Genomic DNA, 47987 nt, shown 5'->3' with positions numbered 1-47987 from the left:
ATAGTACTTGGGTGCTTCTCAAGTTTTCTGGCGATAGCAGCAAAAGACAGTCCATCGTTCAGGCCTTTTTCAATATGGATTCTTTGACTGGTGGTGAGGCGTTTTTGATCATATATTCTTTTCTTAGACATAACGAATCCTCCTACAATGGAGGAATCCACTAACCAATCAACCATACCACAAATCGTGTAAGAGTAAAATCATCAAACACGAATTTAAAGGGTGAAACAAGAATTAACTATTACATTTTAGGAGCAGGAGATAAAAAAAGCTTGACTTTCAGTTAACTTTAACGGTTATGATAAAGCCAGTAGACTTATAGAAATTTCATGAAAAGAGGAGAAGGTAATATGAACAATTTTACGTTTTACAGCCCGACGAAATTTGTGTTCGGCCAGGGAGAAGAAAAAAATGCGGGAAGTTATGTGAAACAATTCGGCGGCAGCAGGGTACTGATCCATTACGGCGGCGGTTCGGCGGTCCGTTCCGGTCTGCTGGACCGGGTCAAAGCATCCCTCGATAAGGAAGACATCTCTTACGTAGAGCTTGGCGGTGTAAAGCCGAACCCCAGAAGCGGGCTGGTGTATGAGGGGATCGAGCTTTGCAAAAAGGAAAAAGTTGATTTTATCCTGGCCGTAGGAGGCGGAAGCGTGATTGACTCCGCCAAGGCTATCGGGATTGGAACCCTGTATGACGGGGATTTCTGGGATTTTTACAGTGACAAGGCGGTAGTGGAGAGAACGCTTCCGATCGGCACCGTGCTGACCATTGCGGCTGCGGGAAGCGAAGGCTCCGACGGAAGTGTGATTACGCTGGAAGAAGGTATGTTAAAGAGAGCCTGTGGAAGTGATCTGATCCGCCCTAAGTTCTCCATCCTGAATCCGGAGCTGACCGAGACGCTGCCGGATTATCAGACTGCCTGTGGGGCGGTCGATATTATGGCACATGTATTTGAACGGTATTTTACGAACACGAAGGATGTGGAAATCACGGACCGGCTGTGTGAGGCGGTTCTGCTGACCATGATTTCGGAAGTGCCGAAGGTTATGGAGAATCCTAAGGACTACCAGGCCCGCGCCAATATTATGTGGGCCGGCATGATCGCCCACAATGACATCTGCGGCGCCGGCCGGGAGCAGGACTGGGCCAGCCACAGTCTGGAGCATGAGCTGTCCGCGCTGTACGACTGCGCGCACGGAGCGGGACTCGCGGTGATCTGCCCCGCATGGCAGGAATATGTCATGGAACATAATGTGGCCAGGTTTGCCCAGATCGCGGTGAGGGTCTGGGGCTGCCAGATGGATTTTGCCCATCCGGAGATTACGGCCAAGGCGGGTATCGCAGCTTTAAGGGCGTTCTGGAAATCGATCGGCATGCCGGGAAACTTTGCAGATCTTAACGCCAGAGAAGAGGATATTGAGAAGCTTCTGGATACCCTTGAGATCGACGGAACTACACTGGGGAATTTTGTGAAGCTGAACCGGGAGGATTGTGAAGCGATATACCGGATCGCGTGCCGGGCGTAGCTGTGAAAATTATAATATCACCTGCCAAGAAGATGATCATTAATACCGACGATATGGAGGTAAAGACAGCCCCAGTTTTCCTGGATAGAGCCAATGTATTAAAAGAATGGATACGGAAAATGTCCTATGCGGAAGCGAAGAAGCTGTGGAGCTGTAATGATAAGATCGCGGCGCTTAATTATGAGCGGTTTCAGACCATGGATCTTAAGCGGAGCCTGACGCCGGCTCTGCTGGCTTACGAGGGAATCCAGTATCAATACATGGCCCCCCGGATCTTTGAATATGACCAGTGGGATTATGTGGAAGAGCATCTTAAGATTCTGTCCGGATTTTACGGGATTCTGAGGCCCTTCGACGGGGTAGTCCCGTACCGGCTTGAGATGCAGGCAAAAGGCAGTCCGGACGGCGGGAACCTGTACGGGTTCTGGAAGGATGACATATACCGGGCCTTGGCTGCAGATACGGACTGCATCGTAAATCTGGCATCCAAAGAGTACTCCAAGTGTATCGAGAGCTGGCTGGAAGACGGGATCACCTATGTGACCTGTGTGTTCGGGGAAGAGAGAGACGGCCGGGTCGTGCAGAAGGGGACTCAGGCCAAGATGGCCCGAGGAGAAATGGTCCGCTATATGGCGGAAAGACAGATTACGGACTGGCGGGAAATAAAAAGTTTTGACCGGCTGGGATACTCATACGCGGAGGAGTTTTCGGATGAGGGGCGGCTGGTGTTTCTGAAAAGTTAACTGAGCAAAAGGGGACATGTCCAAACCGTTTGGACATGTCCCCTTTTGCCTCCTTTTGCTCTTTTACAGTGTCAGTGTATTTTGGGAATATAGTTAAACAATTAGATAATAAATTTAAAGTAATTTTACAAACACACTGATATAATCAAGAATTAAGAGTATGCAGTTTACTAACTTCACTAGTGACTAGATGAAAGACGCGAAAGGACAGAATTATGAATAAGTTTGAAATAAAGGATGATTTTTATTTGGATGATAAGCGGATAAAAATTATTTCAGGAGGCATGCATTATTTTCGAATTCTGCCGGAGTATTGGCGTGACCGGCTCGAAAAATTAAAGGCATTGGGCTGCAATACAGTGGAGACCTATATCCCCTGGAACCTTCACGAAAAGCATAAAGGAGCCTTTGATTTCAGCGGAATGCTGGATGTGGCCGGATATGTGAAAATCGCGCAGGAGCTGGGCCTTATGGTAATACTAAGGCCTTCGCCTTATATTTGCGGGGAATGGGAATTCGGAGGGCTGCCCTATTGGCTTCTGAAGGAAGACGGGATGAAACTTAGGTGTATGTATGAACCGTATATCCAACACCTCCGGGAATATTACAAGGTATTATTTGAAGTGATCGCCCCGCTACAGATCACCAAGGGCGGTCCGGTCATCTTCATGCAGATAGAGAATGAATACGGCTATTATGGGGATGATTCGGCCTATATGGAATTCGTGAAGGATCTGATGATCGAAAACGGCTGCGAAGTACCCCTTGTAACCGCGGATGGTCCCTGGGGGGAGGCCATTGAATACGGAAAAGCAGAAGGCGCTCTTCCGACCGGAAACTTTGGCTCGAAAGGCCGGGCCCAGTTTGAAGTCATGAGGAAAAAAATAGGAAATAAGCCATTGATGTGTATGGAATTTTGGGTCGGCTGGTTTGATTATTGGGGCGGAGAGCATAATACCGGCGATCTGGACGGACATCTGAAGGATTTAGATGATCTTCTTTCCGAAGGACATGTCAATATCTATATGTTTGAAGGCGGCACAAATTTTGGTTTCATGAATGGGTCAAATTATTATGAAAACCTGGAACCGGATGTGACTTCTTATGATTACGATGCGCTGCTGACGGAGGATGGACAAATAACCCCCAAATATAAGGAGTTTCAAAAGATCATCGGCAAATATCAGGATTTGCCGGAGGTTGACTTAAGCTGCAGCATAAAAAGAAAGGCGTATGGGGCCTTTGAGGTTACCAGAACCGCTGATTTGTTCCATAACCTGGAGAATTTGTCCGAACCGGTAGAATCGCTTTATCCGGTATGTATGGAAAAGTTGGATCAGGGATATGGTTATATTTTATATGAAAGTAATCTGCCGGAATTAAAACGTTTGGAAAAAATACGTTTGTGGAAAGCGAATGACAGAGCGAATATATTTTTAGATGGAAAGCCTGTCCTGACACTCTATGACAGAGAACTCCTGTCCGGGCACGAGTTGGAGAATGCGGTGTGCTCCGCTGGGAAATTAGATATTTTGATGGAAAATATGGGACGTGTTAATTTTACACCGATTATGGAAGAACAAAGAAAAGGAATAGATGGGGGCGTACAGCTAAACGACCGCCTGCATTTTGGATGGACGATTTATCCGCTGCCGCTGGAAGATATAACAAATGTGGACTATTCTGTTTGCGCCAAAGCGGGCCGGCCCGGTTTTTATGAATGCCAATTTGAAGTGGAAGAACCGGCTGATACGTTTCTGGATACAGAAGGCTGGGGAAAAGGCGTTGTGTTTGTAAATAACTTCAATATAGGGAGGTTCTGGGAGATCGGGCCGCAAAAGAGGCTCTATGTGCCCGCCCCGCTTTTGAAAAAAGGGCGGAATACTTTAGTGATATTCGAAACAGAAGGAATCGTATCCGACGCCATCCGGTTTTATGAAACACCTTAAATGAAGAGGCACCCCGGGAGCGCGGAGGGCTTGTACTGGCTACCGCTAAGTGGAATTGAAATAACAGAAAAATGGAGCGCTGCCCCATAGATGATTACTCATCTACCTAGCAACGCTCCATTTTTATGCTTTACATTTTTTAAAAGACTGCCTTAACAGCTTTTTGTAGTGGCTTGGAGTATAACCAAGATTTTTTCTGAAAACGGTTGTGTAATAATTCGCACTGTTAAATCCAACCAATCCCGCTATATTCGTGATCGAGTAGGATTCATTACTCAAATATTCCTGACTTTTGGAAAGCCTGTAATTGGTCAGATATTCAAACGGTGTGCAGGACAGGGCACGCTGAAAAAGTCTGCTGCATTCGGACTTGCTGATGCTGGCGCTTTTTGCGATATCACACAAGGAAATATCATATTTGTAATTCGTATGTATAAACAATAATATTTTATTGGTGAGATCTTCATCTTTTGTAGAATATCTTGCATTGCAATTGTGGTTATCCTGCACACGGTCGTAAAGGTTCGCCCATATATGAACAAAATGCTGATGTATATCTAATTCATATGTATGCGAGGGGCGGGAGAACAGTTGGATAACGGCATCAAGTTCCTCCATAATACTTTTCCCGGATAACGTATCCCGGTTTAAGATGATATATCCATTTGATACCGCCTCTATAACAGCGAGATAATATTTGTGAAACAATATGGATTTGTTGTCTCCATAAATCAATTGCGGGCTTAAAATAACCGTTTTGTATATCCCGCATTGATCCCCATTTTTTTGAACCTTATGGAGTTTATTTGGAAAAATAATATACCCTTCGTTTTCGTGTACCGTGATAACATCTTTCTGCACCGTCAGTTCAAGGGAACCTTTTTGAACGACGCCGAATTCCAATTCAAGCTGCCAATGCCAATCCACAACGTGATTCGTAAATTCATCGATATTATCATGATAAAGCTCACAGGGAAAACCATACGTACCATAAGGAAAAATTGCCTGGTTGTTGGAAGTAACGGTAACCGTTCTTCTATTGTTGTCTTCGTTGCACATAAAATCACCCGCTGAAACTAACTTTTATTTACACTAATTGATCACTTCAAATTTCCACTGCTGGTTGTCATAAGCATGATAATCATATTGGTCAATATTATTGCCATTCGTCATATCGCCATTTTTGACCCCCAATGCCTTGTTGCTGTTTTTGTTAACAATACTAAAATATCCATTGTTCAAGTCAATAACTTGCCAAAGCTGATTTTTATCTCCATTCGGCTGCCATAACTTCATGCTTGTACTATTAGCGGTCGACGCTCCGGGGACATCCAGCATTTTTGCTGCATTGGTATTGGCGATGTAGTATTCGCCGTTATCATTGGCAATGAATTTCCACCCTTGGCTGATGCTGCTGTTGTCCTTATCCATAATAATAATATTGGCACTATTATCAGGCGAGGAGTTCTCTACATCGATTACTTTCGTATTATCGCTTTTGTTAACAATTTTATAGGCCGCATTTCTGTCAAAAGCAGGTGTGGTAGCTGCAGCAGCGTTGTCGATTACATATGTCGTAATAGATTTAGGGGCAGTGCTAATCTGTAACAGATTGTTCTGAACGGCGATGTTATCCAGCTGTACCAGATTTTCGGTATGGGAAGTCCGATATGCTTTCGCGCTGTTGCCCATCGTTGAAAACTTGGATAAATCAATCGCGTAACTGTTTTGGGAATTCGTATCATTAATGACCACCAGCGTCAGTTCATTTGTATTTTTATTTAATGCGGCAAGCATATTAGAGTCATTCGCACCGATTATCGTGGAATCGGGTCTGATAAATTTGGAATAGTTCGCCATTCCATAATATTGTTTTGTTATTTCATAATTCTCTTCGCCCTCGAAGTTTGCGTGGATAAAGCCCCAATTGTTCACATTAAATTCTTCTTCAACCGCCTGCCAGTACACCCAAGTCTCGGCCTGCATTTCCCTGACGTCATCCCGGATTTTATGCGCCAGTTCCAAAGCGCTTTCAATTGCGTTATGGTCGTGGTCGCCCACACCGACGCCGTATTCCGATTGTGAGATACGTTTCTCATTGCATAATGCGATGGTATTGAGAAATAAACGTTCGGTACCGTAGTAGGAATGGGTATTGATCTTATCAATGCTGGATTTCGCGGCGCTGTCATAGGAATTCCACGAGGACAATGTAGAGTTGAATTCAAAACCCTCCGGCCCGGCAAGAGTCACATTGGATAATCCCTTTGCATCGAAGGTTTCCGCTAATACTTTAAAAAAGTCATTCTGTTCCTGCTGTGTATAGTGGCAGCCTTCCTGCCTGTTATTAATTTCCCACCAGGGCCCGTTTGGCTCATTGATTGGGGAAATAGAGTCGAAGGTGATATTATAGGTATTCTTAAATAAAAGGTACACCTCCGCTAAATAGTCTGCGAAGTCATCATAGTATTCAGGCTTTAAATTACTGGCTCCATCCACATTTCCCGCGGAGCATCCGCTATAGGTCATCCAATGAGGCGGTGTTTTTGCAAAACCTTCGACAATGTTGACGCCGCGTGCAATTGCTTCATTTAATACGTAGCGCTGGGTTTCATCCGCGTTATAATCCCATACTCCGGGTTCAGGCTGATAACCTTCCAGATTAGCGCCGTTTCTCATATGGGTATGCGTTGGATCATCGCCGCCGCCAATATTGTACCTTGCCACATTGAATCCTAATCCGGCGGTATCATCAAAGATGAGATCCAGTATTTCACTTTGTTTTGCGGTATCCTGCCATCCGCCGATGGCATTCCCCCACCAGGACAGAGAAGTTCCCCAGCCTTTAAAGGTTTGAAATTCAATCTCAGGACTAACCGTGACGGTGTTTTGTGCTGCACCGGAACTGGCGGATACACTGGAAACCATTGTTGCAGATAACAAAACCATTATAAGGAAGAAACATAACCCTTTTTTAACACTATGCACAATATAACCCTCCTTTTTTTATACATTACGTACATTCTGACAACACTTATTGACACCTGAAAATATCTATGCTACAATGTAAACGTTTACAAATCCTGGTAAAATTATACTATACAATGGAGGTTATGTCAATGTCGCGTTTTAAGAAAATGAAGGTGTTTATGATCGCAGCAGCCATGATGATCGCGTTATCGGCGTGTGGCTCATCAGCAGATCAAGCAAAAGAAACAAATACTGCGGATAGTAAGACAGAGGAAAAAGACAGCAGTGCGACCGCTGCCGATTCGGGGAGTGAAAAAGTAGAATTAAGATTTTTGTTATGGGGAAATCAGGAGGAAATTGATAAAAAAACACAGTGGACCGAGGAATTCAACGCGGAAAATGATAAAATCCATGTGAATCTGGAAGCGATTCCGGAAGGTTTCCATGAAAAATTAACGGTACAGATATCATCGGGCACCTTAGCCGACCTGGTACAGATCGCCGGGGACTTCGGAGGGGAATATTTTAAGGATGGTTTACTGGCTCCATTGGATTCTTACATCGAAAGAGATGGATTACAGGACGCCTGGGTGGACACCTTAATGTCCGGATTGTCCTATAACGGAAGCGTCTATGCGGCGCCGACTTCCTTTAATTCCGGGTTCATTATCTACAACAAGACCATGTTCGAGGAAAATAACATTCCTCTTCCCACAAATGATTGGACTGAGGAAGAGTTTTTAGCGGCTGCGAAAGCTCTGACAAAAGGCGAGGGCGATGACAAGGTTTGGGGAGCAGATTTTTCATCCTGGTGGGCGTATTCACTGGCCAGAAACTTATATGACGGCTACAAAGCCTGGGAGTGGGAAACCGGCACGATGACGGCGGATACCCAGGGATTCAGAGATGGCGTCCAGTTTATCACGGACTTATACCAGGTACATAAAGTATCGCCGACGCCGACCATGGCCGCAGATGTTGGCGGAACATTCGAAAACGGCAAATTTGCGATGACAATAGGGGCTTCCTGGGATATGGCAAGCTTTAACCAGGCAATCGGTGATAATTTTGAATGGGATATCGTAACGTTTCCTTCGAATCCAACCTATGGTCAGTGGAGATCTCCGCTGTGGACAACCGCAATCGGTATGTCGGCGGATACGCCATATAAAGACGAATGCTGGGAATACATAAGTTATATGTCCGCACAGAATAAGGTACAGAGCGAAATGGAACTCATTGGTTTACCCGCTCTGAAATCGATCAGTGAGGACAGTGAATTTATGAATACCATACCGGAGGGCTGGAAGCCGTTTAACAAAGAAGTATTTTACGATGCGCTTGATTATGCGGTAGACGGCGTGGTTCTCAATGAAATACAGGATGAAATTATTAAATATGAATTAGAACTACTGTTTGCAGGGGAGCAGGATATAGATACTACATTAGAAAATATACAGACGAAGGGTCAATTAAAATTAGACCGGATGAAAGAAGAATAATCTGATTTTGCTGATCCGGCCGGGAGGGGAAGCTGCGGCGATGGCTGCAGCTTCTGAAATCCCTGGCCTGTGAGCCGCTGCGGCTGATTTGGAAATTTATTAACTGAGCAGTCTTTTTCGGCTGCACCATTATGATACTGGGATGGTTAAATATGAAATCTAAAAGAAAAGAAGCAAGATATTTTTATATGTTTATTTCCCCCTGGTTAGTGGGGTTTTTTCTATTGACTTTTATACCGTTAATCTATTCTTTATATTTGTCACTGACACAATACAGCGGAAGCGCGGCGCCGAAATTTATAGGCCTGCGTAATTATACGGACATCTTATTCCATGATGATTTATTTATAAAAAGTCTGATCAATTCTTTTCAATACGCAATCATAGCAGTGCCGACAAGTTTGACGCTGGCTTTAATCATAGCATTTCTGCTTTCCAAAGAATCGAAAGTAAGTAATTTCTTCCAGATTGTTTTCTATTTTCCGTCTATAGCGGCAGGAGCTGCGGTATTTACTGTGGCAAAGTTTTTGCTGAAAGGGGAGGGCGGTCTGCTCAATTATATTTTATCGTTTTTCGGAATACAGGGACCCAATTGGTTAACTGATTCAAAGTGGGCTATGACTGCGCTTGTGTTGGTTAATTTGATATTCTGCGGTTCCCAGATGCTGATATTTTTGGCGGGTATTAAGCAGATACCCGTCTCCTATTATGAGGCCGCTAAAATTGACGGAGCAGGCGGCATGAAATGTTTCTTTAAAATAACGCTGCCCTTAATTTCGAATGTATTCGTGTTCAATCTGGTTATGGGAATCATAAACGCTTTTCAGATATTTGTGCAGCCTTTGATTATGACAGGAGGGGGACCGTTCAAAAAAACTTATATGTATGGAATGTATATCTATGACAGCGGCTTTAGCTTTGGCCGGTTCGGATACGCCGCATCTCTTGCCTGGATTATGTTTTTGATTATATTATTCATCAGTATGTTTATATTAAAATCGTTGGAAAAACGTATGAATTACGAAGATTAGGAAAGGAGGGAGTTCGTTACTTATGTTAAAAAAGAGTAGATTTGTAATTTGGATTTTAATATGCGCTGTTTTAGGGGCGATATTTTTGCTGCCATTTGTCTGGATGTTGGCTACCTCTTTGATGAGTACGGAGCAAATAGTAAAATATCCGCCGGAATTAATTCCGTCACCTGCTACGCTTCGGTCATTTGAATATATTTTTAAAAACAGTGATTTTTTTACATATTTTAAAAATAGTAGTATAATAACGTTGTTAAATATCGTCGGCACATTGATCAGTACAACCCTGGTCGCTTACGGGTTTGCGAAATATGACGCCCGTCTGAAGGGCTTTTGGTTTGCGTTACTGATGTCCACCATGATGGTGCCGTATTTTGTAACGATTATACCTTTGTATAATATTTACGCAAAATTGAAGCTGATCAATACGATTGTACCGTTGGTATTGCCAAATATGCTGGCGGGAAGCGCTTTTAGCATATTTTTATTACATCAGTTCTTTAAAACCTTTCCAAAAGAAATAGAGGAGGCGTCGAGAATAGATGGATGCAGTGAATTAAATATTTTGTTTAAAATAGTTATGCCCAATTCAAAAGCAATTTTGTTTGTAGCCGGCATTTTTATGTTTGTTTGGACGTGGAACGATTACTTTGGGCCTGTCATATTCTTAAATGACCAGTCGAAATACACATTGGCGGTCGGCCTGGTATTTTTAAATTCATCCATTAGCGGATACAAAGACGCGCTCGACCAGGGTCCGGTTATGGCCATGTCCTTGCTTACGGTATTGCCGATTATTATACTATACGTATGTTTCCAGAAATATTTTATTAAAGGCATAGTGAACAGTGGATTGAAAGGATAAGATATTTTCATGAGCGAGAAGATAACAATTGTTGAAATCGCAAAACTGGCGAACGTTTCAACAGCGACGGTATCCAGAATCATCAATAATACGGGAAAAGTGAATAATGACAAGAGGAAAAAGGTTTTAGATTTGATTGAGCAATACGATTATAAGCCAAATCTGATCGCAAAAGCTTTGCAGTCGAGTAAATCGAATACCGTAGGCTTTATTGTTCCTCACATTAACAGCCCCTATTATGCGCAGCTTTTTTTCGAGACAGAACTCATTGCTCAAAAGCAGGGTTACACGCTGATGCTGTGTAATTCAGAATCGGATAAACGCCTGGAAAGCAATATCCTGAACGCATTTATCTCCGCAAATGTAAGGGCTATTGTGTTTATGGGCGGGCGTCTTGACGATGTGGAGAGCAAAAAGAAATACCTTTCTGAAATCGAGGAAGTGAATAAAAAGATACCGGTTATCTCGTGTGTGGATGTGCCTAATCTGGGATGCATACAGATCTATCAGGAGCAGCAAAAAAGCAGCAATAAACTATTGAAACACTTATCGGAGATGGGTTACCGGGATGTTGCGATGTTGGGCGGATATTCCAATGTCAGGACTACGATAAAAAGACGGGAAGAGATCCTGGATAATGCGGAGAAGTACGGGATCAGCATACGCAGGGAAATTATTGAAAGCGATTACTCGGTAGAGGGCGGGAATATCGCTATGCAGGAAATGCTGAAATGCGATAAATTACCGCAGGCAATCATCTGTATCAATGACCTGGTCGCAACCGGCGTGTTAAGCGAGGCCTATAAAAATAATATGAGTATTCCCAAGGATATCGCGATTGTGGGATATGATAATCTGGACATATCGCAGTTTATTTATCCGGGTATTACCACGATAGCGTGTAATTATAAAGAATATTCCAAAGCCATCGTAGATGCGATACAAAATGTGGATGCGATGGATTACAATACGAAAATAGCGGTTCAAACGGACCTGATTGTCAGAGGAACGACACAACTGGAAAAGTGATTTGGGAGGAAGTGCGTAGAACGCATACCTGAATCGAGCCGCAGTAAATGCGGCACTGGAGGAAACGCGTAGAACGCATACCTGAATTAAGCCGCAGTAAATGCGGCACTGGAGGAAACGCGTAGAACGCATACCTGAATCGAGCCGCAGTAAATGCGGCACTGGAGGAAATATGAAAAGTTTGCCCAGAATTGATAAAATGAATGACGGTTTTTCTTTTCTGGTTAATGACCGGCCCTATATCATGTTAGCGGCTGAGGTGCATAACTCGGCGTGTACCTCGCGTGATTATATGCAAGAGGTGTGGAGAAAGACAACGGAATTAAATTGTAATACGGTTTTGGCTCCGGTATATTGGGAGCTGGTTGAACCGCAGGAGAATCACTTCGATTTTCATCTGGTGGAACAATTAATAGCGGATGCAAGAAGACATCATTTGAAATTAGTATTATTATGGTTTGGAAGCTTTAAAAACGGACTTTCGACCTATGCGCCCAATTGGGTTAAAACTGACTTGAAGAGATTTCCGAGAGCGGAAGATGAACATGGTGTAAAGACGAAAATTCTCAGCATGTTTCAAAGCGGTCTATTGCCGGCGGAACTCAATTCGTTTACGAATTTTATAAAATATATAAAAGAAACCGACGCGGATGAGCAGACCGTTATAGCGGTACAAGTAGAAAATGAAGTAGGCATTGTAGGTTCAACAAGAGATTTTTCATCTGGTGCGAATGAAGAATTTAAGAAAAAGGTTCCGGATGCATTGACGGAGTTTTTAAAAAATGCGGGAAATCACGGCCTGTGCGGTATAACGGCGGATTCTGAGGATATATCCGGGCACTCATGGGATAATGTATTTAAACATAATGCGGAGGAAGCGTTTATGTGCTGGAACTATGCGAAGCACATAAACAGATTGGCGAAATCCGGTAAAGAGTGTTATGCGCTGCCTATGTTTACCAATGCCTGGCTGAAGGAATTCGAGGATGAAAAGCCGGGCTTTTATCCTTGCGGCGGACCGGTGCCGGAGATGCTCGATGTGTGGAAGTGCGCAGCCCCTGATTTGGATATATTGTCTCCGGACATTTATACGTTTCAATTTGAAAAGACCGCGGGCTTATATACAAGGGGCGATAACCCGCTGTTTATAGCGGAAACCCGAAGAGATAAATGGGCGGCCGCGAACTTGTATACGGCTGTCGGCACCTATCATGCCTTGTGCTATGCGCCGTTTGGGGCGGAAAGTATTGGCGAGGACAAATCATTTATCACGCAGATCCTGCATACAGATCCGAATGATAAGAATGTATCCGGCGAAACGGTAAAGGAATTCCTCTCCCAAAGCTATCAATTGTTTGGAAATATGATGCCAATCATTACAAAATTCTATGGAACGGACCGCATGATAGGATTTACGCAAGATTTCGGCCACATGACGAAATATGTGAAACTGGGTAAATACCGGATAGCTATTGAGTTTTATCATCAGGTCCGGGATGATAACGGATTCATCCCGGGCGCGGGTATCATAATACAAAATAGTGAAAATGAATTAATCTTTATGGGATATGGATATAGAGCTTATCCGGAAACAACAAATACGGGTAAGCAGCTGGATTTTTTATCCCTGGAAAAAGGCACGTATGACGATAAAGGTAATTGGAAGAAATATATGCATTTGAATGGCGATGAACAATATATCCGAATGGAGGAGAAGCCTACGGTACTGAAGGCTTTGTACTATGAATTCTGAATAGGTTTTTTTAAAAGTTTAACTGAGCAAAAGGGGACATGTCCAAACCGTTTGGACATGTCCCCTTTTGCTGTTTTGCTGCCAAATTTCTCTGTCTGAACACAAAATTTTGACAATTTAAACATAAAATAATCATAAAAAATTTGTAAAATACTGGTATCAGCTGAGGTCAAAGGAGATTACATAAGCGGGCGAAGCCCGCATGGCAACTGGAAACAAAAAGGAGACAGGTTCGAACCAAAAGTATCATGGATGGAGAGGAAAACGACATGTTAGAAGAAATAGTAAATCCACGTAAAAAATTATACCCGTCCGGGGAGTCCTGCGCCCATGCGCAAGTGAGAAATGTCCGGCAGCCGGCGTATGAAAAAGTTTGGCTTTTTATTCTGCTAACCATGGCAGTGACTGTGTTTTTATTTGCCTCGCCTATAAAAGCCTGGGCGGCAGGCGGACTGGAGATGAGCACCAGCTACCCGGGGATCACTGCGAAACCAGGAGAAAATCTGAGTTTTTCCGTAGCGCTTCAGAACAGCCTGGGCGCATCTTTGAATGCGGATCTGAGTGTGACTTCCATCCCGGACGGATGGGAGGGCTATTTTAACGGCGGAGGCAATCAGGTCAGCCGGGTTCATGTGAACTCCGGCGGCGATGGAGCCACCGTAACCTTCAATGTTAAAATACCGGATGATGTGTCGGAGGGCACGTATCCCATCAGCCTGCAGGCGGACGCAGGCGAGGGGATCGTATCCGCTATGGATCTTGTGATAAATGTAAATGAAGCCGCGGTGGGACAGAGCAGCTTTACTTCCCAGTATCCGGAACTGCAGGGATCGCCGTCCACCAGCTTCAGCTTTAATACGACCCTGGCTAATAACGGGGCCGCCGACCAGTCCTACAGCCTGTCCGCGCAGGCGCCGGAAGGCTGGCAGGTACAGTTTAAACCATCCGGTGAGACGAATCAGGTAGCCAGCCTGAACGTGGAGGCGGGACAGAGCCAGGGAATCGCCATTACGGTAACCCCGGCGGCGAATGCCACAGCCGGAGATTATAAGATCTCCTGTTCGGCGGCGTCGGCGGGAGAGACCCTTACGACGGATCTGACGGTGACGATCACCGGAACTTACGATCTCAGCCTGTCCACACCCAGCGGAAGGCTCAGCCTGGATGCCTATGCGAATAAGGAAACACCGGTCACCCTGTCCATTACCAATAACGGCAGCGCGGATCTTCAGAATGTGAGCCTGACCTCATCCGCGCCGGACGGATGGAATGTCCGTTTTGAAACTCCGACGGTAGAGACGCTGCCTGCCGGGAGCACACAGGAAGTGACTGCCTATATAACTCCCGGCTCGGACGCCATAACCGGTGATTATGTCACCTCCATCAGCGCAGGCAGTTCCGAGACATCCGCCAAGGCGGACTTAAGAGTCTCCGTGAAGACCCATACGGTGTGGGGATTCGTGGCAGTGATTATCATCATCGCCCTGGCAGGCGGCCTTGTATATGTATTCCGTAAATATGGGAGAAGATAGCTATGGCTGATAATCAAGCGATCATACAAATAAATGGTCTGACAAAAAAGTATGGCGAAAAAGCGGCTGTGAACCAATTAAACTTAAGTGTCGCCCGGGGGGAAGTGTTCGGCCTTCTGGGGCCCAACGGGGCGGGAAAGACAACCACAACCCTGATGCTGCTGGGGCTGACGGAGCCAAACGGCGGCACGGCCTTTATCGACGGCAAAGACTGTACCAGGAATCCCATTGAAGTAAAACGGATCGTGGGCTATCTGCCGGATAACGTCGGGTTCTACCCGGACATGACCGGCCGGGAAAACCTGCGGTTTACGGGACGTCTGAACGGAGTCGGGGAACATGAACTGGAAGAACGGATCGATCAGCTCCTTGAGAGGGTCGGCATGACCGCTGCGGCGGACCAGAAAACGGCTACTTATTCGAAAGGGATGAAGCAGAGGCTGGGAATCGCCGATGTCCTGATGAAGGACCCTCAGGTCATTATCCTGGATGAGCCGACCAACGGCATCGATCCGGAAGGGATGCACGAACTGCTTCTGCTGATCCGGGAGCTGGCGGATAAAGATAAACGCACGATCATGATATCCTCTCATCAGCTCTATCAGATCCAGCAGGTCTGCGACCGGGTTGGGATATTCGTCCAGGGGAATCTGATCGCCTGCGGACGGATTGAAGAGCTGGGGAAGCAGATCCTGAAGGACGGTTATTACCGGTTGGAGATGAAGGCGGAACCTGAGGATGAACGGCTGCGGGAACTGATTCGCGGCGTATATGGAGTGGAAGAGATCGGGGACGGCCCGGAGGGAATGATCATCCGTTCGAACCAGGATATCCGGGAACAGATCTCCAGGATTGTCGTACTAAATGGTTATAAACTGCTTCATTTACGCCAGTGCGGTCAGGATCTGGATGAAATCTACAGACGCTATTTTGAGAAGGCAGGTCAAAACAATGGAGACAATAGAAACAAAAAGAAAATTCGGAAAATTATGTCCCTGGGCCGGCAGGATGGCGAATAGAGAAACGAAAGGCGCGGGAAGCAAAAGCAGCGGACTGATGGTGCTCTACCGGAAAGAGATGGCGGATCACATGCACAGCAAGAGGTTCCTGATCATACTGCTTTTGATCCTGATCACCAGCCTTGCCAGTCTCTATGGCGCTTTGTCCGGAATCCAGGAAGCGGTCAAGGACAGCAGTGATTTTATTTTCCTCAAATTATTTACAACCAGCGGCAAATCCATACCCTCCTTCGTATCCTTTATCGGGCTGCTGGGGCCTTTCGTGGGACTTACCCTGGGCTTCGACGCCATCAATAACGAACGGAACGGCGGAACCCTGAATCGCCTGGTCTCCCAGCCGATCTACCGGGACGCTGTCATCAACGGGAAATTCCTGGCTGGCTATACGGTTATCGTTATTATGGTTTTCTCTATGGGAATCCTGATCGGAACGGCGGGCCTGGTCAGCACCGGGATCGCTCCGAGCGGGGAAGAATTGGTCCGGCTGTTTGTGTTCCTGATCTATACCACAGTTTATATCGCTTTCTGGCTGGCGCTGTCGATACTGTTCTCCGTGCTGTGCAAGCACGCGGCAACCTCCGCCCTTTCGGTGATCGCGGTATGGCTCTTCTTTGCTATTTTCATGGGACTTCTGGCGGGAATTATAGCAAACGGACTGTTCCCGACGGAGAACGCCACCTCTATGCAAACGGTAATGCAGAACTATACCTGGAATCAAAATCTGAACCGGCTGTCCCCGTACTATCTCTATAGCGAAGCGGTTTCCACGATCCTGAATCCCAGTGTGCGGACGGTCAGCGTGATCACGGTCAATCAGCTGTCCGGAGCTGTGGCGGGTTACCTGCCTCTGGGACAGAGCCTGCTTCTGGTCTGGCCGCATCTGGTGTGGCTTCTGGCGCTGACGATGATTGTGTTCGCGATCTCTTATGTGTGCTTTATGCGGCAGGAGATCCGGTCGGGGCAGTAGAGGGAATGGAAAGGATAGCATTCAAACGTTAAAGTTTGGATGCTATTTTTTTCTTGCATTTATTTATTTCTTGTAATATAATAATGACATGACATAGTAACAAAAGAAAAACAACAACGTACATAATGCCAGGACGAAGTCAGTCGGTAATTAACAGGCTCAAAATAGCAGAGCCTCGAATAACTCTTTCTGACTATTTTCCTGCCTCGCACGTAAGCGCCCCATTTAGGGGCAAGAAGTGTTCAAGTTACAGTATTCAAAATGTCTGCAATGATAATTTACAGTAAAAATATAAAACCCAGGAGGTAAAGAAAAAATGACAGAAAGTATAGCATCAAGAAAAGTAACAAGAATTCCGCTGGATGTGGGCGAAGCATACTTAGACGCCGCATGGATCAATAATCTGAGGGAAAACAATAAGACAAAGAAAATCTACGATGTGGATCCCTTCGTGGAGGTCTACCAGTTCCGTGAGAACTTCTACGGTCTGCTGACGAATCTGTTGGACGGGCATAATAATTTCGTGTGGATGTACCTGATCATTGGCCCCGAAAAGGCAATGCTAATCGACACCAGCTTTGGTCTTGGCAACTTAAAAGGCCTGGTGGATGAGATCAGCAATGGCAAGCCGGTGATCCTTGCCAATACTCACTGCAGCTGTGACCATTCCTATGGAAATTGTCAGTTTGACAAGGCGTATGGCCATGTGGATCTGGTGGATGATATGAACTGGAAACAGGACCCGGGCATCTGGGACTATCTGTTTGACGACAATGGAAAGAGCATCTGGGTGGATTTTGAGAGAAAAGACATAATCCCCTTCAAGAAATATGAATTTGTCGGAGTTCCGGACGGCTATGTGTTTAATCTGGGTGAAGACTATGACGTGGAACTGATCTGGCTTCCGGGGCATCAGCCGGGGCACGCGGGTTACCTGGATAAGAAGAACCGTATCCTCATCGCCGGGGATGCGATCTGCGGCAGCGGCGTGGGCTTAAGCGGCGGCAGCGATTTCTATGCGGATGAGAAGCATGCCCGTGACCGGTTCCAGGGCAGCACGATCCCCACTGAGGATTCCCGCAGAACGGTGACGGCTTACCGGGATTCCCTCGTAAGAACCGCGAAACGCATGGATGAATTTGATTATATTTTCGGAGGCCACGGCACCAATGACCTGGACAAAAATATTCTCCTGTCTATTATCGAGGCATGTGATCAGATAATCGCCGATCCAAACTGCTATGATTATAAGAATGGGGACCGGCTGCAGAAGATGGTCAGAGGCTGGGCATCCATTGGATATTATGAGAACGGAATTTGATAGCATTTAGCGCTTGATTTCGAATGCGGCCCAAAAGCAGCCAATGCAGCGGGCCGGAGAACGGATCATGCAGTGCAGCCAGACGGGTAAAGAGGCGGCTCAGAACAACAGGATTCAAAAGTGTTGTTTTGGGCCGCCTTTGCCGGAATGTACTTTATAAGGAAGCGGAAGGATCTAAGGGATGGGAGCATGACTAATAATATAGATTCAAAAAAGTTGGGCCTTGATCTTACCGAAGGCCCTGTTTTTAAAAGCTTGGCGGTGTTCACGGTGCCGATTATTTTATCGGGACTGATTCAGCAGCTTTACTCGGTGGTGGATCTGATCATGATCGGGAAGTTTTTGGGAAGCGCGGGGACGGTGGGGGTTTCGGCGGGAGGTGAGGTCTCTGATCTGGTGACACCGGTAGCGTTGGCTTTTTCAAGCGCGGGACAGATCTATGTCGCGCAGATCGCCGGCGGAAAGGAGAAAGAGCGGATCAGGAGCGCGGCGGAAACGCTCCTGTCCATAATGATGATATTGGCATGTGCTTTTATGCTGGCCGGTGTGGCGTTCCATAGGCAGATCTTAGCGCTGTTAAACTGTCCGGAGGACGCGATGGGACAGGCGGCCGTTTATATGTGGATTACGGCTCTTGGGATACCATTTGTTTTTGGGTATAATGCGGTATGCGGTATTTTGCGTGGGATGGGGGAGTCAAAAGGCCCGCTTTATTTTATTATTCTGGCGGCTCTGGTGAATATTTTCCTGGATGTTCCTTTTGTGACGCTATTTCATTGGGGGGCGGCCGGAACCGCGGTGGCGACGGTTATCGCTCAATTGCTTTCTTTTCTGGCGGCTGTTTTCTTTCTGCACCGGCACAAGGAGCAGTCAGGTCTGGAACTTAAGGGCTTGACTTTTCGGATCAACCGCCGGGATCTTAAGGTCCTTCTGGGGCTTGGGATACCTCAGGCTGTCCGCACCTCACTGGTGCGGGTTTCGATGTTCTGGGTGAATATGCATGTGAATGCTTATGGTGTTGTGGCAGCGGCGGCCAACAGTATCGGCAATAAGCTTCAGAAATTTACGGACATATTTTCCGGGGCGCTCCAGCAGGCGGCGGCAGTTATCATAGGCCAGAATCTCGGGGCCGGAAAACAGGAGAGAGTTAAGATGTTTGTCTGGTGCACCTTTATGTCGGCAGTTGGGACCGCCGCGCTTATATCCGCCGTGTTTGTTTTGTTTCCGAAACCGATCTTCGGAATATTTTCCGGGGACCGGGAAGTGCTGGAGCTGGGAACGGTATATCTTCGGATTATGACGGCTCATATTTTGTGGTCGGCGGCGATTGCCGCATTTCAGGCAGTGGTGGTGGGCAGCGGTTTTGCTTCCCTTAACTTCGTTATTGGTATATTGGACGGGGTGTTATGTAAAGTGGGGCTAAGTGTTTTATTTGTCTATGGAATGGGGCTGGGGGCCGTTGGCTTTTTTGCCGGGACCGCCTGGTCGCGCGCGCTGCCCACGGTTATATGCTTTCTGTATTTTTATAGGGGACGCTGGGCGAAGAGGAAGCTTTTGTAACGGAACTCAGCGCCCCTGTAACCGGAAGGCTTGGAATCGATGCACCGCGGATTATAACAAAAAAGGCTGTCGTACCAGCTGTAATATATGCTGGACGGCAGCCTTAATCTGCAGTTACGAATGTTCGTCTGAGTTCTGATCCAATATAATTTCAAAATGCAGCCGGCTCTGATCTCCGCGGCAGTAAGCATTGGAATACTCGATGACTTCCCCACGGCTGTTGTAGCCGATATTCGTAAAGAAATGAATGGGACTCCCCTGTTTCACGCCCAGAATCTCCACGTCAGCCAGATCGGCCGGGATAGCTTCGCAGGTCCGTGATATCCGGCAGACCCGGGTATCCTCATGCAGCGCCAGCACCTCATGCAGACCTTCCTTCATGAAATCGTGTTCCAGCACATAGCTGCAGCTGCTGATCGGCAGGTATGTAATCACGCGGACGATAGGTTTTCCGTCGGCGCAGCGTTTCCGGTAGAGACATACGGCGCGGTCGCTGGAAGAGGCCGGATAGAATTTTGCGATATGCTGCGGCATCTGCACCACGCTTAGACTGATGACTTCCGTGCTGGGAACCCGGCCGCTGCGTATGATTTCTTCATTATTGGGTGCGTTGAAGGACTGGGCGCGCCGGACATAGTCCTGATCAATTTTGGGTTTTGACACAAAGGTTCCCTTGCTTTTAATACGGTATAATTTCCCCTCCTGTACCAGCTCGGTAATAGCCTGGCGCACGGTTGTACGGCTGATACCGAACATTTCGATCAGCTCATTTTCGGTGGGAATCATACTGCCGACCGGAAAAGTCCCTGCTTCCATCTCTTCCAATATCAGCTTCTTTAACTGGAAATAAAGCGGGACGGGAATTGATTTGTCTAACTGTTTTTCCTGAAGCATATCCAATCACTCCTGATTTCATATCGTCATTATATACGAATAATAATATTATAGCGGACCCAAAACGGGTTCGCAAGTTTTTAGTTACATGGTTGTTTCCCTATACACGGTGCGCGGTACCATGCCTTTGCTTGATACTGTGCAAATATTTACCAAGCAGTTACTTAAGGCTCAAGCAGTTTCACTTAAATACTTATCTTAGGTTCTTCATATGAGGCCAAATGAGATCTTAATCATACTTTGATATAATGTAATAACAAAAGGCCTTAAGGATATTTTAACACAGTTGAATTTATTGTCAAGTTTTATTAAAAAGATGGGTTGTAAATCCGTATTTATATGGAAAGAACAAGAAAACAGTATGCCATTAAGATAAAAACAAGGGGGTTAAAATCGGCTTAAATGGCTAATTAGCATAGGATTTAGTTATTTTTCATAAAAAGTATAGTTGATATTTGTAGAAAATAGCAAAACGTATAAAAGGCATTGCATTTCCAAAAACCATATGATATAATGTCATTACATAAGAATAAAGCGATATAAATAAAGCGATATAAATAAAGCAATATAGAATACATGAAAACACAAAGAACATAGAAACACAAAGAAACATCTTAACAGATGAAGATAAACGCCGAAAGAAGAGGGAACACACTCAGACCAGTTATACTCTGGCGGGCTGTCCCCTTGGAAATATAAGGTTCTATGAAACAAGTGTCCTGTGTGGCACAATTAAAATTAAAATGGGAGGTACCTTATAATGAAAATGAAACGAGTATCAAAACTATTAACCTGCGTGCTTTCAGCAGCAATGATCCTGTCAATGACCGCCTGCGGGAGCACGGACAACCCTGCGAAGCCGGCCGGGGGAGACCAGGCGGCATCTTCCTCATCTCAAACCGTGGACACATCGGGCAAAGTAACCCTGACCATCGGAAGCAATGCGGACCAGGTCAGTACCCTGGACCGTTTTGTCAATGTGGGATACGGCTGCGATGACCTGGACTACCTGATCTTCGACCCTCTGGTGAATTCAGACCACATGGGAACCTACTCCCCCGGGCTTGCCACGGAATGGACACAGGCCGACGACTACCTTTCCTATACATTTACCCTGAGAGAGGGAGTAAAATTCGCGGACGGCAGTGACTTCACTTCCGCCGATGTGGCAGCTACCTTTGAGCGGATCAGGGATGACAAGACGCTGACGGATACCGGCGCCTGGGGTGATCTGGAATCCGTGGAAACTCCCGATGAAAAGACGGCAATTATCTGCCTGGCGAATCCGATGCCTACGTTCTATGACGAGCTGTACCGCGTGCTGATCATCTGTAAGGCAGCGCTGGAAGCAGATCCGGAAGGATATTTCCTGGCGCCTGTCGGAACAGGAGCCTTTACCCTGGACAGCTTTGACCAGCTGACCGGACAGTGCATCATGAGCCGCAACGACAGCTGGTGGGGCTGGGATGAGATCGATAATACCAAAACTAATGTGGACATCATCGATTACCAGTTCATCGGAGAGGACACCACACGCGCATCTGCCCTGCGTTCCGGTGATATGGACATCGTATTGCAGTTAAGCGCGGATTATAAGAAAGACCTGGAAGCGGAAGGATTCCCGATGCTGGAAGTGGCTTCCGATACTCACATACATATCGAATATAACTGCGGCGAGAACTCTCAGTTTAACAATAAGGACTTAAGGATCGCGCTGTCTGAAGCCATTGACCGGGAAGCGATCGTATCCAGCGTTATCGGAAACGGAAGCGCGGCGACCTGGCCCTGCCCGGAAGGAAACGTAGGATATAAGGCGGACGCGGAAGGCTACAAATATGATCCGGAACATGCCAAATCGCTGGTAGAGGCATCCGGCTATGACGGATCGGAGATTTCCATGGTTTATACCAGCTCCAGCTTTATCCGTGCGGATGAAGTGGCTCAGGCAGTCCAGTCTATGGCGGCGGAAGTCGGCCTGAATGTAAAATTGGAACCCCTGGAGCAGGCAGCTTTCACAGACCGCCGTTCCTCCGGAAGCTTTGACATTATCCTGGGCGCGTTCGCCTCCACAGCGGGAGACACCCAGACGGAAGTTGCGGTTATCATTGGCTTTGACGTATTCGGCTCCCAGTATGTGAACCAGGAAATGTCGGATCTGTGTGCGCAGGTACGGACCTGCGGTGACAAGGAAGAACGTACGAAACTGATTGAGCAGGTATTCCAGATCGAAATGGATGAGATGGCGCCGTTCTCCTACTTGTATTCCCCTTCCTATCTGTGCGCCAGCGCCGGCAATGTGTCCAACTACAATGTTTTCGCGGATGGTTCCGGTGAATACCGTTTCGTTCAGATGAAATAGGAGGGTTCCAAGTGTTAAAGAAAATTCTACGCCGGCTGGCGCTTACTCTGATCGTTCTTGTCGGTGTTACGATAATCGCGTTTGCGCTGGTACGGCTCGCCCCGGGCGATCCGGCCGTGCAGATGCTCCCGGCGACGGCGACACAGGAGCAGATCGATAATATGCGTACCCGTATGGGATTGGATCAATCCTATGTGGTCCAGTACTTTATGTACATAGGAAATCTGTTGAAGGGCGATCTGGGCTATTCCTTCCACTTTAATATGGACTGCGGCCCCCTGATCCTCTCCAGGCTGGTAAATACGGCGAAGATCACGGTGATCGGCGTAATCATCGCATTGATCATCTCGATTCCGCTGGGACTGGTGGCCGGAATCAAGAGAGGCTCCGCCCTGGATACCTGCGCCACTGCTTTTGCGCTCTGCGGCCAGGCTATGTCCCCGGTATGGCTGTGCCTGCTGATGATCCTGATCTTCAGCGTGGGCTTAAAATGGCTGCCGACACAGGGCGTGGGGAGCTGGAAAAATATGGTGATGCCCTCTCTGTGCGTGGGATTCGCGTTCTGCTCCCTGGTTACGAGAATGCTTCGTTCCAGCATGATCGACGTACTCCAGGAAGAGTACATAACGGCCACCCGTGCCCGCGGGGTCAGCAAATTTCAGGTCTATGTCAAATACGCATTTAAAAATGCGATCCTTCCGATCGTAACCATATCGGGCGCGCAGCTGGGCATCCTGCTCTGCGGCTCCATGGTAATCGAACAGATCTTCAACTGGCCGGGTCTTGGCCAGTTGACGGTCACTGCGATATCATCCCGTGATTTTCAGCTGGTGCAGTCGATTCTGCTGATTGTAGCTGTGATTATGGTAGTTTGTAATCTGATTGTCGACATTTTATATACGTTCATTGATAAACGTATTTCCTTTAACTGACAGGGGGGAGAAAAGAACATGAATCGAAAAGATTTTACGCGCCGGATGCGAAAGAGCAAGCTGTTTTTGATTGGGCTTGCAGGCATCCTGGTGATCGCTGCGGTCTGCTTTTTATCGCCCCTCTTCGTCCGGTTCGATCCTCTGAAAGCAGAGCTTTCGAACCGCCTGGCGGCTCCGGAAGGGATCTTTGGCGGACTGTCCAGACATATTTTTGGCTGTGACCCCATGGGACGGGACGTTCTGACCCGTCTGCTGCTGGGGGGCAGGACTTCGCTGCTGATTGCGTTCAGCGTGGTATTGATCACCACTATATTAGGACTGATTATCGGCCTGCTGGCCGGATATTACGGCGGTATCGCGGATCTGATCCTGATGAGGATCTGCGATATTATGATGGCGCTGCCCACCCTGCTCCTTGCGATCTGCGTGGTGGCCGTCATGGGTTCCAGCATCACGAACCTGGTGGTCGTATTATCCATCACCGGCTGGATCATGGTGGCGAGAGTGGTGCGGAGCACAGTGATGAGCATCCGCGACTGTGAGTATGTGAAAGCCGCCCGGGTACTGGGTATTCCGAATTCTAAAATCATATTAAAAGAAGTACTGCCAAATGTAATCTCTCCCGTCATCATCACTGCCACACAGGCATTCGGCGGCATGATCCTGACGGAAGCCAGCATGAGTTATCTGGGCCTGGGTGTTCCGGCCCCGTCCCCTTCCTGGGGAGCGATGATTTCGGACGGGCGTGAATATATCGCCACGGCCCCGTGGGTCGTTATCGTACCCGGTATCGCGCTGATGCTGACCGTACTGGCGTTTAACTTCTTGGGAGACGGTTTGAATGATATTCTTAATCCGAAGAACAAGGATTAAGGGGCTGATAATTCCACTATAGAAAGTGAGTTTAAGTTATGGAAGAAATATTAAAAATTTCAAAATTAAGCGTGGAATATCGTTCCGGTGATACGGTGGCCAAAGCAGTGAATGGATTAAACATGACGCTCTATAAAGGGCAGGCCATGGGCCTGGTCGGGGAGAGCGGCGCCGGTAAGACGACTACGGCGCTGTCCGTCATGGGACTTCTGCCGGATAAGATCGGTTATGTCACCGGCGGAGACATCGAATACAAGGGACAGTCCCTGCTGAAAATGAAAGAAAAAGAGCTGAATACCATCCGAGGCGGCAAAATCTCCATGGTATTTGCCAACCCGCTGTCCTCCCTGAATCCTGTGTTCACGGTGGGGCATCAGATCACTATGGTATTGCGCCAGCACAGACATATGACGGAAAAAGAAGCCCATGCGGAGGCTGCAAAATTCCTGAAGATGGTGGGAATACCGGAATACCGTATGGAGGATTATCCCCATCAGTTCTCGGGGGGGATGCGCCAGAGGGTAGGTATCGCGGCGGCGCTGGTCTGCTCCCCGGAGATCCTGATCGCAGATGAGCCGACCACCGCATTAGATGTTACGATTCAGGCACAGATCCTGGAGCTTATGAAGGATCTGCAGAAGACCATGGACAGTTCCCTTCTTATGATTACCCACAATCTGGGAATCATCGCGGAATTGTGCCAGACCGTGGCGATCATGTACGGAGGCGAGATCGTGGAATACGGCTCGGTCAGGGAAGTGTTTGAAAATCCTATGCACTGGTATACGATCGGATTGTTAAACGCCGTACCCAAGCTGACCGGCAAACGGGAACGCCTGGCTTCGATACCCGGCAATGTGGCCAACGCGCAGATGCTGCCGGAGGGCTGTAAATTCCATCCCCGCTGCGGGTATTGTACAAAGACGTGCCGGACAAAGCAGCCGGAAATGATTTGTGTCAATGAAAATCATTATGTGCAGTGCTGGGAACGCGGAGGTAAGGCGGAAACAAAGCGGCCCGCAAAGGGAGGCAACCAATGACCGAGATAAAGAAAGAAAATATAATTCAGTCCGGGGCAACCGGACAGAGTACACAGAAACCGCTGCTGCGGGTCGAACATTTAAAAGAATATTTCAAGATTCCCGGGAAGGGCTATCTTCACGCGGTGGACGATATCACAATGGAGATCATGCCCAACGAGACCCTCGGCCTGGTTGGGGAGAGCGGCTGTGGGAAAAGCACGGTCGGCAATGTGCTGATGCGGCTGTTAAAGCCCACCGGCGGGAAAATTTTCTATGAAGACAAGGATGTGACGAAACCATCCAAAAAGGAAAACCTGGAGCTCACGAAAAAGACGCAGATGGTCTTTCAGGACCCGTACTCCTCCCTGAACCCCAGAAAACCCATCCGCAGTATCTTGTCTGAGCCCTTTAAAATCAATAAAACCGCGGAAGGCAGAGAGCTGGACGATAAGGTGCGCAAGCTGGCCGAACGTGTGGGACTGGAACCTTACGTACTGGATCAGTATCCCCATGAGCTGGACGGCGGAAAGCGGCAGATGGTGGGGATCGCCAGAGCGCTGGCTATGCAGCCGAAATTCATCGTCTGCGATGAACCGGTATCGGCCCTGGATGTATCGGTACAGGCGACGATTATCAACCTGTTGATTGATATGCAAAAGGAGATGGGACTTTCCTATCTGTTCATTTCCCATGACTTAAGCGTGGTGCGGCATATCTCCGACCGTGTGGCGGTCATGTATCTGGGACAGATCGTGGAAATCGCGCCGACCGACACGATATTTTCAAACACCCTGCATCCTTACTCGATCGCGCTGCTGTCGGCTGTGCCGAAGATCGATTTCGAAGAGCAGGAAAACCGGATCGTGCTGACCGGGGATGTTCCAAGCCCCATGAATCCGAAACCCGGATGCCGCTTCGCGCCCCGCTGCTGGATGGCTTGCGAGGAGTGTAAGAATAAGGATCAGGAACTGACACAAGTCGAACCCGGACACTTCGTAGCGTGCAGCCGATGGAAGGAATCCAGGGAGATGGAACTTAAACTGGAACGGGAACCTGCAAATGGAGGACAGAATGAACCGATTTTGTAAGTATGAAAACATAGATTTGTGGGATGAAGCGAAATGGCAGAGTAAGACCAGTTCGATCTATGAATTGGTTCGCTGGCTCACAAAGCAGGAGCATCCCTGTGTTCCCAACCGGGTAGAAACCATCGATGACAGCTTGTGGAGAGGATATGAGAATCCGAAGGATTACCACAGCAAGACCGGCAGTATGAATGTGCCGGCTGTGATTGAGAAGTGGAAGAACCTGGGCTTTCATTACGAGGACCGCGAGCTGGGGCATGTGCGCTGGATCGTAATGGCTGCGAAGGAAGCGCTTGAGAATCCGCAGAAAAAGCTTCCGGCGCTGATGGTTCTGGAGAAAACAGATTATACGAATCCGTACTGGGCTATGGAGATGCTGGAGCATTACCAGGCTTACAGCGAGATGGCCCGCCGGGAACAGATGATGCTGCTGTATGTGGCGATGGAACAGGTGGATGAGAACATGATGTATTCCAATATCCTTATGGAAGCCACCTCCATCTTTCCGGCGGACCCAAAGAGGCTGTACCTGGATCTTTCGCCCCTATACGGCAGCGGCCATAAGCTGTCGGACATCAAAGAATTCACGCTGAAGACACCCGGGGGAGAAAACGTGACGGACCCGGATTCCAAGGTGGAACATATGGGCTCTTTGGAGCTTCCGGTGTTGAATATCAGCGGTCTTTGGGCCAACAATAAAACCAATAACTTCTTCCAGATTACACAATGCGGAAACGCAACCTATAACAAAGAGCGGCTGCTCTACAGTGAGATGGGGAAAAAACTGGCAGAAGGAATGTATTTTGAATACATGTATGACCGGCTGGAGGATGACGGACTTCAGGAATATTTGGAAAAGAACGGTTTGATTTGTAAAAATCATGACCGGGCCGGAAGCCGGTGGACCTTCCTGGCGCCTGAATCAGCGGGAAAAGACGGAGAAAAGCTGCCGATGGTATGCATTTTCCAGGAAGTCAATTATTCGAATGATCATCTGATTCCGGCGGCACTGGGGATCTATCTGGAGTATGTGAAGCTGGCTGCGTTCGGCGAACTGTGCGTTCTGTTCTTCGCAGCGGAGCATCCGGATGATAATGATCTGCTGTGTGAGATGATAAAGGACGCGTCGGAGCTTTATCCGGTAGATCCGGACCGTGTCTATGTAACAGGGCATTCCCATAACGGACACTTTACCAGGGAATTCGCTTACCGGCATCCCGATGTGGTGGCGGCGGCAGCGCCGCTCGGTAACTTCCCGGGCCTGCCGAAACCGGAGGAGAGCGGCGAAGCAGTGCTGGTGCCGGATGAAAAGATAGAGGCTATGAGTAAGATCGATATGCCGCTTATCAATTTCAGCGGTTACAGCGAGTGCGGCTGCATGTATCCGTTAAATCAGGCGGCGGACCATCTGCTGCCCGGACAGGAATTTATGTGCCCGTTAAGCTTTGAGAGCCGGGCAGGAAGCTGGCAGAGACGGTTAAGGGCCTCCGGATGCCCGGTAAAAACATTGGATGAGATCGGAGCTACGGCGAAAAGTGAGGACTTTGTCACCAGGAAGCTGGGTATTCCCTGCGATAAGAGTGAGGTTTTGTTTATCGACGGATTTGAACACTATGTGGCGGATATCCGAAACACCGCGGGGAAATATCATCTTCGCATGGTAGGAATTGAGAATATGCCTCACATGCCGCTGCCTTCCATGGTTGGGCTGTCCTGGTCGTTTATGCGGCGCTTTGCAAGGAACCGGAAGACGCTGGAAGTCGTGGAGAGGTATTAAAAGCATAACAGGCATGAAGCGTATACAGGTTTCTCATAGGAATCGGAAATACAAAAAAGAAATCAAGGAGGTTATAAATAGATGGGAAAATATGAAAAAAACTGCATTCAAATGCTGCTGCGCGAAGACAGGCCCCGCCGTCCCGGACGCGCGGGAACCTGGATTCTCGGACAGGAATATCAGGGGCAGGAGTATTATAAGGACGCGCCGAACATGGTAGAGATCCTGATGATCACCGGGAATTATATGATGATGAATGGTTTTCCGGAAGGATTCGAAAAGAGAACCTATAATATGGGCGATCACAAGGGAGGCCCGTTCCCGAAATACAACAAGGGCTGTGATAAAACCATGATCTTCTCCGGCACCAATATGGAGGATCTGAATGACCTGGGCGCGCATGTGGAATTCCACCTGGGCGAAGGAGAAGACGAGACGGTATTTGAATTCGATTCTCCCCGCGCCGTATTCATTCCTCAAAATGTGCGCTACGGCCCGATCTACATTACGAATTTCCACAAGGATGTAATGGTCACCAACGTCTATACGGTAAACAGTAAGGCGGCGGCTGAGGTGGTCAACGACTTTGAGTTCGTGGGAGATGACGCGAAGATCAAAGCGGTGATCGGAGATGACATGGAAGCATATAAGAAATTTTACGGCAGTGATCCGGTAGACCCTATCGGCAACTTTGAGAAACAGCTTGCCTGAGACTCTCCGCCGGAATAAGACATAAAGGTAGAGCAAATGGAGGTACCGCAAACGATGAATTCAGCGGAAAATTATTGTATCAAGATGATATTAAAAAAGGACCGGGAGCCGATCCGGGGGAAATCTCCCGTCTATATGTTTGGAAAGGAACTTCTGGATGAAGCGGCTAACTGGGTTGAGATCATGACGGTTACGGATGATTTCATGATGATGGAGGGAACGTCCAAGGATGAAGAAAAGATCGTACACATCGGCCCCGACGGCCACAAAGGCGGACCTTATCCGAAATGGATCCATAATGCAGACAAAACGTTCTTCTTCTACGGCACCGACCCGGACCATCCGGAGGATCTGGGGGCCCATGTGGAATTCCATCTGGGTGAAGGGGAGGAGGAACAGATTCTGTCCTTCGAGGAGCCCAGAGCCGTCTTTGTTCCCAAGGGACTGCGTCATGGTCCTGTCTATGTGAATGGTTTCAGAAAAAATCTGATTATCTTCAGTGTCCTGGGCGCTCCGTCCCGGGAGGATGCCGGTATCGTTACAGACTTTGACTATGTGGCGGATGAAGCGAAATTAAGCCGGAAATAAGACATGAATATCGCAGTGAATGCGATACACTGGAGGTAAAGAATGAGTAGTGAACGAACAAAATCAGCTTCCGGCGGCCGTTCCAAAATATGGAACCGTGTGTATACCTGTGTCTTTATGGCCAACGCCATGTTGTTCCTGGGGATGCAGATGGTAAATACACTGGTTGCCAAATATGCGGATCATCTGGGCGCGACTGCGACGATTGTGGGCCTGGTGTCCAGTCTGTTTGCGCTGACCGCATTGATATTTAAGATCGTATCCGGTCCTTCCATCGATGCGTTTAACCGGAAATACATTCTAATGGGTGCGATCGCGGTGATCGCGGTTTCCTTTTTCGGTTTCAGCATCTCCGACAGCGTGCCCATGCTGATCGGGTTCCGGCTGCTTCAGGGCTGCGGCCAGGCCTTTACGGCTACCTGCTGTCTGGCGCTGGCGGCGGATTCCCTTCCGGCCGATAAATTCGGGATCGGGATCGGTACCTTTACGCTGGCCCAGGCCGCCTGCCAGGCGGTTGGTCCCACGATCGGGCTGTCACTGGCCCAGACCATCGGATATCAGCCCACATTTGTGATCGCCGGGTGCTGCACGATGTGCGGTGTACTGGTAGTGGCCCTGATCAAGAATCCCATACGGGAAAAGAAGAAATTCCAGGTATCGGTCAAGAACATTTTCGCCAGGGAAGCGGCTTTGCCGGCCGTCCTGCTGTTCTTTTTACAGATGACCTTCATCAACATCAATTCGTTTTTGGTTATTTTCGCAAATAACCGGGGAGTTATGAATATCGGGCTGTTCTATACGGTGTATGCGGTCTCCATGCTGTTCGCGCCAACCACGGTCGGAAAGCTTGCGGACCGGTTCGGCGCCGTGAAGGCGCTGATACCGGCCATGTGCCTGTTCGCCCTGTCATTTCTGATCATCAGCTTTTCCGGCAGCCTGCCGATGTTTTTGGCGGCGGCGGTGGTTTCTGCTTTCGGGTACGGCGCCGCCCAGCCGGCCGTCCAGACTTTGTGCATGAAATGCGTTCCGGAGTCCAGAAGGGGTTCTGCCAGCAGTACCAGCTATATCGGGCAGGATCTGGGGAACCTGGCCGGTCCGGTGCTGGCCGGTGCGATCGCAGAGCGGGCCGGGTATGCCGTCATGTGGCGCACCATGATTATCCCTGTTGCCGTTGCTATTGTTATCGTTATCGTATTTCATACGAAGATAACCGGCGTGGAAACTGCGTTTAAGGAGCGGGCGGCTTCCGGTGAGCGGTAGATGAAATGGACATGTCCCAAATCGAAATGGACATGTCCCCTTTTGTTATTTATCTAATTTTAAGTGCTTCCTCAGCTTACCCCAGACGGCAAACTGGAAGTATTCATAAGCCCGGTCATATACAAACAGGACAACCTGCCCGACGGCCAGCGCGATCCAGAGATAGGAGGAGGTATGCTCCTGCTGGAACAAAAGCCGGGGAAACAGAAACAGGATCGGAATATAAAGGATATTAAAGATCAGGTATTTCGCTGCCCAGAATAATGCTTTCCGGTTAAGCGCAGTCTTCGTCCTGCCTAACTGCCTCCAGACGCTCTCCACGATCAGGATGTAGAGGCCCATAGCGGCGAAGGTTATGCAGTGAAGCTTGTTCGGGGCGACCATGAAGCTTAACAGGATGGAGGCTCCATAGAACGCGGCGCCTAATCCCATCCCAAATTCACGGATGACAATGCCGACGAAAAAAGAGGCGGCTCCGAGTAAAAACAGGGTATTAAACTTCAAAATACCGCTCAGTATCATCAAAAGGATTGTAAGTGCCAGAGAAACGCCTGTGAAGGCCATCTGTCTTGCGTTTACATGCATGAACAAAGATCTCCTCCCATACATTCGCAGCAGCTGTCCGCGATCCATAAGTCGCAGCAGCAGTTCCCGGTCGTGGGCAGGCCGCCGCCGCGGCTGCCGTAACCGCCCTGCTGGTAGCGCTGGCTGTTCCATTGCAGCTGGTTTAACAGCTGGTTATACTGAGGATTGCCGGGTTCCATGTTGACCGCCTGGCGGGCATGATCCACGGCGACTACGTTATTGCCCACTCCGGCGTTGGCGGCGGCGCTGCAGTAATACCAGCGCGCGCTGCGGTTCTGGATTCTGGACAGCAGATTTAAGGCTTCCTGGTAATGGCCGGAGTTGACATAGTTGACAACCGCGTTTAGTTCCACATCATCCTGGGAACCGCCGTAGGCCTGCTGGCTTTGCTGCGGTCCTCCGTAACTGTTCGGGCCGCCGTAGCCGCCCTCCCGCTCTTTCATGATCTGGTCGTAGGCTTCCTGGACTTCTTTGAATTTTTCCTCCGCCAGGCCGGACAGGGGATTGCCTACATAGGAATCGGGATGGTACTTGCGAAGCAGCTCCCGGTAAGCTCGTTTGATTTCATCGTTGGAGGCGCTTCTGTTCACGCCCAGTACACTATAGGGATCCGTTATCATGGTTTTGTTCTCTTTCTTCCTTTCGCTTTTTCTGTATCTTGTTGTATTTCGCCCAGACGCCGGAATAGAGGATATTGCGCAGAATATCCGCATCCAGCAGACAGGGAAGTTTCTCAAATTCTGCGCTGCACTCGCCCATCATCATGAGCATCATCTGATAACACCGCTCTTCATAATCTTCCTGTTCACAGACAGACCGCAGAGGATTGTAGCGGTTTTCCTTCAGATCCTCCGGCAGATCCTCGTAGGCGTCCATGAGATAAATGAATTTGCCCAGGTAGAATCCCAGTCTTCGAAGAGTGGGTTCCCAATGATCCTTGCGATAGAGGAACAGTTCCTCCATCAGCCGCCCAAAACAGCCGGACACCAGGTCGATATCCGTGGCCCGCTCCGCCTCATACTGCTGAAGCTGTTTCAGGGAATTACGGATAGCATCGCTTTGGACAGGGTACTGCCGGATAATATTCCTGACTTTCCGGTTCAGCAGGGCGGACCCGGCCAGACCGGACAGGCTCTTATCATCCTTCCAGTCATCTTCAAAGTGATAGTAGGCCAGGATGACATTCATGGCGGCAGTGTATTCCGTGATCTCATTTTGAAGCATCTCATGCTTTTGCACGGGATGAACGATGCAATGATGTTTGGACAAAGCGGTGTCACTCTCATACAGAGAGGTTAACAGCACGATTGCAAACGTCATATCATAAGTCAGCGTCATCTGCCCGAGAAAACCATATTTCTCTTTTAACATCCGGCAAAGGCCGCAATAATATGCTTTATATTTATAATAATCCTTCACCTTAAGTTCCGGTTTATCTATCATTACATAACCAAACATGGCATCTTCTCCGCTGAATTCCTGATATGTGCATGATTATACTACATCTTGCCCGGGATTTCCAGGAGAAGTGGAAACAGTTCTAAAAACAGGCCGGATCTAAAGGATTACTTAACGGCCTGTTTTGTGTACCATTTTTATTTCTACAAGTGTCCGAAACAGTCCAAAGCGAAAAACTACAAGTAACAAAAAACACTGAATGTTTCCTTTTGAAACAGCGAAAATTAAGCTTCACGCATCCGTTTTTTAAACGCCTCTATAGAATCCGCTCTGGCCGCAAATTTCAACCAGCGCTTTAGTGTCTCAGGGTCCTTCTCCGATAAGATCATTTCTTTTAAATCTACTGGGACCTCTCCACATTCTCCCAGCAGATCAAGAATATCTTCCGCCTTACCCTCTGCTTTTCCTTCTTCGTAACGTTCCTGTCCTATGTCGGCCAAAACCTGTTCTTCATTATATTCCGTCAGGATTGAATTCATTACTTCCGCCCTCCTCGTCATCAGGAACTCTCTCAATATTCCTTCTTCAATACATTCGTCCACAGCCCGCTTAACCGCCTCCTCAAAATTCATCTCCCCGCGGTAGGACTTCACCTTTCCGACCAGGACCGCGTATTCTTTGAGGACAGGGCACCGCTCCATCAGCTGGCTGTTATGCCCGTTGTTGATATTAAGGATCTGAACCTGCAATTCCATTTTAGACTGCTCATTTCCATGTATAAATGCGTCGGACAGCTTCAGCCATTTTTCTTCCCCGATCTCCTGGTCACCGTTATAAAATACGATGTAAACCGGCGTAGGCAAGGACACCAGCTTTGTACCGTAGATATGCTTGCCGTGCAGGAGCCCCCGGAACATATCCGCGAAATAAAGCAGGCCCCGGACCGGAAGATTCGGATTCATTGTGCTTTGATGCTCGTACAGTGAGAGGATATCACGGATCAGATAGGCCACATCATTTTTCATTTTCATCCAGATGGCATCCTCCAGGGTCTTGATCTCCAGATCTTCCGTGTTCCTGTAAGCCGTATGGTTTAACGCGTTATACAGGTCCAGGCCGTAATTCTTTTCGGTGAACAAAAGGCGGAACAACCGGTCCTTATAGCCTTTGTTCGTCCCGATGTAATCGGTTGTTGTATTCATGTTTTTCCTCCTTGAAATGTATTCAGGGAAGAAACGGCCTCCTTATATCTGTAACTATTCGCTGCTTTTTTTTCATGGGAATTATATAAGAATATTATAAAGGATGTATTAGAATACTACAAGCAATGATGATATGGGATTTGGGATCTGATTCATATACCGTATATCTTCCGGCAGACGTACAACATGCGTGTTGCGGCGAAGTACAAAAGATTATTCAGAAGCTGCTTCTTCCTCAGATTTGTTTTTCTATTATATCATCCAAAAAACGCTATGTCAAAGAGGACTCTAATCTTTCACATATTGTTCGGAAATTCGTTCGCGAATTCTTAATGGAAGCTTCATTTTAAAACATCTATCAGAAATATTCTGCATGGATATTTAACAAAATGAGTTTATATTCACTTTTTTCCTGCGTCCGTTCCGTTAAAATGATTTTATAACAGAATCATTAGCATGAGCGCCATATGAATATGTGGAAGTATGAATATGCGGAAGTAAGAATACGTGGGAGGAAAAGATGAATTATCTGAAATGGAAAGAACCTTATCTGAATCTGATCTTTGCTTATGAAAAAGGCAAGGAGGTAACTCTGCTGTACGCAGGAATCAATGACCGGGAGCCGGACACGGATTATAAAGGCTGCCGTATCGTGGACGTATTGACACCGGGACTTCCCAACTATTCTTTCCGGGGAGCGAAGAATTATTACGATACCGGACAGCTGCCCCTTAGTTACCAGTCCCATGAAATCCTCGACAGGGACGGGGGAAAAGAAATACGGTTTGTACAAAAGCATCAGGATCTGACGGTAACGACCACCTTCACATTATATGAAGGCATACCGGTATTCCGGTGCAGCAGCGGGATCACGAATCATGGAACCCGGCCCCTGACGCTAGAGGGGATCAGTTCCCTGCAATATGGATTCCCAATAGGAAAAAATCATGAAAATGAGGTGGATCAGCTGCTCCTCTATGAACCTCATAATACCTGGTCGGAAGAATGCAGATGGGTAACCAGGAGTCTGCGAAGGGCGGGACTGGAGGCCTATGGGAATCTGAGCTACGACCGGATTCACATATCCAACAGCAGCGGCCTTTCCAGCGGAGAACACCTGCCGATGGGGGGCCTGACGTTTGCCGGGGGGAAGGAGTCGGCCGTATGGCAGATCGAATCCAACGGGGCCTGGGCGTGGGAGGCCGGGATCGCGGCCCAGGATTACCGGGGCCCACTCCTGGAAAATCCGTGTATGAATACTTTTTACCTGCAGTTGAGCGGACCGAGGCTGGAAGAAAATCATTGGAGAATCCGGCTGAATCCCGGTGAGTCCTTTCAAAGCGTCCCCGCGGCCATGGCCTTTGGAACACAGAGCGTGGAGGAAGCGCTGGCGCACCTGACAAATTACCGCCGCAGGATTCGCCGGCCCCATATAGATTATGAGCGGCTGCCGGTTATTTACAATGATTACATGAACGGCTTCATGGGGGACTCTACGGCGGAGAGGCTGTTTCCGCTGATCGAACAGGCGGCGGACGCGGGATGCGAAGTTTTCGTCATAGACTGCGGCTGGTATGACGCGGGCGACTGGCAGTATACCTTTGGCGAGTTCAAACCATCTAAGGAACGGTTTCCCAACGGACTGGAAGAGGTGGTTCAAAAAATCCGCCAATACCATATGATACCGGGAATCTGGCTGGAGCTGGAGGCGTTTGGCATAGACTGCCCCCTTGCGGATCAACTGCCAAAGGACTGGCTTTTTGAACGGGATGGAAATGCTGTGATCGATTCCGGCCGGTATCAGCTGGATTTTCGAAATGAACAGGTAAGAAAAAGAGCTGCGGACATTATCCGGGACATGGTGGAAACTTACGGATTCGGTTACATTAAGCTGGACTATAATATGTGCAGCGGACCGGGAACCGATTATCAGGCGTTCAGCCTGGGAGACGGGCTTCTGCGGCATAACCGGGCTTATCTCCAATGGCTGGATTCCGTCCGGGAGATGTACCCGGATCTGATTCTGGAGAACTGTGGCAGCGGGGGACTGAGAATGGATTATGCCATGCTGTCCCGCATGAGCATCCAGTCCTGCAGCGATCAGGAGGATTCCCGTAAGATGGCTGTCATCGCAGCCAACAGCGCGTCGGCGGTGACGCCGGAGCAGTGCGGAATCTGGTCCTATCCGGGGAAAGATTCGGATGCGGAGGATACGGTATTTAACATGATCAACAGCATGCTCTTCCGGGTACATATGGGCGGCAGGCTGGATCAGCTGGCCCCGGCATGCCGTCGGCTGGCGGCCGAGGCGGTCACGTGCTATAAAGGCTACCGGAAGGAAATAACGGGAGCGGTGCCCCGCTGGCCGCTGGGGCTGCATAAGTGGGACGCGCCCTGGCTGTGCTTCTGCCTGGAGGGAGCGAAGGCTTATTATATAGCGGTGTGGCGTTTAAACGGCACGGAAAAGGAGGCCGTCATTCCTTTGGACTTTGTGGAGGACCGGACCAAAGCACCCGAATTACGGTATCCTTCCTTTGCGGAGGATACCGTGAAGTGGGACCCGGCTGCGAAAGAGCTTGGGATCACACTGGAACGTCCTTACAGCGCCAGATTTCTGACTATGAAAAAATAAGAGATCCGTTCAGGCCTGCTTTCCGATTCGGATGGTGACCACCGTCCCGTGGGGTGATGCCTGCTCCACGGTCAGCGACTGTTCCTCCTTCAGCAGATAGTTTAACCGCCACCGAATGTTGGCCAGCCCGATGTGGCTGCCCCGGGAGGCCTCGTTCTCTTCCTGCCGGTCCGCTTCCAGACACAGCTGCCGGTACTGCTCCATATCAATGCCTACCCCGTTGTCTTCGATGCGGATCACAAGCTGGTCCGCATCTGTTTTTTCGTCCGGCTCCCGGCCCGTCTCAGGAGGAGCGTTTCGCAGGCAGAACGCTTCTTTATAAATCTTAATCCGAATGAAAGGCTCCTCCTCCCAGCCGGAGAGATCCTCCGACAAAAATCCATGCAGCAGCGCGTTTTCAACGATGGGCTGTATGATATGCTTGGGGATTTTAAAGTTCAGTACATCTTCCTTCACTTCCCAGAACACCCGGATCTGATCCGCATAGCGGCAGGACTGGATCGTCATGTACTGTTTGACCACATCGATTTCCTGTTCCACCGTGTCGAAGACGGAGATGTCATTGATCCGCAGGCTGTCCTTCAGAATCCGGATCAGCGCGTTATTCAGCACCACGATATCCCCGGTCCGCCCCTTCCGGGCCAGATAATTAATGGTATTCATGGTGTTATAGATAAAGTGAGGGTTGATCTGAGAGATCAGCAGGCCATACTTCATCTGCTGCTTCGTTTTTTCATTTTCCAGAAGCCTGCGGATATGTTTTTGCAGCTCCAGGGTCATCTGATTGAACGCGTGGCTCAGATCCTCGATCTCGTCGCCGGTACGGATATCCACCAGCGCTTCTTCGCCCCCCGGAACCTTTTTCATGTGCTGGGAGAGGACTTCCAGCGGTTCGATGATATTGCGGATCAGGGGATTCAGGATAAAGCTGGCCAGCAGGACAACCAACAGGACGGATACGATCAGAATGATAAAAATAGGGAAAAAGTTCCCAAGCAGTTCATGATAGGGCACAAACGCGATGAATTTCCAGCGGGTAACCTCGCTGATATGGGTGATATAGATTCCGCTTCCGCGGTTCAGGATAAAATCCTCCTGTAACCGGTATCTGGCGCTGTGATCTAACACCGGGGCATAATCAAAAGCGGTATCGCCGCCGCCGGAATAAAAGGGCTGGTTCCAGGCGTCCAGCCAGAGATAATGCCGGAAGGTCTTATCGGCAGTCTGGATCAGCTGGATCAGGCTGTCCGCCCGGAAGGTCAGAATAATCTTACCGTACAGCCCGGACATGGATTCCAGGGGAGCGCAGAACGTGAAGCGGTCCGGTCCGTCGGGGTAGAAGAACTTCAGATAATTCTCTTCCTCCTGTTTCCGATACCAGTCGGAGCTTAAGATGCGTTCCACATCGGAATCTTCGATAAATACGGAGCGGAACACCCTTCCGTCCTCCAGCAGCAGGACGATATCCTGTATGGAGGCGCTCATACCCGCCAGTTCCGTCAGCTGGTTAGAAATGAGGCTTTCATAGTAGGCCCGTTCTTCCTCCGCCCGCGTGAGGCCGTATTCCTGAATCAGCGAGAGCAGGCGCTTATCTGTAGTGATCCAGCCGGCATACTGTATTACGCTTTTGCAGCTGTCATTCATCTGGTCGACGATCTGGTCGGAGATGACGTTCATGTTATTGACGGAATTTTTGACATAATTCCAGGAGAAGAGGAAAATTAGCGGGATGCTGATGGTGAGAACGGCCAGAATCACCAGGATGCTGGTGCGGCGTTTCAGCTTCTGTCCGATTTTTGATCGTGTTTTCATTCCGCTCCTCCTTTCAGGGTATAGGAGAACTTGTTTTTATATTCGATGGGCTTGATTCCCTTCAGCTTATAGAACACCTGGCTAAAATACTGGGAGGAAGAATAACCGACCATCTCGGCCACACGGTAGATTTTCAGATCCTCTTTTTCCATTATTTTACAGGACTGTTCGATCCGGTATCTGGTAAGGTAATCCCATACGGTGAAGCCGGTGTCCTGTTTGAAGACCCGTCCCAGATGGGTGGTGCTTAAGCCCGCTTCATCTGCGATCTGTTGAACCGACAGATGCTCGTCGGCATAATAATCGGAAATGAACTGAATCGCTTTTTGGGTTTCCCGGGTCCTCTTATGCTTCTTCAAGCGGCAGATCTGTTCAAGCTGAGCCAGGACCCAGCTGTGAGCGGACCGGGCGTTGATAAGATCGCTGTCCTTTAAATCATCCGGTTCCACAGACATACTGTGGAAAATGCAGGAAAAATACACCTGTGTGTACTCCGACAGGCCCAGATAATTGTGCCGGGAAAGGATGGTCTGAAACAGATCCTCGGTGAAGGACAGCAGCTGATCCGGGTCCTCTTCCATCAGCGCGTTTAATTTTGTCTCCGTCAGACCGGTCCTGGTATTCGTGATGAACAGATCCGGGTCATCCAGGGACCGGACCTGCCGGTTTTCCAGAAAATACCGGGCCCGCAAGGTTTTCTGACGGCAGAAATAATCCCGGTGCAGCTTATCAAGCGGCTGCTCCTGAGGATGGTAGAAAAGCGAGAAGCTCTCCGCCATATGTTCGGTAAAATGCCGGTGCAGCGCCTGGGTAAAACGGTAGACGGACTGCTGAACCTGCGCCCCGGAATTGGTGGGCGGCACCTTGAGCAGCATGACCAGTTTATTATTGTAAGCCTGGAATACATAGAGATTCTCCCCGTGTGCATCCCGGAAGCTCTCACACAGGACCTGTGCGTCCGCCAATCGTTTGGTGATGGGGTACCGTTCCTGCAGGCCCTGATCCTCCACCCAGGGAAACAGGATATCCGGGGCAATGACCAGATAAGAATACGCGGACGGTAAGACGGACAGGACATCCTCCGGCATGGCGGCGTTGCTGTCCAGAAATGCGTGGTGCAGGCTCTTCTGGATATAGGTGTAATTAAGACGCAGATCCGACAGATATTTATCCCGTATATCGGTCAGTTTCGCGGACAGACTGTCCGAGGTGATCTCGTCCTTCATCAGATAATCTTCCACGCCCAGACGGAACGCCTGCTTCATATAATCGATTTCCGCGTAGGCGGTCAGCAGCAGAAACAGCATGCGGGGCTGCTTCCTGCGTATCTGCCGGATCAGTTCGATACCGTCCATGCCGGGCATGCTGATGTCCGTGATAATGATATCCAGCTTTTCCCGGTCGGCGATATGAAGCGCCTGCTTTCCATTGTGGGCCGCGCCCGCGATATGATACCCCAGGGCTTCCCAGTCCACCATTGATTTCAGATCTTCAATTGCCAGATATTCATCGTCCACTAACAAAACCTGCAGGCTGTCCATAACCGTCTCCCTCTTTTTCGGTGCATTTTATTAATTTGCAGCTTTCTCTTATAGTAGCACAGCCGGAATTTATGGTAAATATCCGAACCCGAACATGATGGGATAGTAAACAAAAAGGTCGGATATTTTATTATTTTACTTCGAATCCGTTGCTATACTTGGTTTACGAAAGTTGCATAAAGGAAGATGAAAAAGGGAGGGAAAGCAATGGAGGATAAAGCGGTCTTGTCGGTTTCGAATATAACGAAAAACTTCGGAATCGTCAAAGCCCTCAATCAGGTCAGCATTGATTTCCGGTCAGGTGAGATACACGGGCTGATCGGGGAAAACGGCTCCGGAAAATCAACGATGGCGTCTGTGATTACCGGCGTCTACAAGGCGGAGGAGGGAACCATGACCCTGAACGGGAAGCCGTATCAGCCGGAATCGGTGCTGGACGCCGCAAGGCAGGGGATCTGCATGATCGTCCAGGAGATGGGCACGATCGATGGAATCAGTGTGGCGGCCAACGTGTTCGCCGGAAAGGAAAATCTGTTCGCCCATATGGGAATCGTTAGGAAGAAGGAGATGATCCGGGCGGCGCAGAATATCCTGGATGAGATCGGGGCGTCGGATATCCGGGCGGAAAATCCAATCGACGGGGAGTCCTTCGAGAACCGGAAGATTGTGGAGATCGCCAGGGCAATGTATGAAGAGGTAAAGGTGATGATCGTGGATGAGACCACCACCGCCCTGTCCCAGAAGGGACGTGAGATCCTGTACCGGCTGATGAACCGGTTAAGGGATGAGGGCAAGACCATCATTTTCATCTCCCATGACCTGGATGAGCTGACGCAGCTCTGTGATTCCGTGACCATACTTCGGGACGGGAATTTTGTCCGGGATCTGAAAAAAGAGGAGATTACGCCGGATACCATGAGAAAGCTCATGGTGGGACGGGACGTGCAGGACGATTACTACCGGACGGACCAGCAAAGAGCCCTGACGGATCAGGTGGTGCTGGAGGTGGAGCATGTGAGCAGCAGCCTGCTGAAGGATATCAGCCTGAACCTAAAGAAAGGGGAGATACTGGGAATCGGCGGCCTGACGGACTGCGGCATGCACGAACTGGGGAAAGTTATCTTCGGCATCCAGCAGCCGAAGAAAGGAAATGTATACGCAGGGGAGAAACGGATCAGAATCCGCAATCCCAGAACCGCGATCCGGCAAAAGATCGGCTATGTGTCCAAGAACCGGGATCAGGAGTCGATCATGAAGCTGTCCAACATACGGGATAATATCTGCCTGCCGTCCTATGACAAGATTAAAAAAGGCTGTTATGTCTCGCCCAAAGCCGAAGAAGGGCTGGCCGGAAAGGAGAGCGGGAAGCTGAGTATCAAGATGAGTTCCCTGGACCAGCTGTGTATCCAGTTAAGCGGCGGCAACAAACAGAAAGTGGCGCTGGCCAAATGGCTGGGCAACGACTCGGATCTGCTGATCCTGGACTGCCCGACCAGGGGGATCGACGTAGGGGTCAAGGCGGCAATCTACCAGTTGATGAACCAGTATAAGCAGTCCGGAAAATCGATCCTGATGATATCCGAGGAACTGCAGGAATTAATCGGCATGAGCGACCGGATTCTGATCCTGAAGGATGGAGCGCTCTCGGGAACCTTTGACAGAAGCCCGGATCTTACGGAAAACGATCTGATACAATATATGATTTAACAGGAGGGATGGAAAGTGGCTCAGGTAAAAGCACCGGTCCTGGTGAAGCCAAAGAAAAAGCTTACGGACCGGATCAATATAAGGGACTTCATTCCGTTTATCGGGCTGATCCTGATTGTTCTGTTTTTTCAGATCATCAGCGAAGGTACCTTATTGTCTATTAAAAATATGAAATTGATTCTGAACCAGTCTTTTGCGCTGGTGATCGGAACCGTATCCTGCTCCTTCATTGTGGCGCAGGGGGACGTGGACTTTTCCATGGGTTCCATGGTCGGGATCACGGCGGTCTGCGCCGCGTGGACGGCTCAGGTAATGCCGGTCCTGGCGCTGCCGGTGGCTCTGGTGGTGGGGCTGGTATTTGGCATGATCAACGGTCTTTTGTATGTAAAATTCCATATTCCGTCGTTTGTGGTAACCTTAAGCACCCTGCTGGTTTTAAGGGGACTTACGATTTTTATCTCGGGAGGCGGATCGGTCAGCGTGCCGTTTTCCATGTACATTTATGATAATTCCGGGTTAAAATTAGTCGTAGTACTGGGTGTGATCGCAATCGCCTGCTTCGCCTTCAATTACACGAAGGTGGGAAAATTCTGTAAGGCGGTGGGCTCCGGTGCGGAAGCGGCGTTCCAGTCCGGGGTTCCGGTGAACAAGATGAGGATATTCGGCTACGCGCTGTCGGCCACCATGTGCGGGCTGTGCGGTTTCTTTAACATGGTCCGGGCCGGGTCCGCGGCTACGAATACGGGGAACCTGTTCGAGACGGACGTGCTGATCGCGCTGGTGCTGGGCGGAATGCCCCTGTCAGGGGGTGCTTCCTCCAAGATCCGATGTGCGGTGATCGGAAGTCTGATCCTGGCGGTGCTGGCCAACGGGCTGGTGTTCTGGAATATTAATGAGAAGCTTCAGCAGGGGATCAAGGGCGTGGTGTTCCTGGTGGCCGTATGGCTCACATTCGATAAGCGGAACGCGCAGGTTATCAAGTAAAAGCCTGGGCCTGGGGGGAGGGGCCGGTGGGAAACAGCGCGGGAGGCGGGGAGCCTGGCCGTCTGTGGGGAAAAACTTCGGAGCGGACTAAGAGCTATGGGCGGGGCAGGGAAAGAATCCCTTATTACATTTTTCTCCGCAAACTCGCTGTCGCTCGGACATGCTCCGAAAAACGGGAATTCTTTCCCTGCCCCGCCCATAGCTCTAAGCCCGCTCCTCAATGTTTTTCCCCACAGACGGCCAGGCTCCCCGCCTCCCGCGCTGTTTCCCACCTACACTGGTGCAGGCGGTGCCAGGCTGTGGATGTGTGACTGGTTTTAAATGGTGGGGTATATTGTGAAGGGACTAAAATTGATAAGAGGGATTCCAATGAAGAGGCTCTAGATTAAGAAATGGTGTTTGGAGGAAAGATGAGGATTGGAACTGGTAGAGCTTTGACTTAGAGGTTGTTTTACTAATTGTATATGGATAGTGCTTATTTTATGTGGATGATGATTCTTAGAGAAGGGAAGGTAGCGGTATGAAGAGGAAAAGGTTAGCGGCGGTTTTGATGGTTTTGGTTCTTGCGTTTACGATGGGGTTGGCGGGGTGCTCCGGTAAGAGTGCGGAGAAGGAAGCGAATTCGGATGGGCAGAGCGTGCAGGCGGCTTCGGAGGATGGGAAGCTTCCGGAGAAGTTTAAGATTGGCGTGGTGATCTGGTCTACCGTGGATGATCTGGGGAAGGCCAGCGCGGATATGCTGAATTATGCGTCGGATGTGCTGGGATGCGAGATGGTTTATAATACGGATATTTCGTCGCCGGAGACGCAGATTACGGCTACGGAGAATTTGATCGCGGCGGGGTGTGACGCGGTGGCTATCTGTAATTATAGTGATGATATTTTGCCTAAGATCGCCAGGATCTGCGAGGAGAATGAGGTGTATTTTACTCTGATCTGGAGGAGTATCGCGGATCCGGAGGTGAAGGAGATCGTGGAGAGCAGCGAATTTTATCTGGGGAATACCTGTGAGGATGAGGAAGAGATCGGGTACCGGATGGGGAAGACGCTGTATGATAAGGGAAGCCGTAATATCGGCGTTATTACGATGGAAAAAGGGGATACGACGGCGGATGCCAGGGACAGAGGTTTTGATAAGGCGTGCCAGGAGCTTGGGATGAACCGGATCAGCGAGGTTCGGAATAATACGTTGACGGCGGCGGAGACGACGAAGGCGGTGGAGAATTTTCTGGCATCATTTCCGGAACTGGACGGGATTTTTATTACCGGAGGCAGTAATACGATTCTGGAGGGCGTGATTCAGGCATTGGCCCTGCATAATAAGACGGGCGAGGTGAAGGTGGCCTGTGTGGACTTTATCTCGGACTTGGATAAGTATCTGGAAGACGGGGCGATTGATGCGATCTCGGGCGGACATTTTGTGGATCCTCTGTTCTCTTATATGCTGATGGTGAATAAGCTGGCGGGAACGCCTCTGTCGGATCAATGCGAGACGATGAACCTGAATTTTGTGAATCTGACTTCCCCGGAAGATGCGGTGAATTATTATCAATATGTGGAGGGCGAGAGCTTTCCTTATAATGAAGAGGAGATCCGGGATATGGTGAAGTATTTTAATCCGGATATGACGATCGATAAGTTAAAGGGGATCGCAGGAAGTTACAGCGTGGATGACGTGGTGGCCAGACATAGCGCACAGAACCAGGCGGATGCAGACGGCGGCGGTCAGTCAGGTACTGATGCCGGAGGCCAGGCGGATGCCGGGGCTGAGAGTGATGCGGAATAGGGCCGCGGATGGGGAGTGATCGTATGAAGAAGAAATTTAAACTGCAAAATTTGATCGTTCCAATTGCTATGCCATTGATTGTATTTCTCATATTCTTCGTGTGCCAGCCTGACCGGTTTGGAACACCGACCGGAATTATGATTATGTTACAGCAGTCGATTATCAACTCTGTGATCGGGTTTGGGCTTTGTTATAATCTGGTTATCGATACGTGGGATTTCAGTTCCGGGTCCCAGCTGGTTCTGGCCGGGCTGCTGGGGGCGTTCGCGGCCCAGTATTTCGGAATCGCGGGCCTGATCGTGGTTACGGTTCTGGTTTCGGTGCTGCTTGGGACGTTGACGGGAACGATCTATTCTGTGTTTAAGATTCCGTCGATTATCGTGACCATCGGCCTGATGCTGGTGTATGAGTCCGCAGGCACCCTGTTTAACGGGGGTGCCAGCATAACGATTCCGCCTGCCATCGGATTCCTCGGAAAGTCGCCGTATATCTTCGGCGTGGGGATTCTGGCGTATCTGCTGGCCTATGTATTGTATCATCACACAAAATTCGGATATAATGTGCGGGCGGTTGGAAACGGGGAAATGATAGCGAAAAGTATCGGGATTAAGACGATGAATGTCAGGTTTCTGTGCTTTGTGATCTGCGGGATTTTCGTGGGTATCGCCAGTATTCTTCAGGTCAGTTATGGCGGGGCGATCGCCCCTAAGGGCGGGATGGATACGATGTCTATGGTGTTCCCTCCGTTTATGGGCGTGTTTATCGGGCAGTATCTGGAGCGTTATTGTGATATTATGCTGGGCGTGTTTCTGGGTGTGTTCAGTATGACTATGATTAACTCAGGCCTGATCGCTATGGGTCTGCCGGGGACGCTGCAGCAGGTGGTGACCGGATTGTTTATGATCCTGTTCATGGCTGTCAGTATCAATAAAGACAAGTTGACCTTTCGAAAGAGGAAAGAGGCTGTATGATGGTGGTCGGGACTGCTTATTATCCGGAACATTGGCCCCGGGAACGCTGGGAGACTGACGCCGGGCTAATGGAGGAACTGGGCATTCAGGCTGTGCGGATGGGAGAGTTCGGCTGGTCTGTGATGGAGCCCGCTCCGGGGAAATATGATTTCAGCCTGTATGAGGAGGCGATGGAGGTATTGGGAAAGCACGGGATCAAAACGGTCCTGTGCACCCCTACCGCCACCCCGCCCCGCTGGGTGTGCGAACAGCTGCCGGATCTGTACCGGGTGGACCGGGACGGACATGTGCTGGGGTTCGGAAGCCGCAGGCATTATTGTTATAACCATCCTGAGTACCGGGAGTATTCCCGCAGGATGATTCAGGTGATGGCAGAGCATTTCCGGGGAAATCCTCTGGTATGTGGCTGGCAGATCGACAATGAACTGGGCTGCGAGGATGAGGTGCGCTGTTACTGCGGGAACTGCCGGGATGCGTTTGTCCTGTGGCTTAAGGATAAATATGGGGAGCTTGAGCACCTGAACCAAAGCTGGGGGACGGTTTTCTGGAGCCAGACCTATACGGACTGGGATCAGATCGTGCTGCCGGCCAGGACGGTGACGGACTCCTACAGCCGGCATACGCATAATCCGGGATTATTGTTGGATTACGCCAGGTTTTCATCGGATTCCCTGATCGGTTATGCCCGGATGGAGTGTGATACGCTTCGGGCCTGTACGGATGTGCCTGTCGTCCACAATATCGTATCGGAATATTGCGACAATTATAAGCTGGCCGAAATGCTGGATTACGCCGGGTATGACGCCTATCCCCGTTCGGAGTGGGACTGTAATTCCATGGCTAAGATCGGGTTTTATTATGAACTGACCAGAGGATATAAGCGCAAACCGTTCTGGATATTGGAACAGCAGAGCGGCCCTTGCGGGTGGAATATACTGGGAAATACGCCGGCCCCGGGACAGCTTCGGCTGTGGAGCCTGTGCGGAGCGGCCCATGGAGCTGCGAATCTGTTTTATTTCCGTTGGCGGAGCTGCCTGTTCGGCGCGGAACAGTACTGGTATGGGATATTGGATCATGACGGGGTGCCCAGACGGCGGTACCGGGAGATTCAGGAGACGGTCCGGGAACTTCATGAGCAGGAGCGGATTTTTCAGATGGAGACGGCGTATGAAGCGCTGGTCCTCTATGACTATGACAACAAATTTATCCATGAGTTCCAGAGACATCAGGAATCCTTTGATTATCGGGAACAGGTGACCGCCTGGTATGAGGGATTAGGGCGAAATGGCATCGCGGCCGCGGTGTCGGATGCGTCGGCCCCATTTTCTGAGTATCCGGTGGTTGTGGCGCCGTATCTGAGCCTGGCTTCGGAGGAATTCAGCGGGAAATGTGAAGCGTATGCGAAAAAAGGCGGTACGCTGGTCCTGACCATGCTGTGCGGGGAGAGAACCGGGGAGAACCGGATTACGGATCAGACTCTGCCGGGGGTGTTCCGGGAGATGGCCTCCGTGCAGGTGCAGGAGTTTGACACCCTATGTGGGGAAAGCGTTCCGATTCTTCTAAGAGAAGAGGAACGGGTATGGGAAGCCACAGACGATAACCAGACGGAACAGAGGCGCTCAGGTGAAGTGGGAAGAGCCGGGATGCGGTGCGAGGTATTGGAGCCGGAACTGGCGGAGAGCCTGTGTACGTATGGAGCCGGATATTTTGAGGGCAAAACAGCGGTGACCTGGAACCGTTTGGGCGAGGGCAATGTGATCTATGTCGGCTGTGACATGGAGAGTTATTCCGAGATCCTCAAAGTGATTCTGCGGATAGCAGGGGTTACTCCACGGAGGTTACCGCAGGATGTGGAATATATTCCGAAGCGGGGGGATCAGGGACTGTATGGGATTTTCCTGAACCATGGCGGGTCTGAGGCTATCGTTGAACTGGATGAGAGTTATGGGATGGAAGAGGAAGCTCGGAGGGATATTAAAATCCCTGGTTACGGGATGCAGATTGAGAAGATCAGGTCTGTGACGGTTTGAGTGAGATAAAGGAACAAGCTTAAAAGAAGGGGCTGTAGGTTAGTATTGATTTATAAGTTCCTTACAAAGAA

38 protein-coding genes are annotated in these 47987 nt (G+C 49.2%); 28 read left to right on the top strand and 10 right to left on the bottom strand.

The window, feature by feature from the left end; genetic code table 11:
* Positions 1–131 (bottom strand): helix-turn-helix domain-containing protein (locus tag KTH89_RS25115; protein ID WP_238721753.1); only part of this gene is annotated, 131 nt, incomplete at its 3' end.
* A gap of 219 nt (positions 132–350) precedes the next feature.
* Between KTH89_RS25115 and KTH89_RS11180 the strand changes: the two genes are divergently transcribed.
* From KTH89_RS11180 to KTH89_RS11170, 3 genes are all read left to right on the top strand, one after another.
* On the top strand, positions 351–1526 hold the full coding sequence (locus KTH89_RS11180; protein WP_238721751.1) for an iron-containing alcohol dehydrogenase: 1176 nt from the start codon (positions 351–353) through the stop codon (positions 1524–1526).
* Between the two features lie 2 nt (positions 1527–1528).
* Complete coding sequence (yaaA, locus tag KTH89_RS11175) at positions 1529–2269, top strand: peroxide stress protein YaaA (protein WP_158348691.1); 741 nt, start codon at positions 1529–1531, stop codon at positions 2267–2269.
* A 215-nt stretch (positions 2270–2484) separates the two neighbouring features.
* Entirely contained in the window at positions 2485–4218 is a 1734-nt protein-coding gene (locus tag KTH89_RS11170; protein WP_238721749.1) for a glycoside hydrolase family 35 protein, read from the top strand.
* Positions 4219–4341: 123 nt separating this feature from the next.
* Here KTH89_RS11170 and KTH89_RS11165 read toward each other — a convergent pair whose 3' ends face one another.
* Both KTH89_RS11165 and KTH89_RS11160 read right to left on the bottom strand, forming a co-directional pair.
* Positions 4342–5277, bottom strand: a complete 936-nt coding sequence (locus KTH89_RS11165; RefSeq protein ID WP_238721747.1) for an AraC family transcriptional regulator — start codon at positions 5275–5277, stop codon at positions 4342–4344.
* 33 nt (positions 5278–5310) lie between these two features.
* A complete protein-coding gene (locus KTH89_RS11160; RefSeq protein ID WP_238721745.1) occupies positions 5311–7206 on the bottom strand; it encodes an RICIN domain-containing protein in 1896 nt (631 codons plus the stop codon).
* A gap of 131 nt (positions 7207–7337) precedes the next feature.
* Between KTH89_RS11160 and KTH89_RS11155 the strand changes: the two genes are divergently transcribed.
* The 10 genes from KTH89_RS11155 (at position 7338) to KTH89_RS11110 (ending at position 19767) form a co-directional block, all read left to right on the top strand.
* A complete protein-coding gene (locus KTH89_RS11155) occupies positions 7338–8690 on the top strand; it encodes an ABC transporter substrate-binding protein (protein ID WP_238721743.1) in 1353 nt (450 codons plus the stop codon).
* 152 nt (positions 8691–8842) lie between these two features.
* Complete coding sequence (locus tag KTH89_RS11150; RefSeq protein WP_238721741.1) at positions 8843–9721, top strand: carbohydrate ABC transporter permease; 879 nt, start codon at positions 8843–8845, stop codon at positions 9719–9721.
* 22 nt (positions 9722–9743) lie between these two features.
* Positions 9744–10586: a carbohydrate ABC transporter permease gene (locus KTH89_RS11145; protein ID WP_238721739.1), complete on the top strand. Its 843-nt coding sequence runs from the start codon at positions 9744–9746 to the stop codon at positions 10584–10586.
* Between the two features lie 9 nt (positions 10587–10595).
* Positions 10596–11615, top strand: coding sequence for a LacI family DNA-binding transcriptional regulator (locus KTH89_RS11140; RefSeq protein WP_238721737.1), 1020 nt, complete (start codon positions 10596–10598; stop codon positions 11613–11615).
* 172 nt (positions 11616–11787) lie between these two features.
* Entirely contained in the window at positions 11788–13368 is a 1581-nt protein-coding gene (locus tag KTH89_RS11135) for a GH35 family beta-galactosidase (RefSeq protein ID WP_238721735.1), read from the top strand.
* Positions 13369–13637: 269 nt separating this feature from the next.
* Complete coding sequence (locus KTH89_RS11130) at positions 13638–14900, top strand: NEW3 domain-containing protein (RefSeq protein WP_238721733.1); 1263 nt, start codon at positions 13638–13640, stop codon at positions 14898–14900.
* 2 nt (positions 14901–14902) lie between these two features.
* On the top strand, positions 14903–15919 hold the full coding sequence (locus tag KTH89_RS11125) for an ABC transporter ATP-binding protein (RefSeq protein WP_238721731.1): 1017 nt from the start codon (positions 14903–14905) through the stop codon (positions 15917–15919).
* Entirely contained in the window at positions 15852–16886 is a 1035-nt protein-coding gene (locus KTH89_RS11120) for an ABC transporter permease (RefSeq protein WP_238721729.1), read from the top strand. Before KTH89_RS11125 ends, KTH89_RS11120 begins: the two co-directional genes overlap by 68 nt.
* Before the next feature lie 316 nt (positions 16887–17202).
* A complete protein-coding gene (locus tag KTH89_RS11115) occupies positions 17203–18207 on the top strand; it encodes an MBL fold metallo-hydrolase (RefSeq protein ID WP_158348688.1) in 1005 nt (334 codons plus the stop codon).
* Positions 18208–18396: 189 nt separating this feature from the next.
* Complete coding sequence (locus KTH89_RS11110) at positions 18397–19767, top strand: MATE family efflux transporter (protein WP_238721727.1); 1371 nt, start codon at positions 18397–18399, stop codon at positions 19765–19767.
* Between the two features lie 114 nt (positions 19768–19881).
* Here the strand turns inward: KTH89_RS11110 and KTH89_RS11105 are convergent, their stop codons facing one another.
* Positions 19882–20661 (bottom strand): GntR family transcriptional regulator, encoded by a 780-nt coding sequence (locus KTH89_RS11105; protein WP_238721725.1) that lies wholly within the window; start codon positions 20659–20661, stop codon positions 19882–19884.
* A gap of 760 nt (positions 20662–21421) precedes the next feature.
* Between KTH89_RS11105 and KTH89_RS11100 the strand changes: the two genes are divergently transcribed.
* The 9 genes from KTH89_RS11100 to KTH89_RS11060 all read left to right on the top strand — a co-directional run bounded on the left by KTH89_RS11100 (position 21422) and on the right by KTH89_RS11060 (position 31268).
* Positions 21422–23020, top strand: coding sequence for an ABC transporter substrate-binding protein (locus tag KTH89_RS11100; protein ID WP_238721723.1), 1599 nt, complete (start codon positions 21422–21424; stop codon positions 23018–23020).
* An 11-nt stretch (positions 23021–23031) separates the two neighbouring features.
* Positions 23032–23952, top strand: coding sequence for an ABC transporter permease (locus KTH89_RS11095; RefSeq protein ID WP_158348684.1), 921 nt, complete (start codon positions 23032–23034; stop codon positions 23950–23952).
* Positions 23953–23970: 18 nt separating this feature from the next.
* A complete protein-coding gene (locus KTH89_RS11090; protein ID WP_158348683.1) occupies positions 23971–24825 on the top strand; it encodes an ABC transporter permease in 855 nt (284 codons plus the stop codon).
* Between the two features lie 38 nt (positions 24826–24863).
* Positions 24864–25865 (top strand): ABC transporter ATP-binding protein, encoded by a 1002-nt coding sequence (locus KTH89_RS11085; RefSeq protein ID WP_158348682.1) that lies wholly within the window; start codon positions 24864–24866, stop codon positions 25863–25865.
* Positions 25862–26935, top strand: a complete 1074-nt coding sequence (locus tag KTH89_RS11080) for an ABC transporter ATP-binding protein (RefSeq protein WP_238721721.1) — start codon at positions 25862–25864, stop codon at positions 26933–26935. The genes KTH89_RS11085 and KTH89_RS11080 overlap by 4 nt, the downstream gene beginning before the upstream one ends.
* A complete protein-coding gene (locus tag KTH89_RS11075; RefSeq protein WP_158347719.1) occupies positions 26919–28709 on the top strand; it encodes an alpha/beta hydrolase family protein in 1791 nt (596 codons plus the stop codon). Before KTH89_RS11080 ends, KTH89_RS11075 begins: the two co-directional genes overlap by 17 nt.
* A gap of 81 nt (positions 28710–28790) precedes the next feature.
* Complete coding sequence (locus KTH89_RS11070; RefSeq protein WP_158347721.1) at positions 28791–29420, top strand: hypothetical protein; 630 nt, start codon at positions 28791–28793, stop codon at positions 29418–29420.
* 54 nt (positions 29421–29474) lie between these two features.
* On the top strand, positions 29475–30008 hold the full coding sequence (locus KTH89_RS11065) for a hypothetical protein (protein WP_238721719.1): 534 nt from the start codon (positions 29475–29477) through the stop codon (positions 30006–30008).
* A gap of 42 nt (positions 30009–30050) precedes the next feature.
* Complete coding sequence (locus tag KTH89_RS11060) at positions 30051–31268, top strand: MFS transporter (RefSeq protein ID WP_158347725.1); 1218 nt, start codon at positions 30051–30053, stop codon at positions 31266–31268.
* A gap of 45 nt (positions 31269–31313) precedes the next feature.
* Here the strand turns inward: KTH89_RS11060 and KTH89_RS11055 are convergent, their stop codons facing one another.
* The 4 genes from KTH89_RS11055 to KTH89_RS11040 form a co-directional block, all read right to left on the bottom strand.
* The gene (locus tag KTH89_RS11055) at positions 31314–31853 is read right to left on the bottom strand and encodes a hypothetical protein (RefSeq protein ID WP_158347727.1); all 540 of its coding nucleotides are present in this window, start codon (positions 31851–31853) and stop codon (positions 31314–31316) included.
* Positions 31844–32473, bottom strand: coding sequence for a J domain-containing protein (locus KTH89_RS11050; protein ID WP_158347729.1), 630 nt, complete (start codon positions 32471–32473; stop codon positions 31844–31846). The genes KTH89_RS11055 and KTH89_RS11050 overlap by 10 nt, the downstream gene beginning before the upstream one ends.
* The gene (locus KTH89_RS11045) at positions 32454–33311 is read right to left on the bottom strand and encodes a DUF5685 family protein (RefSeq protein ID WP_238721717.1); all 858 of its coding nucleotides are present in this window, start codon (positions 33309–33311) and stop codon (positions 32454–32456) included. The genes KTH89_RS11050 and KTH89_RS11045 overlap by 20 nt, the downstream gene beginning before the upstream one ends.
* A gap of 224 nt (positions 33312–33535) precedes the next feature.
* Entirely contained in the window at positions 33536–34453 is a 918-nt protein-coding gene (locus KTH89_RS11040) for a hypothetical protein (protein WP_238721715.1), read from the bottom strand.
* Positions 34454–34973: 520 nt separating this feature from the next.
* On the opposite strand from KTH89_RS11040, the gene KTH89_RS11035 reads away from it, so the two are divergent.
* Complete coding sequence (locus KTH89_RS11035; RefSeq protein WP_158342369.1) at positions 34974–37085, top strand: glycoside hydrolase family 36 protein; 2112 nt, start codon at positions 34974–34976, stop codon at positions 37083–37085.
* A 9-nt stretch (positions 37086–37094) separates the two neighbouring features.
* Here KTH89_RS11035 and KTH89_RS11030 read toward each other — a convergent pair whose 3' ends face one another.
* Both KTH89_RS11030 and KTH89_RS11025 read right to left on the bottom strand, forming a co-directional pair.
* The gene (locus KTH89_RS11030) at positions 37095–38897 is read right to left on the bottom strand and encodes a sensor histidine kinase (protein WP_158342370.1); all 1803 of its coding nucleotides are present in this window, start codon (positions 38895–38897) and stop codon (positions 37095–37097) included.
* Complete coding sequence (locus KTH89_RS11025) at positions 38894–40438, bottom strand: response regulator transcription factor (RefSeq protein WP_158342371.1); 1545 nt, start codon at positions 40436–40438, stop codon at positions 38894–38896. The genes KTH89_RS11030 and KTH89_RS11025 overlap by 4 nt, the downstream gene beginning before the upstream one ends.
* A 207-nt stretch (positions 40439–40645) precedes the next feature.
* Here KTH89_RS11025 and KTH89_RS11020 point away from each other — a divergent pair, with 207 nt between their 5' ends.
* The 5 genes from KTH89_RS11020 to KTH89_RS11000 all read left to right on the top strand — a co-directional run bounded on the left by KTH89_RS11020 (position 40646) and on the right by KTH89_RS11000 (position 47916).
* On the top strand, positions 40646–42145 hold the full coding sequence (locus KTH89_RS11020) for a sugar ABC transporter ATP-binding protein (RefSeq protein ID WP_158342372.1): 1500 nt from the start codon (positions 40646–40648) through the stop codon (positions 42143–42145).
* Between the two features lie 15 nt (positions 42146–42160).
* Positions 42161–43129, top strand: a complete 969-nt coding sequence (locus KTH89_RS11015; RefSeq protein ID WP_158342373.1) for an ABC transporter permease — start codon at positions 42161–42163, stop codon at positions 43127–43129.
* 520 nt (positions 43130–43649) lie between these two features.
* Positions 43650–44915: a sugar ABC transporter substrate-binding protein gene (locus tag KTH89_RS11010; RefSeq protein ID WP_238721713.1), complete on the top strand. Its 1266-nt coding sequence runs from the start codon at positions 43650–43652 to the stop codon at positions 44913–44915.
* Between the two features lie 23 nt (positions 44916–44938).
* Complete coding sequence (locus tag KTH89_RS11005) at positions 44939–45886, top strand: ABC transporter permease (protein ID WP_238721711.1); 948 nt, start codon at positions 44939–44941, stop codon at positions 45884–45886.
* Positions 45883–47916 (top strand): beta-galactosidase, encoded by a 2034-nt coding sequence (locus KTH89_RS11000; protein ID WP_238721709.1) that lies wholly within the window; start codon positions 45883–45885, stop codon positions 47914–47916. Before KTH89_RS11005 ends, KTH89_RS11000 begins: the two co-directional genes overlap by 4 nt.
* Positions 47917–47987 lie beyond the last annotated feature (71 nt).

Source organism: Diplocloster agilis, from assembly GCF_019042275.1.
In the GTDB taxonomy this organism is placed as follows: Bacteria; Bacillota; Clostridia; order Lachnospirales; family Lachnospiraceae; genus Diplocloster; species Diplocloster agilis.
This window is presented reverse-complemented; position numbering and strand designations above follow the sequence as displayed.

What these genes read in the sequence shown, in the direction of transcription:
- KTH89_RS11180 (WP_238721751.1), top strand. Translation starts at nt 351, where the DNA reads ATGAACAATTTTACGTTTTACAGCCCGACGAAATTTGTGTTCGGCCAG.
- KTH89_RS11170 (WP_238721749.1), top strand. Translation starts at nt 2,485, where the DNA reads ATGAATAAGTTTGAAATAAAGGATGATTTTTATTTGGATGATAAGCGG.
- KTH89_RS11165 (WP_238721747.1), bottom strand. Translation starts at nt 5,277, where the DNA reads ATGTGCAACGAAGACAACAATAGAAGAACGGTTACCGTTACTTCCAAC.
- KTH89_RS11155 (WP_238721743.1), top strand. Translation starts at nt 7,338, where the DNA reads ATGTCGCGTTTTAAGAAAATGAAGGTGTTTATGATCGCAGCAGCCATG.
- KTH89_RS11150 (WP_238721741.1), top strand. Translation starts at nt 8,843, where the DNA reads ATGAAATCTAAAAGAAAAGAAGCAAGATATTTTTATATGTTTATTTCC.
- KTH89_RS11145 (WP_238721739.1), top strand. Translation starts at nt 9,744, where the DNA reads ATGTTAAAAAAGAGTAGATTTGTAATTTGGATTTTAATATGCGCTGTT.
- KTH89_RS11140 (WP_238721737.1), top strand. Translation starts at nt 10,596, where the DNA reads ATGAGCGAGAAGATAACAATTGTTGAAATCGCAAAACTGGCGAACGTT.
- KTH89_RS11135 (WP_238721735.1), top strand. Translation starts at nt 11,788, where the DNA reads ATGAAAAGTTTGCCCAGAATTGATAAAATGAATGACGGTTTTTCTTTT.
- KTH89_RS11130 (WP_238721733.1), top strand. Translation starts at nt 13,638, where the DNA reads ATGTTAGAAGAAATAGTAAATCCACGTAAAAAATTATACCCGTCCGGG.
- KTH89_RS11125 (WP_238721731.1), top strand. Translation starts at nt 14,903, where the DNA reads ATGGCTGATAATCAAGCGATCATACAAATAAATGGTCTGACAAAAAAG.
- KTH89_RS11120 (WP_238721729.1), top strand. Translation starts at nt 15,852, where the DNA reads ATGGAGACAATAGAAACAAAAAGAAAATTCGGAAAATTATGTCCCTGG.
- KTH89_RS11115 (WP_158348688.1), top strand. Translation starts at nt 17,203, where the DNA reads ATGACAGAAAGTATAGCATCAAGAAAAGTAACAAGAATTCCGCTGGAT.
- KTH89_RS11110 (WP_238721727.1), top strand. Translation starts at nt 18,397, where the DNA reads ATGACTAATAATATAGATTCAAAAAAGTTGGGCCTTGATCTTACCGAA.
- KTH89_RS11105 (WP_238721725.1), bottom strand. Translation starts at nt 20,661, where the DNA reads ATGCTTCAGGAAAAACAGTTAGACAAATCAATTCCCGTCCCGCTTTAT.
- KTH89_RS11100 (WP_238721723.1), top strand. Translation starts at nt 21,422, where the DNA reads ATGAAAATGAAACGAGTATCAAAACTATTAACCTGCGTGCTTTCAGCA.
- KTH89_RS11090 (WP_158348683.1), top strand. Translation starts at nt 23,971, where the DNA reads ATGAATCGAAAAGATTTTACGCGCCGGATGCGAAAGAGCAAGCTGTTT.
- KTH89_RS11085 (WP_158348682.1), top strand. Translation starts at nt 24,864, where the DNA reads ATGGAAGAAATATTAAAAATTTCAAAATTAAGCGTGGAATATCGTTCC.
- KTH89_RS11080 (WP_238721721.1), top strand. Translation starts at nt 25,862, where the DNA reads ATGACCGAGATAAAGAAAGAAAATATAATTCAGTCCGGGGCAACCGGA.
- KTH89_RS11075 (WP_158347719.1), top strand. Translation starts at nt 26,919, where the DNA reads ATGAACCGATTTTGTAAGTATGAAAACATAGATTTGTGGGATGAAGCG.
- KTH89_RS11070 (WP_158347721.1), top strand. Translation starts at nt 28,791, where the DNA reads ATGGGAAAATATGAAAAAAACTGCATTCAAATGCTGCTGCGCGAAGAC.
- KTH89_RS11065 (WP_238721719.1), top strand. Translation starts at nt 29,475, where the DNA reads ATGAATTCAGCGGAAAATTATTGTATCAAGATGATATTAAAAAAGGAC.
- KTH89_RS11060 (WP_158347725.1), top strand. Translation starts at nt 30,051, where the DNA reads ATGAGTAGTGAACGAACAAAATCAGCTTCCGGCGGCCGTTCCAAAATA.
- KTH89_RS11055 (WP_158347727.1), bottom strand. Translation starts at nt 31,853, where the DNA reads ATGCATGTAAACGCAAGACAGATGGCCTTCACAGGCGTTTCTCTGGCA.
- KTH89_RS11050 (WP_158347729.1), bottom strand. Translation starts at nt 32,473, where the DNA reads ATGATAACGGATCCCTATAGTGTACTGGGCGTGAACAGAAGCGCCTCC.
- KTH89_RS11045 (WP_238721717.1), bottom strand. Translation starts at nt 33,311, where the DNA reads ATGTTTGGTTATGTAATGATAGATAAACCGGAACTTAAGGTGAAGGAT.
- KTH89_RS11040 (WP_238721715.1), bottom strand. Translation starts at nt 34,453, where the DNA reads ATGAATACAACAACCGATTACATCGGGACGAACAAAGGCTATAAGGAC.
- KTH89_RS11035 (WP_158342369.1), top strand. Translation starts at nt 34,974, where the DNA reads ATGAATTATCTGAAATGGAAAGAACCTTATCTGAATCTGATCTTTGCT.
- KTH89_RS11030 (WP_158342370.1), bottom strand. Translation starts at nt 38,897, where the DNA reads ATGAAAACACGATCAAAAATCGGACAGAAGCTGAAACGCCGCACCAGC.
- KTH89_RS11025 (WP_158342371.1), bottom strand. Translation starts at nt 40,438, where the DNA reads ATGGACAGCCTGCAGGTTTTGTTAGTGGACGATGAATATCTGGCAATT.
- KTH89_RS11020 (WP_158342372.1), top strand. Translation starts at nt 40,646, where the DNA reads ATGGAGGATAAAGCGGTCTTGTCGGTTTCGAATATAACGAAAAACTTC.
- KTH89_RS11010 (WP_238721713.1), top strand. Translation starts at nt 43,650, where the DNA reads ATGAAGAGGAAAAGGTTAGCGGCGGTTTTGATGGTTTTGGTTCTTGCG.
- KTH89_RS11005 (WP_238721711.1), top strand. Translation starts at nt 44,939, where the DNA reads ATGAAGAAGAAATTTAAACTGCAAAATTTGATCGTTCCAATTGCTATG.
- KTH89_RS11000 (WP_238721709.1), top strand. Translation starts at nt 45,883, where the DNA reads ATGATGGTGGTCGGGACTGCTTATTATCCGGAACATTGGCCCCGGGAA.